This window comes from Pseudonocardia hydrocarbonoxydans (assembly GCF_006539565.1).
In the GTDB taxonomy this organism is placed as follows: domain Bacteria; phylum Actinomycetota; class Actinomycetes; order Mycobacteriales; family Pseudonocardiaceae; genus Pseudonocardia; species Pseudonocardia hydrocarbonoxydans.
Map to the genome: position 1 here is coordinate 1 of NZ_BJNG01000019.1, position 42,325 is coordinate 42,325.

At 76.4% G+C, this 42,325-nt stretch carries 45 protein-coding genes and 1 pseudogene; 23 read left to right on the top strand and 23 right to left on the bottom strand.

Features of this window, described 5'->3' with window-relative positions:
- Nucleotides 1-43: 43 nt before the first annotated feature.
- Nucleotides 44-280: a hypothetical protein gene (locus tag PHY01_RS13625; RefSeq protein WP_141279019.1), complete on the bottom strand. Its 237-nt coding sequence runs from the start codon at nucleotides 278-280 to the stop codon at nucleotides 44-46.
- Nucleotides 281-443: 163 nt separating this feature from the next.
- Here PHY01_RS13625 and PHY01_RS13630 point away from each other — a divergent pair, with 163 nt between their 5' ends.
- The gene (locus PHY01_RS13630; RefSeq protein WP_170183802.1) at nucleotides 444-1,382 is read left to right on the top strand and encodes a molybdopterin-dependent oxidoreductase; all 939 of its coding nucleotides are present in this window, start codon (nucleotides 444-446) and stop codon (nucleotides 1,380-1,382) included.
- On the opposite strand, the gene PHY01_RS13635 is transcribed toward PHY01_RS13630, so the two are convergent.
- Nucleotides 1,383-2,339 carry a fibronectin type III-like domain-contianing protein gene (locus PHY01_RS13635; protein ID WP_373865359.1) on the bottom strand — a complete coding sequence of 319 codons (957 nt, stop codon included), beginning with the start codon at nucleotides 2,337-2,339 and terminating at the stop codon, nucleotides 1,383-1,385.
- Nucleotides 2,319-2,675 (bottom strand): annotated as a pseudogene (locus PHY01_RS28215) (glycoside hydrolase family 3 N-terminal domain-containing protein); the annotation flags it as partial. The pseudogene PHY01_RS28215 and the gene PHY01_RS13635, both read right to left, overlap by 21 nt.
- A gap of 818 nt (nucleotides 2,676-3,493) precedes the next feature.
- On the opposite strand from PHY01_RS28215, the gene PHY01_RS13645 reads away from it, so the two are divergent.
- Entirely contained in the window at nucleotides 3,494-4,111 is a 618-nt protein-coding gene (locus tag PHY01_RS13645) for a helix-turn-helix transcriptional regulator (RefSeq protein ID WP_170183803.1), read from the top strand.
- Between the two features lie 13 nt (nucleotides 4,112-4,124).
- Here PHY01_RS13645 and PHY01_RS13650 read toward each other — a convergent pair whose 3' ends face one another.
- Nucleotides 4,125-4,838 carry a PAS domain S-box protein gene (locus tag PHY01_RS13650; protein WP_307723971.1) on the bottom strand — a complete coding sequence of 238 codons (714 nt, stop codon included), beginning with the start codon at nucleotides 4,836-4,838 and terminating at the stop codon, nucleotides 4,125-4,127.
- A 280-nt stretch (nucleotides 4,839-5,118) separates the two neighbouring features.
- Here PHY01_RS13650 and PHY01_RS13655 point away from each other — a divergent pair, with 280 nt between their 5' ends.
- The 10 genes from PHY01_RS13655 (at nucleotide 5,119) to PHY01_RS13700 (ending at nucleotide 14,226) form a co-directional block, all read left to right on the top strand.
- Nucleotides 5,119-5,331: a hypothetical protein gene (locus PHY01_RS13655; RefSeq protein WP_141279025.1), complete on the top strand. Its 213-nt coding sequence runs from the start codon at nucleotides 5,119-5,121 to the stop codon at nucleotides 5,329-5,331.
- Nucleotides 5,332-5,358: 27 nt separating this feature from the next.
- On the top strand, nucleotides 5,359-6,201 hold the full coding sequence (locus tag PHY01_RS13660) for a DUF4397 domain-containing protein (protein ID WP_141279026.1): 843 nt from the start codon (nucleotides 5,359-5,361) through the stop codon (nucleotides 6,199-6,201).
- Nucleotides 6,195-7,445: a class F sortase gene (locus PHY01_RS26895; protein ID WP_246085884.1), complete on the top strand. Its 1,251-nt coding sequence runs from the start codon at nucleotides 6,195-6,197 to the stop codon at nucleotides 7,443-7,445. The genes PHY01_RS13660 and PHY01_RS26895 overlap by 7 nt, the downstream gene beginning before the upstream one ends.
- A 215-nt stretch (nucleotides 7,446-7,660) precedes the next feature.
- A complete protein-coding gene (locus PHY01_RS13670) occupies nucleotides 7,661-8,812 on the top strand; it encodes a coiled-coil domain-containing protein (RefSeq protein ID WP_141279027.1) in 1,152 nt (383 codons plus the stop codon).
- Between the two features lie 53 nt (nucleotides 8,813-8,865).
- Nucleotides 8,866-9,714 (top strand): coiled-coil domain-containing protein, encoded by an 849-nt coding sequence (locus tag PHY01_RS13675; RefSeq protein ID WP_141279028.1) that lies wholly within the window; start codon nucleotides 8,866-8,868, stop codon nucleotides 9,712-9,714.
- Between the two features lie 38 nt (nucleotides 9,715-9,752).
- Nucleotides 9,753-9,968: a hypothetical protein gene (locus PHY01_RS13680; protein ID WP_141279029.1), complete on the top strand. Its 216-nt coding sequence runs from the start codon at nucleotides 9,753-9,755 to the stop codon at nucleotides 9,966-9,968.
- A gap of 119 nt (nucleotides 9,969-10,087) precedes the next feature.
- Nucleotides 10,088-10,984 carry a hypothetical protein gene (locus PHY01_RS13685; protein WP_141279030.1) on the top strand — a complete coding sequence of 299 codons (897 nt, stop codon included), beginning with the start codon at nucleotides 10,088-10,090 and terminating at the stop codon, nucleotides 10,982-10,984.
- A gap of 62 nt (nucleotides 10,985-11,046) precedes the next feature.
- Nucleotides 11,047-12,744, top strand: coding sequence for a hypothetical protein (locus PHY01_RS13690; protein ID WP_141279031.1), 1,698 nt, complete (start codon nucleotides 11,047-11,049; stop codon nucleotides 12,742-12,744).
- Nucleotides 12,741-13,574, top strand: a complete 834-nt coding sequence (locus PHY01_RS13695) for a DUF4397 domain-containing protein (RefSeq protein WP_141279032.1) — start codon at nucleotides 12,741-12,743, stop codon at nucleotides 13,572-13,574. Before PHY01_RS13690 ends, PHY01_RS13695 begins: the two co-directional genes overlap by 4 nt.
- Nucleotides 13,549-14,226, top strand: a complete 678-nt coding sequence (locus tag PHY01_RS13700) for a sortase domain-containing protein (protein ID WP_246085885.1) — start codon at nucleotides 13,549-13,551, stop codon at nucleotides 14,224-14,226. The genes PHY01_RS13695 and PHY01_RS13700 overlap by 26 nt, the downstream gene beginning before the upstream one ends.
- On the opposite strand, the gene PHY01_RS13705 is transcribed toward PHY01_RS13700, so the two are convergent.
- Nucleotides 14,216-14,701 carry a GNAT family N-acetyltransferase gene (locus PHY01_RS13705; RefSeq protein WP_141279033.1) on the bottom strand — a complete coding sequence of 162 codons (486 nt, stop codon included), beginning with the start codon at nucleotides 14,699-14,701 and terminating at the stop codon, nucleotides 14,216-14,218. The two genes, PHY01_RS13700 and PHY01_RS13705, sit on opposite strands and share 11 nt — an antisense overlap.
- An 18-nt stretch (nucleotides 14,702-14,719) precedes the next feature.
- On the opposite strand from PHY01_RS13705, the gene PHY01_RS13710 reads away from it, so the two are divergent.
- Entirely contained in the window at nucleotides 14,720-15,625 is a 906-nt protein-coding gene (locus PHY01_RS13710) for a haloalkane dehalogenase (RefSeq protein ID WP_141279034.1), read from the top strand.
- 10 nt (nucleotides 15,626-15,635) lie between these two features.
- Nucleotides 15,636-16,262, top strand: coding sequence for a uracil phosphoribosyltransferase (upp, locus tag PHY01_RS13715; RefSeq protein WP_141279035.1), 627 nt, complete (start codon nucleotides 15,636-15,638; stop codon nucleotides 16,260-16,262).
- 155 nt (nucleotides 16,263-16,417) lie between these two features.
- Here upp and PHY01_RS13720 read toward each other — a convergent pair whose 3' ends face one another.
- The 5 genes from PHY01_RS13720 to PHY01_RS13740 are packed head-to-tail and all read right to left on the bottom strand — an operon-like array spanning nucleotide 16,418 to nucleotide 21,456.
- Nucleotides 16,418-16,951, bottom strand: a complete 534-nt coding sequence (locus PHY01_RS13720; RefSeq protein ID WP_141279036.1) for a TetR/AcrR family transcriptional regulator — start codon at nucleotides 16,949-16,951, stop codon at nucleotides 16,418-16,420.
- A gap of 25 nt (nucleotides 16,952-16,976) precedes the next feature.
- Entirely contained in the window at nucleotides 16,977-17,435 is a 459-nt protein-coding gene (locus PHY01_RS13725; protein WP_141279037.1) for a flavodoxin family protein, read from the bottom strand.
- Nucleotides 17,432-18,994 (bottom strand): phospho-sugar mutase, encoded by a 1,563-nt coding sequence (locus tag PHY01_RS13730; RefSeq protein WP_141279038.1) that lies wholly within the window; start codon nucleotides 18,992-18,994, stop codon nucleotides 17,432-17,434. Before PHY01_RS13730 ends, PHY01_RS13725 begins: the two co-directional genes overlap by 4 nt.
- Nucleotides 18,991-19,773: a purine-nucleoside phosphorylase gene (locus tag PHY01_RS13735; RefSeq protein ID WP_141279039.1), complete on the bottom strand. Its 783-nt coding sequence runs from the start codon at nucleotides 19,771-19,773 to the stop codon at nucleotides 18,991-18,993. The genes PHY01_RS13730 and PHY01_RS13735 overlap by 4 nt, the downstream gene beginning before the upstream one ends.
- 24 nt (nucleotides 19,774-19,797) lie before the next feature.
- Complete coding sequence (locus tag PHY01_RS13740) at nucleotides 19,798-21,456, bottom strand: serine/threonine-protein kinase (protein ID WP_170183804.1); 1,659 nt, start codon at nucleotides 21,454-21,456, stop codon at nucleotides 19,798-19,800.
- Nucleotides 21,457-21,768: 312 nt separating this feature from the next.
- Here PHY01_RS13740 and PHY01_RS13745 point away from each other — a divergent pair, with 312 nt between their 5' ends.
- Both PHY01_RS13745 and PHY01_RS13750 read left to right on the top strand, forming a co-directional pair.
- Entirely contained in the window at nucleotides 21,769-22,968 is a 1,200-nt protein-coding gene (locus tag PHY01_RS13745; protein WP_141279041.1) for an amidohydrolase, read from the top strand.
- A gap of 130 nt (nucleotides 22,969-23,098) precedes the next feature.
- A complete protein-coding gene (locus PHY01_RS13750; RefSeq protein WP_174824119.1) occupies nucleotides 23,099-24,049 on the top strand; it encodes a hypothetical protein in 951 nt (316 codons plus the stop codon).
- Between the two features lie 47 nt (nucleotides 24,050-24,096).
- On the opposite strand, the gene PHY01_RS13755 is transcribed toward PHY01_RS13750, so the two are convergent.
- Complete coding sequence (locus tag PHY01_RS13755; protein ID WP_141279060.1) at nucleotides 24,097-24,546, bottom strand: gamma-glutamylcyclotransferase family protein; 450 nt, start codon at nucleotides 24,544-24,546, stop codon at nucleotides 24,097-24,099.
- 71 nt (nucleotides 24,547-24,617) lie between these two features.
- On the opposite strand from PHY01_RS13755, the gene PHY01_RS13760 reads away from it, so the two are divergent.
- Together PHY01_RS13760 and PHY01_RS13765 are read left to right on the top strand one after the other, a co-directional pair.
- A complete protein-coding gene (locus tag PHY01_RS13760) occupies nucleotides 24,618-26,027 on the top strand; it encodes an NAD(P)H-quinone dehydrogenase (RefSeq protein ID WP_141279042.1) in 1,410 nt (469 codons plus the stop codon).
- A gap of 59 nt (nucleotides 26,028-26,086) precedes the next feature.
- Complete coding sequence (locus tag PHY01_RS13765) at nucleotides 26,087-26,449, top strand: hypothetical protein (RefSeq protein ID WP_141279043.1); 363 nt, start codon at nucleotides 26,087-26,089, stop codon at nucleotides 26,447-26,449.
- 77 nt (nucleotides 26,450-26,526) lie between these two features.
- Here the strand turns inward: PHY01_RS13765 and PHY01_RS13770 are convergent, their stop codons facing one another.
- The 12 genes from PHY01_RS13770 to PHY01_RS13825 all read right to left on the bottom strand — a co-directional run bounded on the left by PHY01_RS13770 (nucleotide 26,527) and on the right by PHY01_RS13825 (nucleotide 37,462).
- A complete protein-coding gene (locus tag PHY01_RS13770; protein ID WP_141279044.1) occupies nucleotides 26,527-27,807 on the bottom strand; it encodes a VWA domain-containing protein in 1,281 nt (426 codons plus the stop codon).
- Between the two features lie 82 nt (nucleotides 27,808-27,889).
- Nucleotides 27,890-28,369 (bottom strand): hypothetical protein, encoded by a 480-nt coding sequence (locus PHY01_RS13775; protein WP_141279045.1) that lies wholly within the window; start codon nucleotides 28,367-28,369, stop codon nucleotides 27,890-27,892.
- Nucleotides 28,370-28,628: 259 nt separating this feature from the next.
- Nucleotides 28,629-29,174, bottom strand: coding sequence for a GNAT family N-acetyltransferase (locus tag PHY01_RS13780; protein WP_141279046.1), 546 nt, complete (start codon nucleotides 29,172-29,174; stop codon nucleotides 28,629-28,631).
- Between the two features lie 54 nt (nucleotides 29,175-29,228).
- Nucleotides 29,229-31,001, bottom strand: a complete 1,773-nt coding sequence (locus PHY01_RS13785; protein WP_141279047.1) for an acetyl/propionyl/methylcrotonyl-CoA carboxylase subunit alpha — start codon at nucleotides 30,999-31,001, stop codon at nucleotides 29,229-29,231.
- A 120-nt stretch (nucleotides 31,002-31,121) separates the two neighbouring features.
- Nucleotides 31,122-31,538 (bottom strand): SCO6045 C-terminal-like domain-containing protein, encoded by a 417-nt coding sequence (locus PHY01_RS13790; protein ID WP_141279048.1) that lies wholly within the window; start codon nucleotides 31,536-31,538, stop codon nucleotides 31,122-31,124.
- The gene (locus PHY01_RS13795; protein WP_141279049.1) at nucleotides 31,535-32,353 is read right to left on the bottom strand and encodes an MbnB/TglH/ChrH family RiPP precursor modification enzyme; all 819 of its coding nucleotides are present in this window, start codon (nucleotides 32,351-32,353) and stop codon (nucleotides 31,535-31,537) included. Before PHY01_RS13795 ends, PHY01_RS13790 begins: the two co-directional genes overlap by 4 nt.
- Entirely contained in the window at nucleotides 32,346-33,224 is an 879-nt protein-coding gene (locus tag PHY01_RS27600) for a TIGR04222 domain-containing membrane protein (RefSeq protein ID WP_170183805.1), read from the bottom strand. Before PHY01_RS27600 ends, PHY01_RS13795 begins: the two co-directional genes overlap by 8 nt.
- A 95-nt stretch (nucleotides 33,225-33,319) precedes the next feature.
- Complete coding sequence (locus PHY01_RS13805) at nucleotides 33,320-33,745, bottom strand: SufE family protein (protein ID WP_141279050.1); 426 nt, start codon at nucleotides 33,743-33,745, stop codon at nucleotides 33,320-33,322.
- Complete coding sequence (locus tag PHY01_RS13810; protein ID WP_141279051.1) at nucleotides 33,742-34,626, bottom strand: sulfurtransferase; 885 nt, start codon at nucleotides 34,624-34,626, stop codon at nucleotides 33,742-33,744. Before PHY01_RS13810 ends, PHY01_RS13805 begins: the two co-directional genes overlap by 4 nt.
- A 123-nt stretch (nucleotides 34,627-34,749) precedes the next feature.
- Nucleotides 34,750-35,364: a Maf family protein gene (locus PHY01_RS13815; RefSeq protein WP_141279052.1), complete on the bottom strand. Its 615-nt coding sequence runs from the start codon at nucleotides 35,362-35,364 to the stop codon at nucleotides 34,750-34,752.
- A 209-nt stretch (nucleotides 35,365-35,573) separates the two neighbouring features.
- Nucleotides 35,574-35,828, bottom strand: a complete 255-nt coding sequence (locus PHY01_RS13820) for an acyl-CoA carboxylase epsilon subunit (RefSeq protein WP_141279053.1) — start codon at nucleotides 35,826-35,828, stop codon at nucleotides 35,574-35,576.
- Nucleotides 35,825-37,462 (bottom strand): acyl-CoA carboxylase subunit beta, encoded by a 1,638-nt coding sequence (locus PHY01_RS13825; protein ID WP_141279054.1) that lies wholly within the window; start codon nucleotides 37,460-37,462, stop codon nucleotides 35,825-35,827. The genes PHY01_RS13820 and PHY01_RS13825 overlap by 4 nt, the downstream gene beginning before the upstream one ends.
- A 524-nt stretch (nucleotides 37,463-37,986) precedes the next feature.
- On the opposite strand from PHY01_RS13825, the gene PHY01_RS26485 reads away from it, so the two are divergent.
- The 5 genes from PHY01_RS26485 (at nucleotide 37,987) to PHY01_RS13850 (ending at nucleotide 42,289) form a co-directional block, all read left to right on the top strand.
- Nucleotides 37,987-38,421 (top strand): hypothetical protein, encoded by a 435-nt coding sequence (locus PHY01_RS26485; RefSeq protein ID WP_170183806.1) that lies wholly within the window; start codon nucleotides 37,987-37,989, stop codon nucleotides 38,419-38,421.
- 46 nt (nucleotides 38,422-38,467) lie between these two features.
- Nucleotides 38,468-39,691 carry an FAD-dependent monooxygenase gene (locus PHY01_RS13835; RefSeq protein ID WP_141279055.1) on the top strand — a complete coding sequence of 408 codons (1,224 nt, stop codon included), beginning with the start codon at nucleotides 38,468-38,470 and terminating at the stop codon, nucleotides 39,689-39,691.
- A 130-nt stretch (nucleotides 39,692-39,821) separates the two neighbouring features.
- The gene (locus PHY01_RS13840; protein ID WP_141279056.1) at nucleotides 39,822-40,691 is read left to right on the top strand and encodes a biotin--[acetyl-CoA-carboxylase] ligase; all 870 of its coding nucleotides are present in this window, start codon (nucleotides 39,822-39,824) and stop codon (nucleotides 40,689-40,691) included.
- A 190-nt stretch (nucleotides 40,692-40,881) separates the two neighbouring features.
- Nucleotides 40,882-41,367, top strand: a complete 486-nt coding sequence (locus tag PHY01_RS13845; protein WP_174824120.1) for a PH domain-containing protein — start codon at nucleotides 40,882-40,884, stop codon at nucleotides 41,365-41,367.
- The gene (locus PHY01_RS13850) at nucleotides 41,357-42,289 is read left to right on the top strand and encodes a hydroxymethylglutaryl-CoA lyase (protein ID WP_141279057.1); all 933 of its coding nucleotides are present in this window, start codon (nucleotides 41,357-41,359) and stop codon (nucleotides 42,287-42,289) included. Before PHY01_RS13845 ends, PHY01_RS13850 begins: the two co-directional genes overlap by 11 nt.
- The last annotated feature ends 36 nt before the right edge of the window (nucleotides 42,290-42,325 follow it).

The following is a 42,325-nucleotide window of genomic DNA, read 5'->3' on the forward strand; positions in this document are numbered from 1 at the left end:
CCCGCCGCACCGGAGCGGGCGCGGCGGGTGTCGCGGAGGTGGATCAGGTGGAGCTGTGCAGACGGACGACGCCGACCGTGACGTCCTCCAGGCCGCCGCGGTCGAAGTCGCGGCGGAGCTGGTCGGCCTTGATCGTGGCCGTCAACCCGTCGAACGGCCCGTGGGCGTCGACCTCCCCGGTCTGGGGGTCGACGGCGAGCACCACGTATCCGTCGCACTGTGTGAGCTTCTCGGCCGCTGCGACCAGCGTCGCCTCGTCGGAAGTCGTGTTCTCCGGCACCGGATCACCTCCTAGTCATCTAGTACAGCGTCGGAGGTGCCTCCGGCGTGACAGTCTTGGCGTCCTACCACCCGTTCGGGTCAGGGTGAATGTCGAAGTCGATCACTGATCGTGCGTGATTCACGACGGGGGGCCGATGAACCGGGCGACTCGTACCGTCAACGTGACCATCCTGATACTCCTGGTGACGACGACGGTCAGCGGCGTCCTCGCCTTCGCGGTGGGGTCCCCGGGGCCCGCGCGGTGGACCACCGGTGTCCACGGGGTGTCCGGGCTGGCCCTGCTGCTCCTCCTCCCGGCCAAGGCGCGCATCGCCCGGCGGGGTCTGCGGCGGCCCGGGCGGTCGCGGAAGGTGATCGGGTGGGTGTTCGCCGCGCTCGTCGCGGCGGCGGTGGGCAGCGGGGTGCTGCACGCCGTGTGGGGCTGGGGCCCGGTCGTCGCCGGGGTGCTGCCGATGCAGATCCACGTGGGAGCGGCGGTGGGGGTGCTGCTGCTGCTGGTCGCGCACCTGGTGGTGCATCGCCGCCGGCGGCTGCTGCGCCGCACCGACGTCGACCGCCGCCGCGCCCTGCTGGGCAGCGGCCTCGTCGCCGGGTCGGTGCTGCTGGGGACGGTGACACCCGGGCGCGAGCGCCGCGCCACGGGCTCGCACGAGATCGTCGACGTCGCCGCGATGCCCGTCACGCAGTGGCTGTTCGACCCGGTGCCGCGGCTGCCGCAGGCCGGTGTGCGGACACCGGCCGGGGACGTCGACCTCGCCGGGTTGCCGCAGCGCACCGTGCGCGCCGTGCTCGACTGCACCGGGGGCTGGTACTCCGAGCAGGAGTGGCGCGGGGTGGCGGTCGCCGACCTGGGCCTGCCGCGCGGCGCGTCGGTCGAGGTGGTGTCGGCCACCGGCTACCGGCGCCGGTTCCCCGCCGCGGAGGCGGGGTCGCTGCTGCTGGCCACCCACCTGGCCGGCCGACGCCTGTCGGCCGGGCACGGCGCGCCGGTGCGGCTGGTCGCGCCCGGGCGGCGCGGCTTCTGGTGGGTGAAGTGGGTGGTGTCCGTCGAGGTCGTCGACGAGCCGTGGTGGTGGCAGCCGCCGTTCCCCCTGCAGTAGTCACCGCCGCCAGTACGCGGGGTGCGCGGCGACGGTGACGGTGCCGCGCAGCCGGATGTCGGCGGCCGAGCGCCCCACCAGGACGTCGACGGTGCCGGGCTCGACGATGTGGCGCATCGTGCGGTTCCACACCGCGAGCCGGGCGGGTGGCAGCCGGACCGTCACCGGCAGGGTCTGCCCGGGCTCCAGGTCGACCGCGGCGAACGCCGCCAGCGTCGTGCCGTCGGCGACGACGGTGCGGCCGGTCGGGTTGGCGAGGTAGACCTGCACGACCTCACGGCCGGGCCGCGACCCGGTGTTGGTGACCGAGCACCGCACGCGCAGGACGTCGCCGCCGTCGAGGACGGGCGGGCTGATGACCAGCCGCGAGTAGTCGAAGGTCGTGTACCCGCCGCCGTGGCCGAGCGGGAACGCCGACGCGACGGCGACCGGGAGCCGCCCGCCCGGCTCGGCGTGCCCGGCCAGGACGTCGGCCAGCACGCCGGCGTGGTCACCGAGCGGGCGCCAGCACAGCAGGACCGTGGCCGTCGTGGCGGCCAGGGCGGCCAGGCCGCCGATCTCGTCGCCGGTGACGACCGCGGTCTCGGCGGTGCGGACCGCGTCCTCGGGGCGGGCGGTGACGACGACGGCATCGGCCGGGGACCCGGGCGCCACGGTCGTCACGGCCGGACCGGGCCACACGGCGACGCCGGGCAGGACCGCGGCCAGCGCCCGGGCCAGCGCGTCCACGTCCGCGGAGTCGACGGCGCCGGGCAGCACCTCGACGGCGCGGGCGCGATCCAGGGGCAGGACCCCGCCCGGGTCGGTGAGCAGGACCGTCGAGCGGGTGAGCGCCGCCCGCTCCACGTGGGCGGGTGATGTGCGCGCGGCCGGGGCGCCGTGGTGGGCCGGTGGATGGGCGTCGAGCAGCCCGGGGCGGAACTTCAGCGACAGCACGGCGGCGACGGCGTCGTCCACCAGCCAGGGCGCGACGGCGCCGCTCTGCACGAGGGCGACGAGGTGGTCGACACGGCTGCCGGCGCCGACCACGTCGACGCCCGCCTCGAGGGCGAGCGCGACGGCCTGGTCGGGCCCGGACGCGATGCGGTAGGTGGTGTCGAGCGCGTCGACCGCGCCCGGGTGGGCGAGGACCGCGCCGCCGAAGCGCCACTCGCGTCGCAGGACCTGGCGCAGCAGCCAGACGTCGGTGTGGGTCGGGACCCCGGCGTTGCCCGCCGGGCTCGGCACGATCGCGGCCGCGCCGGCGTGCACGGCCGCCTCCGCGGGCGCCAGCAGCCGCCCGCGCAGCACCCGCTCGTGCCACTGGCCGTCGGGCCAGACCCCCCAGCGGGGCGAGGACGGCGACGTGGTCGGGCCCGATCGGGCCGGCCCAGCCCGCCGCGCGGCCCTGGGCGCCCAGGACGCGGGCCTCGGCGAACGCGCCGGTCAGGACGGGGTCCAGTGCGGTCGGGGAGTCGGCGCCGGGGGCGGTGGAGCCCGCGGGCACGAGCTGGCCGTAGACGCCGACGGCGCGCTGCGCCCGCGCGGTGGCGGCGGCCATCTGCTCGGCGAGCCGGAGGTCCCAGGTGGCGATGCGGCCCAGCGGGGGCAGGAACGGCCGGTCGAGGTCGGGCCCGAGCGCCAGCGGGAGCACCGGGATGCGGGCGTCGGTGGCGGCCCGGAACGCGGCGAGCCGGGCGGGGCCGTCGGGCAGGGCGGTGGGCAGGTAGACGATCCCGATCCCCGGCACGGGCGGGGCGCCGTCGACGGCCGTGAGCACCGTGGAGCTCACCTGGGCGGCCTTCTCCTGCAGTGTCATGCCGCCGACGAGCTCGCGGACCGGACGGGGCCAGGGGGAGCGACCGCTCTCAGTGGGTGCCGGCTCGCTCACGGCCCGCTCCCTCCGCGCCATCGGTTGCACCTTCAACCGGTGACGGTACGTGGCGAGACAGTGAGACGCCCGTCTCATTCTCGACGGGGCGTGATCCGGCTGTCGTTCCGTGGCCTGCGGCGTCCCGCACCGCGCGGCCCGGTCGATCACCGCGTGATCACACACCGTCACGGTGCGTCGTCCGTGCACCTGCACCGCCGCTCGTCCCGGCAACCGCCCGCGCTGATGCGATTCTGCTGCCGTGACGATCGTGTCGCCGCCGTGGACGCCCCGGCGGGTGCTCGTGGTGCACACCGACACCGCGCTGCGGCGCTCGGTCGTGCACGGGTTGCGGGGTCTGGGCGTGGGGCTGGTCCTGGAGGCGGCGTCGGCGCGGGAGGCGGGCACGGTCGCCCGCAGCCCCGGGGCCCGTGACCTCGCGATGGTGGAGGTCGTCGACGGCGAGGGGTGGGCGCTGGTCGCCGACCTGCGCCGCGTCGGCTGGGCGCCGGTGGTGGCGCTGCCGGCCGCGGTCGACGTGACCCTCGTCAGCGGGGCGTTGAGCCGCGGCGCCAGCGCCGCGCTGTTCCCCCCGGGCGAGCGGGCGGCGCCGGTCCCGCCGGGGGACGGGACCCCGGCCGTCACGGACGACCCGCGCCCGGTCCCCGACGTGCACGGCGAGCCGCAGCTGCTGAGCCGGCGGGAGCTGCAGATCCTGCAGTTCGCCGCCGACGGACTGGCCAACACCGACATCGCGCGGAAGCTGGGGATATCCCCGTTGACGGTCAAGAGTCACCTCGGTCGGATCGCGCGGCGGCTGGGGAGCGGGGAGCGCGCGCAGATGGTGTTGCTCGCCCTGCGTGCGGGCGTGATCGGCTGACGGGCCGGGCCGGTCAGCGCCCGCGTACCCGGCCGAGCTCCAGGCGTGGCGGCCAGACCGTCGAGGTCAGGATGCCGAGGGTGTAGGCGCGGGCGACGAGTGCGGCGCTGGTCGCCGGTGCGCCGTCCGGGCCCTCGGCCCGCAGCTTGCGGCGCAGCTGGGCGATCCGGTAGTCGACGCCGCGGCGGGTGAGCCGCAGGTCGTCGGCGATCTGCTGGATGCTGCGGCCCGCGGCGAGCCGGGCGAGGACGGCCGCCTCGGCGTCGGACGGGCGCCGTGCCGGAGGCATGCCGGGCCGGGTGTCGAGCGGGTGCACGACGGCCACCCCGCCCGCGGGACGGCCCGTGCCGTCGCGGATCAGCGAGACCGTGAGCCGGACCGGCAGCGGCGTCCCGTCGGCGTGCAGCAGCGTGCCGGGCAGGTCGTAGCGTTCGCGGCGGCCCGCGACGAGCTCCCGCCAGTGCGGGCGGTGGCGCTCCGCGGCGTGCGGGGTGGTGACGGCGCCGACCGGCCGGCCCACCAGCACGGTGCGCGGGTAGCCGGTGGCCCGCTCGGCGGCCGGGTTCGCGTCGACGATGCGGGCGTCGAGGTCCAGGACGACGACGGCGGAGGGCACCTCGGCGAAGACCGCCCGGAAGCGTTGCTCGACGGCGGTCGTGTCGGTGACGACGGGGGGCTCGCTGGTGATGGTGGGTGCCTCCTCGCCGTCGACCGGTGCGGTGATCAGGCTGCGCCGATCACCCGCAAGCTAGCGGGTGGGACCGGCGCGGACGCCCGTGCGAGAGGGCGACACCACCCGCTCGTCGCAGCTGCGCGGCGGCCCTGGTCCGAACAGGGACCCCGCACGCGGGGCGGACCGGAGCAACCGGTCGGGCGGTTCGGCGCAACCCGCGTGCGGTGTGTGCACCTGCACCGTCGCCGGTCCTTGCGCGGCCCGACGTCGAGCCCCACTGTCCCGGGGGTGCGGCACCGCTCCCCCCCCGGCCGCGGAGACCCCGGAGACGTCGATGACTCTCGCGCACCCGGCGCCACCCGTCCACCGCTACCTCGACGTGCTGGCGCGCGACGACGGTCGCACCCACCGCGTCGACGAACGCGTCCTCGCCGCGACGCGCTCCACCGGCGGGCGCCCGGTCGCCCGCTGCGGCCGGCTGCTCGTGGTGGCCTCGCTGGCCGAGCCGCCCGGGCCGCCGTGCCCGCTCTGCGCCGCGATCCCCTGATCCCCTCCCGTCCCGAAGGAGCCCCGCGTGGGTGTTCACCGTGCGGCCCGCCCGGGCCGGACGCGCTGGTCGGCAGCGACCGCCCTGGTCCTGCTCGCTCTGTTCGCCGGGGCGGTCGGGGCCGCCCCCGCCCTCGCCGCGACCGGCACCTACGTGCGGCTGGGGCAGTTCACGCCGGGCATGCCCGGCAACGAGCTGGTGGTCTTCCCGGTCGGTGAGGCCGGCGACGAGGTGCGCATCCCGGCCGTCGACTACGGGGGGCTCTCGGAGTACCGGCGGATCGAGCCCGGCGACTACGTCGTCGGCATCCGGCCGGCGGGGACCGACGGCCCGCCGGTCGTCACCTCGACGCTCGACGCGATGCCCGGGTCGGCGTACACGCTGGCGGCGGTCGGCCCGGCCGACGCGCCGGTCCTGACGGTCGTGCCCGACGACCTCACCCCGCCGCCGGCGGGCGAGGCCAGGCTGCGGGTGTTCCAGGCGTTCTCGCCCGACCCGGTCGACGTCGCGGGCCCCGGCGGGCTCGACCTCGGCCGGGCGGTCCCGGTCGGGGCGGCGGGTGAGTACCGGTCGGTGCCCGCGGGGCAGGTGGACCTCACGGTGCGCGGCGCCGTGCTCCCGGTGACGGTCGGGGCGGGCCAGGTCGTGTCGGTCGTGCTCGTCGATCGCGACGGCGCACCGGCCGCGCAGGTGCACGTCGACGCCGCGGGCCCGGTGGTCGTGCCGCCCGGGCCGGTCGACGCGGGCTTCGGCCCGGGTGACGGCGACCGGGTGACCGGCGTGGCCGTGCTCGGCGGGTTCGCCGCGGTGGCGGCCGCGACCGCGGCGTGGCTGGGCCGGCCTCCGCGCGCCGCCCGGCGGACGTGCTGATCGGTCCTCCGCCGTGGCCGTCGGGCCTGGCCGCCGCGGTGGCGGCGGGGCTCGCGCTGTGGGTGGTGGGGGCGCGGCTGCGGCTGCGGCCCGCGTCGCGCGCGGCGGCGATCGCGCTGTACGCGACCGCCGTGCTGCTCGTCGAGTGGTACTCGCCCGACGGCGTCGACGGCCGGGCCGCGCTGCTGCTCGCGCTGGCCGGGTGCGCGGCGGTCGGCGGGCGGGCGCGCAGCGCATTGGCCGGGCTGGCCTGCGCCGCGGCGGTGCTCGTCGCGCCGGTGGCCGCCGTCGGGTTCCTCGCGCTGCTCGGGGCGATGGCCTCGGCCGGGGCGATGGCCTCGGCCGGGGCGTTCGCCGGCCGCTGGGGCCCGGCCGCGCGCCGGGCGCTGGCGGCGGTCGCGTTCGTCGCGGCGGGGGCCGTGGCGGTCGCGGAGCTGCGGCCGGGACTGCCGCTCGCCCTGCCGGTGCCGGTGCTGGCCGGACTGACGCTGTGGGGGCTGCTGCTGTGCGGGCTGCTGTGGCGGCGCCTCGCCTGGCTGCGCCCGGTCGCGGTGGCCGTGCTCGCCCTGCTGGGCTGCGCCTGGACACCGGGGCCGGGGGCCGACGCCGTGGTGCTGGCGGCGGGCGCGGTCGCGCTGCTGTCCGCGGTGCTCGCCGAGGAGGTGCGGGTGCTGCTGGCGCGGCGCGTGCTGGCCGCGGGCGTCAGTGTCGCGGCGGCGGTCACCGGCCTGCTGGCGCCGGGGGCGTCGCCGCCCGAGCCCGTCCCGACGCCGCCGGTCCCGGTCGCCGAGACCCGGCCGGCGGTGCGGCCGGTGGCGATCCGCGTGCCCGCACTCGGCGTGGACGGGCCGCTCGGCGAGCTCACGGCCGACCCGGCCACCGGCGAGCTGGCCGCGCCCGACGACCCGGGCCGGGCCGGGTGGTTCGCCGGGGGTGTCGTGCCGGGGGAGCGGGGGCCCGCGGTCGTCGGCGGGCACGTCGACTCCCGCGCGGGGCCGGGTGTGTTCGCCGGGTTGCGCACGCTGCGTCCCGGTGATCTGGTGGAGGTCACCCGGTCCGACGGGTCGGTCGCCCGGTTCACCGTGACGGCGGTACGGCTGTTCCCGAAGGACCGCTTCCCGACCGAGGCGGTCTACGGCCCCGCACCGGGCCCCGAGCTGCGGTTGGTCACCTGTGGGGGCCGGTTCGACCGGGCCGTCCGCAGCTACGAGGACAACGTCGTCGTCGACGCCGTACTGGTCTGATCGGGTAGTCCCATGCCGTCGCGCGTGGACGGATGCCGGTGCACCCACTACGCCGCGTCACATTCGGCCGGTCAGCGGCTAGCCCGTTCGTGGTGCCGCTGGGAGTCTCGGGGTCTCCACGCCAACCCCGAGGGTGCGGTTCCGGTCGTCCTGTCCGTCGAGGACGCCCCACCCGTCCGGCGTGCTTACCCGCTGTTCGAGGAGCGCTCCCCCGCATGACTGCCCAACTCGATGCCGTCCCGTTCACCGTCGCCCGCCGGGGGTACGACCGCGGGGAGGTCGACGACCGGCTCGCCGCCCTCACCACGGAACTGACGGCGCTGGCGGCCGCCCGCGACGCCGCCGTCGCCGAGTCCCGCACCCTGACCCGCCATCTCGAGGCCAGCCGGTCGGAGACCCGCACCCTGCGCGAGGCCGCCGCCGAGGCCCGGGCCGACATCGACGCCCTGCGCGCCCAGGTCGCCGAGCTCTCCACCATCCCCAGCACCGTCGACGGGATGAGCGCGCGCCTGCAGCAGATGGTGCGCATCGCCCAGGACGAGGTCAACGACATGCGGGCCCGCGCGACGACCAGCTCCGCGCAGGTGCTGACGCTCGCCCAGGCCGAAGCCGACGAGCTGCGCGAGCAGTCCGAGGCCGAGCGCACCGCGTTCGAGGAGCAGCGCCGGGTCGCCGAGGAGTCGCTGCGCGCGCAGCTGGAGGAGAGCCGGGCCCGGCTCGACCAGCTCCGCAACGACTCCGAGGGCCAGAAGGCCCGCCTCGACGCCGAGCTCGCCGAGCACCGGCTGCGCGTCGAGGCGGAGTTCCGCACCGAGATGGACGGCCGGCGCGCGGCCGTGCTGGAGGAGCTGGCCGCACTGGAGGTCCGCCAGCGGGCGGAGGTCGACCGGATCGCCGACGCGGCGGCCCGCGACGCCCGCCAGCGCATCGGCGACGCCACCTCCGACGCCCAGCGGATCCGCGCGGAGGCCCGCCAGGACGTCGACGCCGCGCACCGCGAGCTGGAGAGCCTGCGCAGCCTGCAGCACCAGGTGGCCGAGCAGCTCACCTCGGTGCGCGCGCTGCTGGACTGGACGCTGCCCCAGATGCCCGGCGTCCAGGGGGTGTCGCAGGCACCCGGCGGCCCATCGCTGCCGGCGCCCCGCGCGGAGCAGCAGGCCGACGACGACCCGCAGCCGGCGCCGCGCCCGAGCCCCGAGGCCCGGCCCACCCCGGAGGCCCGGCCCACCCCGGACACCCGGCCCGCCGCCGCCGAGGACGCCGACGACCCGGCGGGCACCGCCGCCGAGGACGCCGGCCGCCCCGTGACGGCCTCCCCGCAGCCCCGCCCGTCGACGCCGAACGGACGGGCCGGCGGCCGCCGCTGACCCGTCCGCGTTCCCCCGATCACCCATCGAACGAACCCCAGAGGATGTGACCAGTGGCCGCTCCCGCCACCACCACCCCCACCCCGCCGACGCCCGGCCCCGGCGCCGACGGCCAGACGTTCGACACCGCGCTGCGCGGTTACGAGCGCCGCCAGGTCGACGAGTACGTGGTCGACCGCCAGAAGGAGATCGCCCGGCTGCGGATGGAGCTGGCCGACGCCCAGCGCCAGCAGCGGCTGGCGACCGAGCACGCCGAGGCCACCGAGACCGAGCTGCGCGAGCTGCGGGCCAAGTCGGCGCACGTGGAGCCCAAGTCGGTGGAGGACAGCTTCGGCTACCGCGCCGAGAAGCTGCTGCGGATGGCCGAGCACGAGGCGGCCGAGGCGCGGTCACACGCCTCGCGCGAGTCGGCGTCGATCATCGAGCAGGCCCGCACCGACGCCGAGAAGCACCGCCACGAGGTGGAGCAGACGCTGATCTCGCGGGCCTCGCTGCTGGAGCAGCAGGCGGCCCAGCGCACCGCGGAGCTGCAGGAGCGCGAGCAGCAGATCGCCGACCAGCTCACCGCGGCCCGTGAGCAGGCCGACCAGCTGCACGCGGCCGCGACCCGCGCCGCCGACCGGCTGCGTCAGGAGTCCGAGGCCGCCGCGGCGGAGACCCGGCTGCGGGCCGAGACCGCGGCCCAGCGGCAGCAGGACCAGGCGGCGCAGGAGATCGCGCGCCTGACCGCGCTGCAGTCCGACGTGCGGGCCGAGCTGGCGCGCCTGGCCGAGGTGCTCTCGGCGGAGCTGTCCGGCGGCTCGCCGCGCCGGGGCGGCGACGGCGCCAACGCCGGCGAGCAGCCCGCGGCGGACGGGGGCGAGCAGCGGGCCGGGGCCGGTGGCCGCCGGTCCGGGAGGTGACCGCGCAGCACCATCGGGGGGCGGCCGTGGTGATCCGGATGACCGGTGAGTGGGGGGCCGCGTCGACCTCGGGGCCGGTCACCGGGTCCGGCGCGCAGACCGTCGACCACGATCCGGCGATGACGTCGCTGGAGGGCTGGGCACCGGGCCCCGGGGCCCGGGGGGTCGGACGGACGGCGGCCGCGCCGGTCCGCCCGCGGCCCCGCTTCGTGCTGGTGAACGGCGGCCGGGAGCGGACGGACCCGCCGGGATGAACAGGTCGTGGTCCGGAAGCGAGCCCGCCGGGTCACCCGCAGGGACGAACGGGCCGACCGTGGAGGGTCAAGACGTGACGGATTCCTTTGGCAACTATTCCCCCGTGGTGGGAACCCCGATGGCCCGAAAGGGAGCACACGCCGCCGTCCCCCAGCCGCGCGCGGTTCCGCCGCCGCCCCGGCCGCCGGACCGCCCGCAGTTCGAGGTCGCGCTGCGCGGGTACGACCGTACGGCCGTCGACGCCTTCCTCGACGCGCACGTCGCCGAGCGCCAGGCCCTGCGCCACGAGCTGGAGGCCAGCGAGCGCCGCCGTCAGCAGGCCGAGCAGCGCGCGGCGTCCACCGAGCGGGAGAACCGCACGCTGCGGGAGGGCCGCGCCGCGGCGCCCGGCGCCCCCCCGCGCCCGACCGGCGACGGTTTCGGCCTCCGCGTCGAGAAGCTGCTGCGGCTGGCCGAGCAGGAGGCGGGCGAGGTGCGCGACGCGGCGGCCCGGGAGGCCACGGCGCTGCTGGAGCAGGCGCGGGCCCGCGCCGAGCAGCACCGGCACGAGGTGGAGCAGGAGCTGATCACCCGCTCGACCGCGCTCGACCAGCAGGCGGCGCAGCGGGCCGCCGAGCAGCAGGAGCGTGAGCAGCAGATCGCCGACCAGCTGGAGGCGGCGCGGTCCGAGGCCCAGTCCCTGCGCGACGCGGCCGAGCGCGCCGCCCGTCAGCGGCGCGCCGAGGCCGAGGCCGAGGCCGACGCCGTGCGGGCCCGCGCCGAGGCCGAGGCCCGGCGGGTGCTGGAGCAGTCGCGCCTGGAGGCCGACCGGCTGGCCGCCGTCCAGGGCGGGGCCCGCGCCGACATCGCCCGGCTGGTCGACCTGCTCGCGGTCGAGCTCGGCGACGCCGCACCGGCCGGCGCCCGGCGCGGCGCGGCGACGGCCGGGGCGCCCCGGGCCGCGGAGCCCATGACGACCGACGGGCCCGAGGTGGCCGGGGAGCGGGCGCCCGCGACCGCGTCCGCGGGCCGCTGACCACCCGGCACGCGGACGGCCCGGTGGCGTCCGCCGTCGCCGCGTCCGGGCCGGATCCGGCCGTGTCCGCCGCCGGAGGGGTGCGGCGGCCACGGTTCTCCGGTCTGCCGTGGTGGCTGCCGGCCGCCACGCTCGTCATCGGAGGGCACCTGGTGACGGCGTGGCGGCTCGGCGGCGTCGTGGCCACCGACGCGGAGGCGCGCATCGCCGCCGCGGCGGCCGCGATGCGGCTGTCCGGCTTCGCGGCCGACCCGCTGCCGTTCGCCGACGCCCTCGGCGCCCGGCAGCTGGCGGTGCTCGCCACCGTGCTGCCCCTGGACGCCCTGTCCACGATCGACGCGGCCCGGCTCGCCTGCCTGCTCGCCGGTGCGGTCGCCGCCCTGCTGACCTGGCCGGTGCTGCGGGCGCTGGGCGCGCCCGCCCCGGCGGCGGCGGTGGGGGTCGTGCTGGCCGGCGCGTCGGCCCCGGCGCTCACCCTGCACGCGGGGGTCGCGTCCGCCGCCCCCGCGGCGGCGTGGCTGACGCTGGCCGCCGTGCTCGCGACCCGCCTGCGCCGCCCGGGCCCCGCGCTGCCGGTGGCCGCGCTCGCGGTGCTGACCGCGCCGCTCGCCGTCGTCGCGCTGCTGGCGCTGCTCGCCCACCTGCTGCTCGACGGGACCGTCCGCGTCCCCCGACGCGCGCGGCGGCCGCTCGGGATCGCCGTCGCGGCCGCCGCCGTCGGCCTGGTGGTGCCGGTGGCCTCGCCGTCGGTCGCGATCGGCGGCCCGGTCGTGGACACCCCGGCCGCGCTCGCGGGCGCCGCGGCGGGCACTGCGCTGGTCCTGGTCGCCCACCGGCTCCTGCCGTGGCTGCGGGCCGTGCTCACCCCGGTGCTGGTGCTGCTCGTGCTGGTGGCGGTGCCCGGCCCGGCCCGGGTCACGGCCGCGCTGCTCGTCCTGCCCGGGCTCGCGGTCGTCGCCGGGATGGTGGCCGGGGCGCTCGCCGAGCGGCTCGCCCGTCCGGCGCCCGCCGCGGCCGTCGCGATCGTGCTGGTGGTGGGCCTGGCGGCGACCGCGGCCGGGGACGGACCGCCCCGCGGACCCGCCGCGGCGGCCGCCGGCGGGATGGCCGGGTGGGCGGTGGCGCAGCTGCCGCCCGGCACGCCCGTGCGCGCCGACGCGCTCGACCGCGCCGAGCTCGCGGCCGCCGGTCTCCCCGTCGACGCCCTGCGCGGCCCGGCCGACCCGCCCGCGCCCGGCGAGGTACTGCTGCTGACCCCCCGCCCGCCCGCCGCGGCCCCCGCCGCGGACGGCTGCCCGCCCGCCGCGACGCTGGCGGGCACCGACGAGGGCACCGGCGGGTCGGCCTCGGTGCTGTGCCGCACCGACGGCTCCGGATCCGCCGACGGCGCCCCGGTGCGGACGCGCCTGGGCGGTGCGCTCGCCGGCAACCCGGCGCTGAGCCTGGACCCGGCCGCGGCCGACCTGCTGCGCGCGGGCGCCGTGGACACGCGGGTGATCGCGGTGCTGGCGGCGATGTCGTCGGCACGGCGGCTCGTCGTCGCCGGGTTCCCGGCGGTCGACCTCGACGTCCCGGGCGCCCCGCGCCGGCAGGTCCTGATCACCGCCGTCGACGGCGCACCCGCCGCGGGCAGCCCGCTGCTGCCCACCTGGCTCGACGGCCAGCAGCCCCCCTTCGTGCCCGCGCGCGTCACCCCGGCGGGCGACGCGCTGCTCGTCACCTGGTTCGCGCTCCCCGACCGATCCGGAGGAACCCCATGACCGGTGCCCGGCGTGTATACGCCGTACTGCTGACCCTGGCGGCGCTGGTCCTGTCCGCGCCGCCGGCCGGGGCGGCGCCGGGCGGGGCGGCCTACCTGCGGCTGGCCCACCTCTCCCCGGACACCCCGGCCGCCGACGTGTACGTGGCCTCGGTGGGCGATCCGGCGCAGTCGTTCGTGCTCCCCGGGGTCGGCTACGGCGCGGTGTCGCCCTACCGGCCGGTGCCCCCGGGGGCGTACGTGGTCAGCATGCGCGCGGCGGGGGCCGCGGAGTCGTCGCCGCCGGTCGTCTCCACCACCGTCGACGCCGCCGCGGGCAACGCCTACACCGTGGCGGGCACCGGGCTCTCGGCCGAGCTGGGGCTCTCGGTCCTCGACGACCGGCTCGACATGCCGGCCGCCGGCCGCGCGAGCGTCCGCGTGATCAACGCCGCGGTGAGCGCGCCCGTCGTCGACTGCGGGCGGGCCGGGCAGGAGCCGTGGGCGCGCGACGTCGCGTTCGGCACCTCCACCGGCTACGCCGACGTGCCGCTGGGCACCTGGGACCTGGAGGTCACCGCGGCCGGCCGGACGGTGGCGACACTGCCGGTCACCCTGGACACCAACTCGGTCTACTCGGTGCTGCTCGTCGACCGCGGCGGGGCGGTGGCCGCGGAGCTGCACCGCGACAGCTCCGGCACCGCCGAGGTGCCGCGCGGCGGCGTCGAGACGGGACTGGGCGGCACCGCGGGCGTCGGGCCGCCGCACCTGGCCGGGTTCGTGGCCGCCCTGTCCGTCCTCGGCGTGCTGGTGGCCGTCGCTGTGCGTGCCGACTCCCGTGCGCGCCGGTGAGCCGCGCCACCGCGGTCCCGGCCAGGTGCTGTGGTGGCCGGGCCCGCCCCGGCGCAGGCGGGCCGGGGCGACCGTCGGGCTCGCGGTGGCGGCGGTCGTCGGGCTCGCCGGCCTGACGCTGCTGCTCCTGTCCACCGTCCGGCCGCCCGCGGCCGGGGTGGCGGCCCTCGGCACGGTGTCGGTGGCGGAGGTCCCGGAACCCGCGCCCGTCGCCGCGACCGCGCTGCGCATCCCCGACCTGGGGGTCGACGTGCAGCTCGGGGAGATCGACGTCGACGCCGCCGGGGTGCTGGTGCCCCCGGCCGACCCCGCGGTGGCGGGCTGGTTCGCCGGGTCCCCGGCCCCCGGCGACCCCGGACCGTCGGTGATCGTCGGGCACGTCGACTCCCGCGCCGGCCCGGGGGTCTTCTTCGGCCTCGCCGACATCGACCTCGGCGCGCCGGTGGAGGTCCGGCGCTCCGACGGCCGCGTCGCGACCTTCCGGGTCGTCGACGTCTACGACGTGCCCAAGGACGAGTTCCCCACCGGGCGCGTCTACGGCCCGGTGCCCGGGCCCGAGCTGAGGCTGATCACCTGCGGCGGGGAGTTCGACGCCGACGCCCGCCGCTACCTGCGCAACGTCGTGGTGACGGCGGTGCCGGTCAGCCCGTGAGCGGCCGGTGCATCACCGTCAGCCCGACGTAGCCGTGCTCGGGGTGGTGGAACGCCCCGGGCACCACGCCGACGGTCGCGAACCCCAGCGCGTGCCACAGCGCCAGCGCCCGGGTGTTGGTCTCGACGACGGCGTTGAACTGCATCGACCGGAAGCCCTGCTCCGTCGCCCACGCGACGACGTGCTCGCCCAGCGCACGGCCCACCCCACGGCGGCCGCGGGCCGGGTCGACCATGAAGCTCGCGGTGGCGACGTGCGCGCCGGGCCCGAGCTGGTTGGGCCCCGCCTTGGCGGTGCCGAGCACCGTGCCGTCGTCGTCGACGGCCACGAACCACGCGCCCGCCGTCCAGATCGCCCTGGCCGCGTCCTCGCTGAGGTCGCGGGGCAGCGTGTAGGTCTCGCCCGCGGCCACGATCGCCCGCAGGAACGGCCAGACCGCGGGCCAGTCGTCGGGGGTCGCGTCACGGATCAGCACGGTGTGATGATCGCGGGCATGCGCTCCCTCCGCACACCCAACCCGCGCTTCGCCGACCTCCCCGACTTCCCCCACGAACCCCGTTACGCCGACCTGCCCGACGGCGACGGCGGCACCCTCCGGATGGCCTGGGTCGAGGACGGCCCCGCCGACGGCCCGGTGGTGCTGCTCCTGCACGGCGAGCCGAGCTGGTCGTTCCTGTACCGCACCACGATCCCGCCGCTGGCCGCCGCCGGACTGCGGGTCCTCGCGCCCGACCTGGTCGGCTTCGGCCGCTCCGACAAGCCCGCCGAGATCGCCGACCACACCTACGCCCGGCACGTCGAGTGGGTCCGGTCGCTGCTGTTCGACGCGCTGGACCTGCGCGGGGTCACCCTCGTCGGTCAGGACTGGGGCGGGCTGATCGGGCTGCGGCTGGTGGCCGAGCACCCCGGGCGCTTCGCCGGGGTCGTCGCGGCCAACACCGGGCTGCCCACCGGCGACCACGACATGCCGCCCGTGTGGTGGGCGTTCCGGCGGGCGGTGGAACGGGCGCCCGAGCTCGACGTCGCGCGGCTGGTGCAGTCGGGCTGCCGGACGCCGTTCACCGACGCCGTCCGCGCCGCCTACGACGCCCCGTTCCCCGACGAGTCGTACAAGGCGGGGCCGCGGGCGATGCCGCTGCTCGTGCCGACCCGGCCCGACGACCCCGCCGCCACCGCCAACCGCGCCGCGTGGGCGACGCTGCGCACCCTGGACCTGCCGTTCCTGTGCGCGTTCAGCGACGGCGACCCGATCACCGCGGCGATGGAGCCCGTGCTGCGCGCGGCGATGCCCGGCGCCGCGGGCCGCGCGCACCCGACCGTCAACGGGGCCGGGCACTTCCTGCAGGAGGACGCCGGTCCGGAGCTGGCCGCGGCGGTGCTGGGCCTGGTGCGGGGATAGCCTTCGGCCCATGGATGTCCGCGTCGTCGACCACCCGCTGGCCCGCGCCCGCCTGTCCACCATGCGGGACGCCCGCACCGACAACGCGACGTTCCGGGCGGCCCTGCGCGACCTCACCCTCATGCTCATCTACGAGGCCACCCGCGACGCCCCGGTCGCCACCGCGCCGCTGCACACCCCGGTCGCCCGCACCACCGGCTACCGGCTCGCCACCCCGCCGCTGCTGGTGCCGGTGCTGCGCGCCGGGCTCGGGATGGTCGACGCCGCGCAGGCGCTGATGCCCGAGGCGCAGATGGGCTTCGTCGGCCTGGCCCGCGACGAGGCGACCCACCAGCCGGTGCCCTACATGGAGTCGCTGCCCGAGTCCCTCGACGGCCGCCCCGTCTTCGTGCTCGACCCGATGCTCGCCACCGGCGGCTCGATGGAGCACACCATCCGCATGCTCACCGAGCGCGGCGCGTCCGACGTCACCGCGATCTGCGTGCTCGCCGCCCCGGAGGGCATCGCCCACCTCGAGGGCAGCGGCCTGCCCGTCCGGGTCGTCACCGCCAGCGTCGACGAGCGGCTCAACGACTCCGCGTTCATCGTGCCCGGGCTGGGTGACGCGGGGGACCGCCAGTTCGGCGCGGTGCCCTGACCCGACCCGACCCGCCCCCCGCCCCGCGCTCCCCGGCCCTCCCCACCCCCAGGTGGCAGCAAAGCCACTGTGCTGCCACGTCCTGGCGGCATAGTGGCTTTACTGCCATTTCTGGCGGGGCGGGGCGGGGCGGGGCGGGGCGGGGCGGGCGCGGGTCAGGGGGTGGGGCGGAGCCAGCCGTCCAGGGCCGCGTGCAGGGCGGCGGGGAAGCCGCCGTCGGCCGCCAGGCCGTGCCGTTCCAGGTCGACCAGCCCGTGCACCAGCGCCTGCACCGCGAGCGCCACGGTCGACGGGTCGGCGTCGCTGCGTGCGTCGGCCAGCGCGCGCCGCACGGCGTGGGCGAAGGGCGGCAGGACCGCGGTGGTCAGGGCCGTGCCGTGCAGGTACGGGTCGCCGAGCGCGGCCTCGCGGTAGGCCGTCGCCAGGCGGGCCAGGTGCTCGACCGGGTCGTCCGCGGGCTCGACGGCGGCGAGCCGCAGCGCGAGGTCGCGCGCGGCGCGGGCGGCCACGACGTCGAGCAGGGCGGGCTTGCCGCCGAACAGCGCGTACACCGCGGTGGTCGAGGTGCCGCACTCCTGCGCCAGCACCCGCAGGCTCAGCGCGTCGGGTCCGCCGCCGGCGAGCAGCGCACCCGCACGGTCGAGCAGGCGCTCGCGCAGCGCCTCGTCGTGGACCTTCGGCCGGGGCATCGCGGCACAGTAGCGCCGTCGGCCCTCAGCCGCCCGGCATGATCGTGGCGGCCAGGGTGCCGCCGAGCTCGGCGCACGCGTCCAGGTCGGCCCGCGACGGCGCCCCGGTGACGAGCACGTGCGCGGCCGCCCGCGTCCAGCCCAGCCCGGCGGTGACCGTCTCCACCGACCGCACCGCCCCCTCGACGCCCAGGTTCCCGTGCACGTAGAGCCCGAACGGGAGGCCGCGGGTGTCGTCGGCGCAGGGGTAGTAGACGGTGTCGAAGAAGTGCTTGAGCGCCCCGGACATGTACCCGATGTTGGCCGGGGTGCCGAGCACGACGGCGTCCGCGGCGAGCAGGTCGGACGCGGTGGCGCCCAGCGCCGCGCGGCGGACGACGTCCACGCCGGTGATCTCCGGGTCGGCCGCCCCGCGCAGGACGGCGTCGAGCAGCTCGGCCGTGGCGGGCGAGGGCGTGTGGTGCACGACCAGCAGCCGGGTCACAGCAGCTCCGCCACGAGCGCGGCCAGCGCGTCGAGCCGCTCCTGCGCACGGGCCCGGTCGCCGTGCTCGACGACCTCCAGGTACGCCTTGAGCTTGGGCTCCGTTCCCGACGGCCGGATCACCAGCCGCTCGCCCTCGCGGCGCAGCACCAGCACGTCCGGCGCGGGGAAGGTGACGGCCCAGCCGGGCGGCGGGGAGTCCCGCAGCCGGGCCACGGCGGCGTCGCGGGGGCCGGGCTCCATCCGCACCGAGATGCCGCGGGTGAGGTGCACGCCGTGGGCGGCGGCCAGCTCGTCGAGCCGGTCCTGCACGCCCTGCCCGGACGCGCGCAGCGTGGCGGCGAGGTCGCAGGCCACCGTCGCCGCGGCGATCCCGTCCTTGTCGTTGACGGTGGCCGGGTCGACGCAGTAGCCCAGCGCCTCCTCGTAGCCGTACACCAGGCCGGGGCCGCCGCGCACGATCCACTTGAAGCCGGTGAGCGTCTCGGCGAAGCGCGCGCCGTGGGCCGCGGCGATCGACCCGAGCATCGACGAGGAGACGACCGTGGTGGCCACCAGCGGGTCGTCGTAGGAGCCGGTGCGCAGCAGGTGGTCACCGAGCAGCACGCCGGTCTCGTCGCCGGTGAGCATCCGCCAGCCCTGCGGCCCCGGGATCCCCAGCGCGCAGCGGTCGGCGTCCGGGTCGAGCGCGACGGCGAGGTCGGCGCCCACCTCCGCGGCCAGCGCGAGCAGCGCGTCGGTGGCGCCGGGCTCCTCCGGGTTCGGGAAGGCTACGGTCGGGAAGTCGGGGTCGGGCGCCGCCTGGGAGGCGACGACGTGCACGTCGGTGAACCCGGCGCGGGCCAGCGCGTGCACCGCGGTGGCCCCGCCGACGCCGTGCATCGGGGTCAGCGCGATCCGCAGCGTGCGCGCGGAGCCCCGGGGCAGCCGGGCCACCCGGTCCAGGTAGGGCCCGGTGACGTCCACCTCGGACACGTCGCCGCCGGTGGGCACCGACACCGCGGCGGGGGCGGCCGCGATCGCCGCCTCGATCTCGGTGTCCGACGGGGGTGCGAGCTGCGCGCCGTCGGCGAGGTAGACCTTGTAGCCGTTGTCGGCGGGCGGGTTGTGCGACGCCGTGATCTGCACCCCGGCCACCGCGCCCAGCTCGCGGACGGCGAACGCGAGCACCGGCGTCGGCAGTGGGCCCGGCAGCGTGCGCACGGCGAACCCGGCGCCGGCGAGCACGTCGGCGGCCGCCACGGCGAACGCGGCCGAGCCGTGCCGGGCGTCGCGCCCGACGACGACGGTGCCGCGGGCGCCGTCGCGGGCCAGCCACGCCGCGAGCCCGGCGGTGGCCCGGCGGACCACGGCGACGTTCATGCCCGCGGGCCCCGCGCGCACCGGGCCGCGCAGCCCGGCCGTGCCGAAGCGCAGCATCCCCGCCATCCGCGCGGCCAGCTCGTCGTCCGGCCCGCCCGCCATCGCGTCGGCGAGCACCCGCTGCAGCTCGGCCCGGGTGTCCGGGTCGGGGTCGTCGGCGATCCAGCGCAGCGCGGCGTCCCTCAGCCGAGGGTTCACGACCTCGTGACCAGCTCGCGCAGCAGCCCGCCCATCCGCCCCGCCGCGGCGGCACCCGCCGCCAGCACCTCGTGGTGGTCGAGCGGCTCGCCGCTCAGGCCCGCGGCGAGGTTGGTCACCAGCGACAGCCCGAACACCTCGACGCCCAGCGCGCGCGCCGTGATCGCCTCCAGCACCGTCGACATCCCGACGAGGTCGGCACCCAGCCCGCGGTACATCCGGATCTCGGCGGGGGTCTCGAAGTGCGGGCCGGTCAGCCCGGCGTAGACGCCCTCGGCCAGCGTCGGGTCGATCTCGCGGGCCAGCGCGCGCAGCCGGGGGGAGTAGAGGTCGGTGAGGTCGACGAACTGCGCGCCGCGCAGCGGGGAGACCGCCGTCATGTTGAGGTGGTCGGAGATCAGCACCGGGTCGCCGACGGCCATGCCCTCGCGGATGCCGCCCGCGGCGTTGGTCAGGACGACGGTGGTGCAGCCCGCGGCGACCGCGGTGCGCACGCCGTGCACCACCGGGTCGACGCCGTGGCCCTCGTAGAGGTGGGTGCGCCCGAGCAGCACCAGCGCCCGCCGCTCGCCGACCGGCACCGAGCGCGCCGTGCCGCCGTGCCCCGCGACCGTGGGCGCGAGGAAGCCGGGCAGCTCGGCCATCGGGACCTCGTGGGTCGCCTCGCCGATCAGGTCGGCGGCCGGGCGCCAGCCCGACCCCAGCACCACGGCCACGTCGTGCCGGGGCACGCCGGTGGCCTCGGCCAGCGCGGCGGCCGCGTTCTCGTGCTCGCTCATGCCCGCAGCCTACGGGCCGCGTGATCAGCTCCCGGCGGTGGAGAAACCGGCCATGAGGACGTCGAACAGGGCCTCGGTGGTGCCCTCGCCGCGGTCGCCGGGGACGGTGAGCCGGGCCACCCAGACCGCGCTGCCCTCGGCGGGCACCAGCGCCAGCCAGGTGGCGCGTTCCTGGCCGCCGCGGGCGGTGCGGTAGGTCAGCCGGTCGTCGAGCAGCGGGGTCTGGTCGAGCGTGTCGACGCCGAGCGCGTCGGTGGTGAGCCCGGCCAGCGCCGCGTCGCGCGACTCCGCCCGCTCGACGCTGAACTCCTCGGTGCCGTCGGGGCTGACGAACGACGCCGTGCGCGCGCCCCCGAGCGGCTCGTGGGCGAACGGGGTCCAGCCCACCGGCACGTCGGCGTCGAAGCCGAGCGGGTCGAGGTGCGGGATCAGCGCGGTGTCCGCCGAGGTGACCGTGACCGTCCCGAGGGGCGACTGCCCGCCCGCGATCCGGGTGACCGCCCACCCGGCGGCCGTGCCGAGCAGCACCGCCAGCGCCCCGGCGACGACGAGCGCGGCGGCCTGCACGAGGGTGGCCGGGGCGGGCTCGGGCGCGCGCGGCCGGGCGCGGGCGGGCTCGGGCCGCGGCGCCGGCGGCGGGGAGGTGCCGGGCCGGGGGGCGAGCGGGCGCGGCGACGGCGGGCCGGGCAGCGGGCCCGGGTCGGCGGCCAGCGCGGCCGCCGCCGGGGGCCGGGCCTCCAGCACCGCGGAGCTGCGCTCGGGCGGGGAGTACGGGGCGGGCGGCTCGGGTGTCGGGGTGACGAACGAGGCGAGCGTCGGGGCGTCCGGCGAGCCAGGGTAGAGCGGGTCGTCGGGGTCGGAGATCAGCGGGCGCAGCCGGATGCGCACCTCGTCGAGGGGCATCCGGGAGTCGGGGTCCTTGACCATCAGCGCCGCGATGACCTCGGCCACCGGCCCGCCGGTGCGGGTGCGGGGCACCTCGCCGTCGACGACCTCGGTGATGGTCTGCACCGGGTCGCCGCCCACGTCGTAGGGCGGGCGGCCCTCCACGGCGGCGAACAGCGTGGCGCCCAGGCCCCACAGGTCGGCGGCGGGGGTGACCGGCTGCCCGGCCGCCACCTCGGGCGCGATGTAGGCGGGGGAGCCGAGCACCAGGCCCGCGCTCGTCATCGGGGCGTCGGCGATGTTGCGGGCGATGCCGAAGTCGGTGAGCTTGACGCGCCCGTCGTCGGCGACCAGCACGTTGCCCGGCTTGACGTCACGGTGGGTGATGCCGGCGCGGTGCGCGGCCCGCAGACCCCCCGCGGTGGCGTAACCGACGACGGCCGCCTGTCCGTCCGAGAGCGCGCCGTGGTCGGAGATCATCTCCGCCAGGTTGCGCGAGGGCACCAGCTCCAGCACCACGACCGGCTCGCCGTCGGCCTCCACCACGTCGAACACGGTGATGACGTTGGGGTGCGACAGCCCGCCGACCGCCCGGGCCTCGCGCAGGATCCGCTCCCGCATGTCGAGCGCCTCACGGTCGCCGACGCCGTGCGGGACCCGCAGCTCCTTCACCGCGACCCGCCGCCGCAGCACCTCGTCGTACCCGGCCCAGACGGTGCCCATGGCCCCGCTGCCGATCTTGCCCGACAGCAGGTAGCGGCCGCCGATGCGGCGCTGCCCGTCGTCCGGCGTGGTCACGTCACCCATTCTGACGGCCGCGTATCGCCAGTTCGCACGGGGTACTCCTGCCCGTATGACCTCCGAGGAGCGCGACCCCGTGAGACGAACGGCGAAACGTGCCGCTCGTCGCCGATGTGGATCACCGCTCGTCGCGCGCAGTGCCTCCGTCCGCAGCAGATCGGCGACCCCTCGGCGAGCGTTTCCCTACGTGACCGATTTGCGCTTGGTACACCGCCGTCCGGGTGAGCACCATGTGCCGATGCAGGACAGAGCAGAGATGCACGTCCGGAGCGGGGGTGTGCAGTGACCTTGCTGGAATCCTCCCCGGTCATGCCCCCCGCAGTGGCCGACCTCGGCGTGGGCACCGGCCCCGCCTGGCTCGACGCCTGGCTGGCGGCCCACGCCGACGACGTCGTCGGCTGGCGGCGCTCCCTGCACGCGGTACCCGAGCTCGGCCGCGCCGAGCACCGCACCACCGCGCTCGTCGCCCAGCAGCTCCTGGCCGCCGGCCTGGAGCCCCGCACGCTCCCCGGGGGCACCGGCCTGGTCTGCGACATCGGCTACGGCGACCGCTGCGTCGCGCTGCGCGCCGACCTCGACGCCCTGCCGCTGCAGGAGGACACCGGCCTGCCGTTCGCGTCCACCGTCGACGGCGTGATGCACGCCTGCGGCCACGACGCGCACACCGCCGTCGTGCTCGGGGCGGGTCTCGCACTGGCCTCGGCCCCGAGCCTGCCCGGCCGCGTCCGGCTGATCTTCCAGCCGGCCGAGGAGGTGCAGCCCGGCGGCGCGCTCGACATGGTCGCCGACGGCGCCATGGAGGGCGTGCAGCGGATCTTCGCGCTGCACTGCGACCCGCGCCTGGAGGTCGGCAAGCTGGGCACCCGCGTCGGCCCGATCACCTCGGCGTGCGACCTGCTGGAGATCCGGCTCACCTCGCCCGGCGGGCACACCGCGCGCCCGCACCTGACCGCCGACCTCGTCGAGGCGCTCGGCCTGCTGATCACCCAGCTGCCGCTGCTGCTCGGCCGCCAGGTCGACCCCCGCTCGGGCACCGTCCTGGTCTGGGGCGCGGTGCAGGCGGGCGAGGCGGCCAACGCCATCCCGCAGCACGGCCTGCTGCGCGGCACGCTGCGCACCGCCGACCACGCCACCTGGAACGAGCTGGAGGACAAGGTCCGCGCGCTCGTCGCCGCGGTGCTCGCGCCCACCGGCGTCGGGTACGTCCTGGAGCACGTCCGCGGCGTCCCCCCGGTGGTCAACGAGGCGGCCAGCAGCGGCATGCTCGCCGGCGCGGCGTCGGCGATCCTGGGTCCCGAGGCCTCGGTCGGCACCGAGCAGTCCAGCGGCGGCGAGGACTTCGCCTGGTACCTCGAGCACGTCCCCGGCGCGATGGCCCGGCTCGGCGTCTGGCCCGGCCACGGCCCGATGCGCGACATCCACCAGCCCACCTTCGACCTCGACGAGCGCGCCCTGCCCTTCGGCGTCCGCGTCCTGGCCCAGGCGGCCCTCGCCTCCCTCACCACCTGACCCGCGAGTCGGGACATCCGTGCGACCGAGTCGCGCGGCGCGCGTGACCGGTTGTCCACATCGGCCCTGAGCTGTCCACAGGAGGACGGCTCGGGGTCCGTGACGGCCCGGTGGCGTCCAACCTGGACGTATGACCGAGATCGCCCTGGACGCCTTCGGTGTCGTCACGCGTGCCGAGGCGATCGCCGCCGCCGGGTCCTACCGGGTCCGGGTGGCCCAGGAGACCGGCGTGCTGCTCTCCCCGTGGACGGGGGTGCTGGTCGACGGCACCCGCTGCACGCAGACCGGCACGCTGGCGGCCGCGGCGCTGCGGGCCGTCGGTCCGGGGGCCGTACTGGCCGGGCCGACCGCGGCCCGGTTGCACGGCTGCACCGCCGCGCCGGCCACCCCGGTCCACGTCGTGGTGCCCTACGAGCACCCGCGGCGGTCCCGGCCCGGGCTGGTGGTGCACAACGGGCCGCTGCCCACCGTCGACCGGGTCGACCTGGACGGTCTGCCGGTGCTCACCCTCGACCGGGTGGTGGCCGACCTGCTCTGCCGCGGGCGGCCGCAGGACGCGCTCGCCGTCGCCGACCAGGCGCTGGCCCGGCTGGACCCGATCACCCGGGAGGGGTTCCGCGCCGCCGTGGCCGCCAGGCTGGCGACGCGTCCCGATCCGCGCGGCACGCTGCGCGCCACCCGGCTGCTGGGGCTCGCCACCGGCCGCGCGGAGTCACCCGCCGAGAGCCGGCTGCTGTTCCGGGTGGTCGACGCGGGCTTCCCGGTGCCCGAGGTCAACGCCTCGGTGTGCGGGATCGACGGCCGCGAGATCTACCGGCTCGACCTGGCGTGGACCGAGCTGCGCATCGCGATCGAGTACCACGGGTACGCCGCGCACGTCGGGCGCACCGCGCAGGACGAGGCCCGGGCCGAGGACCTGCGCCGGCGCGGGTGGATCCTCGTCGAGGTGTGGTCCGACGACGCGGACGACCCGCGCGTGGAGACGGAGCTGGCGGCGGCGTTCCGGCGTCGGGGGGTGTCGACGGAGGGTCGCCGGCCCGGGGTGCTGCAGGCGCGGCGGCACCGCGAACCGCGCCGGTGACCGCACGACGGCGACCTCTCGGTCGCACGGATCTCCCGACTCGCGGGTCAGAAGGACTTGCTGCTGGGACGGCTGCGCAGCGCGGCGACGTAGTCGTCGGGGGCGCCCGCCTGCTCGGCGGCGTCGGCCAGCACACCCAGGTAGCGGGCGCTGGGCTCGCCGCCCTCGTAGTCGTTGAGCACGTAGATCCACGCGAGGACGTCGCCCTCCAGGGTGTGCACGCGCAGCCGCAGCTTCTTGTGCATCCCCAGCTCGCCGCCCTCCCAGCGGTCGAGCTGCGAGGCGTCGGGCTCGGGCACGTCGTAGAGCACCACGAACACCTGCTCGCCCGGTGCCTCGACGACCGTGGAGAGCGCGCCCTCCCAGGCGTAGTCGCTGCCCCCGAAGGTCAGCCGCCACCCCTGCAGCCACCCCGTGCCCGCCATCGGCGAGTGGGGCGCGCGCTGCTTCATCTGGGCGGGATCCATGTTCGACCCGTAGGCGGCGTAGAGCGGCACCGCCACAGAGTAGTGCGGAGCCACCCGCGTACCGTGATCGGGCAACCCGGACGATCTCCCGAGAGGCCCCGATGACCCGCATCGTGATCATGGGCGGCGGCCCGGCAGGCTACGAGGCGGCCCTGGTGGCGGCCCAGCACGGCAGCGACGTCACCGTGATCGAGCAGGAGGGCATGGGCGGCGCCTGCGTCCTGCACGACTGCGTGCCGTCGAAGACCTTCATCTCCTCCGCCGGCATCCGCGTCGACCTGCACCGCGCCCCGGAGCTGGGCCTCACCGCCGGTCCCGACTCCGTCGGCGTCGACCTGCCGCGGGTGAACAGCCGCGTCAAGGGCCTGGCACTGGCCCAGTCCGCCGACGTCCGGGCGCGCGTCGAGCGGGAGGGCGTGCGGATCGTCCGCGGCTCCGCGTGCTTCACCGACGAGCCCGCGGCCCGCGCGCCGCACGTCGTCGAGTCCCGCACCTCCGACGGCACCCGCGAGATCCATCCCGCCGACGTCGTGCTGGTCGCCACCGGCGCCACCCCCCGCGTCCTGGACGACGCACGCCCCGACGGCGAGCGCATCCTCACCTGGCGCGACCTCTACGACCTCCCCGAGCTGCCCGAGCACCTGGTCGTCGTCGGTTCGGGCGTCACGGGGGCGGAGTTCGTGTCGGCCTACGTCGAGATCGGGGTGCGGGTCACGCTGGTGTCCAGCCGCGACCGCGTGCTCCCCGGCGAGGACGCCGACGCCTCCGCGGTGCTGCAGGACGTGTTCGCCGACCGCGGCGTGGAGATCCTCGCGCAGGCCCGGGCCGACTCGGTGCGCCGCTCCCCGGACGGCGACGGGGTCGTGGTCACGCTGGCCGACGGGCGCACCGTCACCGGGTCGCACGCGCTGATGACGGTCGGCTCGGTGCCCAACACCGCAGACCTGGGCCTGGAGAAGATCGGCCTGGAGACCGGCCGGGGCGGGTTCATCCCCGTCGACCGGGTGTCGCGCACGAGCGTGCCCGGCGTCTACGCCGCGGGCGACTGCACGGGCCTGCTCATGCTCGCCTCGGTCGCCGCGATGCAGGGCCGGATCGCGATGTGGCACGCGCTGGGCGAGGGCGTCGCGCCGATCAAGCTCAAGACGGTGGCCTCGGCGGTCTTCACCCGCCCGGAGATCGCGACCGTCGGCATCAGCCAGCGCGCGATCGACGCGGGCGAGGTCCCGGCGCGGACGATCATGCTCCCGCTCTCGACGAACCCCCGCGCGAAGATGCAGGGACTGCGCCGGGGGTTCGTCAAGCTGTTCTGCCGGCCGGCCACCGGCGTGGTCGTCGGGGGTGTGGTCGTGGCGCCGGTGGCCAGCGAGCTGATCCTGCCGATCGCGCTCGCCGTGCAGAACGGCCTCACCGTCGACGACCTGGCCTACACCTTCTCGGTCTACCCGTCGCTGTCCGGCTCGATCACCGAGGCCGGGCGGCAGCTGATGCGCCACGGCGACCTCGACTGACGGTCGTCTCGGGGATCTCCCCGATCCCGCAGGGCCCCGGCCGCCCGACGATGGACCGCATGAGCATCCAGCCCGTCACCTCGAAGATCCCCGCCGGACCGGTCGCCGTGGCCGCGGTGGGGGCCCAGCTCGTCGACGACGTCGTGTTCTTCCTGGTCCCGCCGGCGGCGCTGGTCCTCGGCCCGCTCGCCGGGCTGCTGGCGATCGCGCTGACGGCCGCGGGCGCCCGTGCGGTCACCCGCGGCCGCACCGGTCCGGTGGTGGCCCGCACCGGGCTGGCGCTGGGTCTGGCGTCGGCCGGGATCGGGCTGCTGATCGGCGGGCTGGGCCTGGTGACCCTGCTGCTGGCCGGGATCACGGTGCTGGCCGGGGTCGCCGGGGCGGTCGCCGGCCGTGGTCTCACCGCCACGCGGCTGCCCTGACCCGCGGCTGCCCTGACCCGCGCTGCCTGGTTCGCACCGTGGCGACGACTCGGTCGCACGGATGTCCCGACTCGCAGTCAGGGCAGGACGCCGGCCGCCCGTGCGGCGGTGATCCAGGACGGGAACTCGGCGAGCAGGCGGTCGTAGAGCTCGGCGTCGGGGACCGCGTCGATGTCGTCGACGGCGAAGAACCCCACGTTGTCCACGCGCCGCCCGGTCATGGTGTCCAGCTTCTCCAGCACGCCGAACCGGTTGTGCCGCCCGAGCCCGACGAACTGCCAGAACACCGGCTCGTCGACGGCCGCGCGCAGCTCGCGTTCGATCTCCCGGTTGCGGGTCACGCCGCCGTCGGAGAAGAACAGCACCAGCGTCGGGACGCCGGCGGGCTCCGCGCGGACGAAGGACCGGATCTGGGCGATCACCTTCGGCTCGTCGTTGGACCCGCCGACCGCCGCCATGTCGACCTGGCCCGGCTCCAGGCGCCGCGCCGGCCGCTTCCGGATCCGGAACTCGCCGACCCGCACGTGCAGCCGCGTCCACTCGGGCAGGTCGTCGACGGCGAGGTCGGGCAGCCGCGCCGGGTTCGTGGCGAAGGTCCAGGCCTGCATCGTGCCGTCGTCGTCCAGGGCCGCGGCCACGGCCGCCATCCGCTCGACCACCCGCCCGACGACGCCCTCGCGGTAGAGCCGGCTCATCGAGCCCGACGCGTCCAGCGCCAGCACCACCCGCGCCGCGACGCCGCGTGCCCCGCGCTTCTCCAGCGACACCGTCACCTGGCGCTTGCGCAGGTCCAGCCGTGTGCGCAGGTCGACCGGCAACCGGTCCTCGACGACCGGGGCGGCGGGCTCGTCGTCGACGGAGATGCCGTGGTCGGTGGCCAGGCCGGCCAGCCCGGAGGCGTAGCCCTGGCCGACCGCCCGGAACTTCCACGCCCCGCCGCGGCGGTACAGCTCGCCCCCGACGAACGCGGTCTCCGTGGAGGCCGTCATGGCGAACTCGGCGACGACGGCACCCCGGTCGTCGGTGAGCCGCAGCGTCAGGCCGGGGACGTCGCCGAAGGTGCCGCCGTCGGCGGAGGCGGCCAGCAGGACGCGGTCGACGGCGTCCTCCACCCGGTCCAGGTCGACGCGCAGCCGGTCGGCCCCCGCCGCCTTGCCCGCGTGCCGCACCGCGCCGGAGGCGTGCTCGGGCTGGTTGTAGAACACCATGTCGGCGTCGGACCGGACGCGGCCGTCGACGTCGAGCAGCAGGGCGGAGGCGTCGATGTCGGGCACACCGGGCCGCGGTGACCAGGTGAGGGCGACGTCGAGGCGCCGGGCGTCGACGCCGGTGTTGGCGCCCTTGGTCAGTGCCGTCATGGCCGCGATCCTGCCCCACGCGGACCCCGCCCCCCACACGACGAACGGCCGGCGCGCTGCAGACGCGCCGGCCGTGTCGCCGTCAGCTGGTCCGGGCCAGTGGAGCCGCGTGCGGCTCCCGGCACGAGGCCAGCGAACAGAAGGCGGAGCACTCGAGGCGGTCGTGCAGACCCGGCTCGAGGAGGGTCCCTGCGAACGGCCACCGGCCGGTGAAGCGCTGCAGGTACCAGTACACGAACAGGTAGTCCGGTCGTGTGGGGTCGGCGACGAACGTCGGGCTCCCCGGGAGCTGTGCGATCCAGCGGGAGTAGTCGGTCATCGCGGGGGCGGGTGGACGGGAGGCCCGGCGGGTGTGCAGCCAGTCGTCGGCCCTGGCCCGCCAGTGGGACAGGGCGATCGGGTGGAGCGTGGCGCCGGGCAGTTCGCGCACGTTCGTGGTGAACGTACTGATCAGGACCCCGTCGCCGGTGAAGGCCGCCGAGGTCAGGGTGAGCAGGGAGTGCGGGCCCGGGATGGGCCCGTCGGTGTGGACGTGGGTCGTGACGAACGGGTCGGGGGGCATGACGGATCCTGGTCGCCTGGTGGGCCGGAGCCCTGCTGATCGGGGGCGTCCGCACGGCGCGGCCTGAGCCTGCGTGGTACGGGGGATCCGCGGCGCGGTCCTGTCTGTGACATGTCACAGCCGCGTGGCGGAGGAACCGGGCCCCGTGGATGGACACACGGGTACTTCACTGCTGTCCGCTATGCACTTGTCCAGCACGGTGCGGGGTCGCTGTGGATTGACCTGGCCGGACGAACGTAGGCAGGTCCGGCCGGGGGAGTCAACGATCGGTCGCCAGGCGGCCGGTGACGATCACGTCGTGGTAGGCGCCGTCGGCCAGCCAGGCGTCGCGCATGCGGCCCTCGGTGCGGAAGCCGCACTTCTGCGCGACGCGGCCCGACGCGGTGTTGCCCGCCGCCCACAGGTAGCCCACCCGGTGCAGCCCCAAGCCGCCGAAGGCGAAGCGCAGCACGGCGGACAGCGCGGTGGTGGTCATGCCCGCCCGGCGCGCGGCGGGCAGGGCCCAGCAGGCGGCCTCGGCGTGGGCCATGTGCCGGTCGACGTGGTCGAGCGAGACCTCGCCGAGCATCTCCCCGGTCGTCGGCTCGCAGACGGCCCAGGTGTAGCGCTCGTCGCGGACCCAGTCCAGGGTGCGGCGCCGGATGTAGGCGTCGGCCTCGGCCGGGTCGGCGGGCGGGCGGTTCCGCCAGCGCCGGATCTCCGGGTCGGCGCAGGAGGCGAGGACGGCCGGACGGTCGTCGATGCGACCGTCGGCGCGTGGCACCCGCAGGTACCACGCGCCGGCGTTGATCTCGACGGCGTCCATGGCCTTAGCAGGGGGATGGAAGGGCCGACGGAGGAGGCCCGGGGCGGGTCACGATCAGTCCTTGATCTCGCAGAGCACGGTGCCCTGGGTGACCGAGGCGCCCTGGTCGGCGGACAGCCCGGTGATCGTGCCGTCCTTGTGGGCGGTGACCGGGTTCTCCATCTTCATCGCCTCCAGCACGACGACCAGGTCGCCCGCGGAGACGGTGTCGCCGTCGGAGACGGCCACCTTGATGATCGTGCCCTGCATCGGCGCGGTCACCGAGTCGCCCGACGCCGCGCTGCCGCCCTTGCCGCCGCCGCGCTTGCGCGGGGCCGCCTTCGCGGCGCCGCCCCCGTTGCCGCCGCCGAAGGTCATGTCCCCGGGCAGCGAGACCTCCAGGCGCCGCCCGCCGACCTCGACGACGACCGACTGCCGCGGAGCGGTCTCCTCGTCGGCGTCGGTGCCGCCGTCGAACGGGGGCACCGTGTTGTCCCACTCCGTCTCGATCCACCGGGTGTGCACGGTGAAGTCCTCCTCGGAGGAGGCGGCGAACGCCGGGTCGTCGACCACCGCGCGGTGGAAGGGCAGCACGGTGGCCATGCCCTCGACCTGGAACTCGCGCAGCGCCCGGCGCGAACGCTCCAGCGCCTGCGGACGGTCGGAGCCGGTGACGATGAGCTTGGCCAGCAGCGAGTCGAACTGCCCGCCGACGACGGAGCCGGCCTCGACGCCCGCGTCGACGCGCACGCCCGGCCCGGCCGGGAACGAGATCGCGGTGACGGTGCCGGGCGCGGGCAGGAAGTTGCGCCCGGCGTCCTCGCCGTTGATCCGGAACTCGATCGAGTGTCCGCGCGGCTCCGGGTCCTCCAGCAGGTTCAGCTCCAGCCCCTCGGCGATGCGGAACTGCTCCCGGACCAGGTCGAGCCCGCTGGTCTCCTCCGAGACCGGGTGCTCCACCTGCAGCCGCGTGTTGACCTCCAGGAACGAGATGAGCCCGTCCTGCCCGACGAGGAACTCGACGGTGCCCGCGCCGTGGTACTCGGCCTCCTTGCAGATGGCCTTGGACGCCTCGTGGATCGTGGTGCGCTGCTCGTCGGACAGGAACGGCGCGGGCGCCTCCTCGACGAGCTTCTGGAAGCGGCGCTGCAGCGAGCAGTCGCGGGTGCCCACGACGATGACGTTGCCGTGGGTGTCGGCCAGCACCTGCGCCTCGACGTGGCGGGGCTTGTCCAGGTAGCGCTCGACGAAGCACTCCCCACGGCCGAACGCCGCAGTGGCCTCGCGGACCGCCGAGTCGTAGAGCTCGGCGATCTCCTTCTCCTCGCGCGCGACCTTCATGCCGCGCCCGCCGCCGCCGAACGCGGCCTTGATCGCGACCGGGAGCCCGTGCTCCTTCGCGAACGCGATGACCTCGTCGGCGCCGGAGACCGGGTCGTTGGTGCCGGGGACGAGCGGGGCGCCCGCGCGGGTGGCGATGTGCCGGGCGGTGACCTTGTCGCCCAGGTCGCGGATGGCCTGCGGCGTCGGGCCGATCCAGGTGATCCCCGCGTCCATGACGGCCTGCGCGAACTCGGCGTTCTCCGAGAGGAAGCCGTAGCCGGGGTGGATGCCGTCGGCACCGGCCTGCTTCGCCGCGTCGACCACCTTGCCGATGTCCAGGTAGGACTCCGCGGCCGTCGACCCGCCGAGCGCGAAGGCCTCGTCGGCCAGGCGGACGAACGGGGCGTCCCGGTCGGGGTCGGCGTAGACCGCGACGCTGCCGATGCCGGCGTCGGCGCAGGCCCGGATGACGCGGACGGCGATCTCCCCGCGGTTCGCGACGAGAACCTTGGTCAAGCGCGGCACGTTGCGGCCTCCCTGTCGATGCCCGGGAACCCGTGCCCCGGCGCGTGGTTACCGGGGAGTTTAGGCATGCGGGGGCCGATCGCCGGAGGTGGCCGGGTGTGGCGAAGGCGACGCCCGCGATCAGCGGCCCCGGCGCACCCGGCCGAGTAGGCGGCGCCACCGGCGGGGGCGGGGGCTGCGGCGGCCGTCGTAGCGCCACGCGGCCTCCCGGCCCGCGAGCTCGGCCGCGGCGCCCGGGGGGAGCCCGGTGACGGCGCGGGCGACGTCCCAGCCGTCGCGCAGGGCGCCGACCGGGCCGTGCCCGGCCCGGTGCTCGGCGAACACCGACGGCCACCGGTCGCCGTAGCTCGCGGCGAGCAGCGGCCACTGCGCCGCGGCCTCCCTGGCGCGCTTGCGCAGCAGCGCGCGGCGGGTGGCGTCGAGGTCGGCCGCGTCGAAGCCGGGCGGGGCCGGGCCGCCCGCCACCAGCGCGTCGACGAGCGCGGCCTGCCGCTGCGCCAGCGGCCCGGCGGCGTCGGGACCCCAGTGGACGCTCACGGGACCCGCGCCCCGGCCACCACACCGCGGAGCGTGGCCAGCTCCGCGTGCAGCCGCGCGGCGGGCGGGAAGCCGCCGTCGCGTTCGAGCAGGACGGCGGGGGCCGCGGGGAGGCGGTCGACGAGCGCGCCGAGCAGCCCGAGCACGGCGTCGGGAACGGCCTCGGTGTGGGTGTCGTGGTAGCGGCCGTCGTGCTCGACCCCGCCCGCGACGTGCACGTAGGCGATGCGGTCGAGCGGGAGGGTGTCGAGGACCGCCTCCGGGTCCCGCCCCCGGTTGACGGCGTTGGCGTGCACGTTCGCGACGTCGAGCAGCAGCCGCGCACCGGTGCGGTCGAGCAGCGCGGTGACGAACTCGCCCTCGGTGTACTCGTCGTCGGGCCAGTCGAACAGCGCCGCGATCGGCTCCAGCGCGAGCGGGACGTCCAGCTCGGCCTGCGTGCGGGCCACGTTGGCGGCGAGCACGTCGAGCGCCTCCCGGGACCGGGGCAGCGGCAGCAGGTGCCCGGCGTCGCGGCCCCCGGCCCGGACGAACGCGATGTGCTCGCTCACCAGCGGGGCGCCCAGCGCCGCGGCGCAGGCCGCGAGGTGGGTGACCCGGGCGGGGTCGAGCGGGTCGGTGCCGCCGAGGGAGAGCCGCACCCCGTGCGGCACCACGGTGACACCTCGCTCCCGCAGGTCCGCCACCCCTCGAGGCGGGCCGGCGGGAGCGAAGGACTCGGCGACGACCTCGGCGAACCCGAGGCCCTCGACATCGGACACCACACCGGCGATCTCCGGCCGCCAGCCGACGCCCACCCCGGCGGGGTCAGCCACCGCAGCCCCCTCCGCAGCCGCCGCCACCCCCGCCGCCGTCGCTGCTGCCGCCGCCGTCACCGGAGTAGCCGCCGCCCCCGTCACCCGATCCGGTGGTGGCGCGCTGCATCGCGAGCTCCTCGGCGAACGCCGGGTCCGACGCCCACAGCGCGCCCGCCCCGAAGATCCCCACGCCGAGCGCGGCGGTGGCGGGCCCATAGGCGACCCAGTCGGGCCGCTGCGCGGGGTCGAGCTCGTGGTGCTCACGGGCCAGGCGGGCCAGCAGGCGGTCGCCCGCCCGGGTGCGCCGCGGCGCCCGGACCAGCAGGACGACCGTGACCAGCGAGACGCCCAGCAGCGCGACGACCAGGAACCCGACGGGCCGGCTGTCGGCCACCCCGGCCAGCAGCCGCAGCAGCCCGATCCCGGCGACGGCGCCCATCCACCAGCCCGTCGCCCGGATCCGGCGGCGCTGCGGCTCGGAGAGCAGCAGGCCCGCCCCCACCAGGTGCTTGTGCACGGCGTCGAGCGCGGAGCGGACGGGCCGGTGCAGCGGCAGCCGCGACCGCTGGACCGGGCTGCCGGTGGTGAAGTGCACGGCCCGCTCCAGCGCGTCGGCACCGGGATCGAGCCGGCCCACCGCGCGGACCGTCCCCTTGACCGGCGCGACGGTGCCGCTCAGGTGCATCGCCGTCAGCGCCGAGGTGACGGCGAGGTCGGGGCCGCCGTTGAGGTAGGCCACCTCGTGCCCGCCCAGGTCGTGGACGGGCCGGTCGGGCCCGTCGGCCAGCGCGCGTCGCCGCTGTGCGGCGGCGACCCACACCACCGCGGCCAGGAGCAGGTAGCCGACCAGGAACACCGGTCCGCTGATCCCCCAGGTGCCCTCGTCCATCGCACACCTCCCGAGCAACGTCCTCATGAGACGTCTCACAGTGTTGCGATGCGTCACCCGTCAGGGAACGTTCTTCACCAGAACTTGAGGTGTCGCTACGGTGCCGCGCGCACCTGCTTCTTGATGCGGGCGAGCATCGCCGCCATGCCGCGCAGCCGCAGCGGGCTGACGGCCGCGGCGAGGCCGAGCGCGGTGTAGAAGTCGTCGGGCACGGCGAGAACGTCCTCGGCGCTCTCCCCGTCGAGGCCGGTGTGCATGATCGAGGCGAACCCGCGGGTGGTCGGCGACTCCGGCGGGGCGGAGAAGAACAGGTGCACGTGCGCGGAGTCGTCGACCTCCACCGCCAGGAACAGCGGCGACTGGCACTCGTGCACCTGCTCCATCGAGTCGGCCGCGTCGGCGTAGCGCTCCGGGAGCTCGGGCAGCTCGCGGGAGAGCTCCAGGAGCAGCTCGAGCCGCTGTTTCGGGGTGACGGCGGCGAAGTCGTCGACGAGCTCCTGGAGCTGGGCCGGGAGGGTCATCCCCGCTCCGTGCCCTGCACGATCGGCACCCGCACGGCGTTGCCCCACTCCGTCCAGCTGCCGTCGTAGTTGCGGACCTTGTCGAAGCCCAGCAGGTGGGTGAGCACGAACCAGGTGTGGCTGGAGCGCTCGCCGATGCGGCAGTAGGCCACGACGTCGTCGGTCGGGCGCAGGCCCTGCTCCTCCAGGTAGATGGCCTCCAGCTCGGCGCGGGTGCGGAAGGTGCCGTCCTCGGCGGCCGCGCGGGCCCACGGCACGCTCGCCGCGCCCGGGATGTGGCCGCCGCGGACGGCGCCCTCCTGCGGATAGTCGGGCATGTGCAGCAGCTCGCCGGAGTACTCGCCGGGGGACCGGACGTCGACCATGGGCCTGCCCAGGTGTGCGAGCACGTCCTCCTTGAAGGCCCGGATCGTGGCGTCGTCGCGCTCGGTCACCGGGTACTCGACGGGCTCGGGCTTCGGCGCCTCGGTGGTCATCTCGCGGCCCTCGGCGACCCACTTGGCGCGGCCGCCGTCGAGCATGCGGACGTCGGCGTGGCCGAACAGGCTGAACACCCACAGCGCGTAGGTGGCCCACCAGTTGTTGCGGTCGCCGTAGAACACGACGGTGGTGTCGGGGCCGATGCCGCGCTCGCCGCAGATCTGCGCGAACCGGGCGCCGTCGACGTAGTCCCGGGTGGTCGGGTCGTTCAGCTCGGTGTGCCAGTCGACCTTGACCGAGCCCGGGATGTGGCCGGTGTCGTAGAGCAGGACGTCCTCGTCGGACTCGACGACCACGAGCCCGGGGGTGCCCAGGTGCTCCGCGAGCCAGGAGGTGGTGACCAGGCGCTCGGGGTGGGCGTACTCGGCCAGCTTCGGATCGGTGTCGTTCGGGAGTGCCATGACGGCCAGGCTAGTCCGTCCCCCCTTCCCCGCGAGTCGGGCGATTCGTGTGCCCGAGTCCTGCGCGGCGTGTGATCGCACGATCCGGTGGACTCGGTCGCAGGAAAGTCCCGACTCGCGGGGTCAGGGGGACCACAGGTCGGTGACCGTCACCCCCACGCCGGCCAGCAGGCGGCGCAGCAGCGGCAGGCTGATGCCGATGACATTGGACGGGTCGCCGTCGACGCCCTCCACGAACCAGCCGCCCAGCCCGTCGAGGGTGAACGCGCCGGCGACGAGCATCGGCTCGCCGGTGCCGAGGTAGGCGTCGAGCTCGGCGTCGGTCGGCTCGCCGAACCGCACCACGGTGACGGCGTGCCCCTCGGCGACGCGCTCGATCTCGCCGTCGACGACGCGCAGCACCGCGTGCCCGGTGACCAGCTCGCCGCTGCCCCCCGCCATCTCCCGCCAGCGGGCCCGGGCCTCGTCGGCGTCAGCCGGCTTGCCGACCAGCTCGCCGCGGTGGTGCAGCATCGAGTCGCAGCCGATGACGACCGCGTCAGCCTCGGTGGTCCGGCGCGCCACGGTCGTGGCCTTCGCACCCGCGAGCGTCGTCACCTTCTCGGCGGGCGTGGCGTCGGGGACGGCGGCGAGCAGCGCGTCCTCGTCGACGTCGGACACCTCGACGAGGGGATCGAGCCCGGCCGCGCGCAGGACCGAGAGGCGGGCGGGGGAGGCCGAGGCCAGAACGACGCGCACGACGCACGACCCTACGGCCGCGCGCCGCGGCGTCGATCATCGCCTGGTGCGGTCGGCAGCTCCCGCCACCGCCACCGCTCCAGGCGACGGAACTTCGTCACCGCGGTGGCTCTTTCTGATCGGGTCTCGAGCAGCGGGCACGGGTGAGGTCGACACCATCGGGGTCCGGTGCGCTCAGAACCCCGATGACGTCGATCTCACCTGCGTGATCAGCGGGGCCAGTGAGAAGTGCGCCAGGCGCCGGGGCCCACCGTCAGCGGGACGCGCATCGCGGCCGCCGGGTCCGACCAGCGGTCGCGGGGCCTCGCCGGTGCGTCGCCACCGCCGGACGCGGCGGCGGCGAGCACCACGGTGAGCGCGGCGAGCTCGGCGTCCGACGGCTCGCCGCGCACCACGCGGAACAGCGCGCGCCGCTCCTCGGGGGTGGGCTCCCCCCCGTCCGGCGCGGCGTCGGACCCGCTCACAGGGGGATGTTCCCGTGCTTGCGCGCCGGGACGGCCTCGCGCTTGGTCTCCAGCGCCCGCAGCGCCCGGCCGACGTAGCCGCGGGTGTGCGAGGGCGGGATGACGGCGTCGATGTAGCCGCGGTCGGCCGCGATGTAGGGGTTGGCGAGGGTGTCCTCGTACTCCTGCTGCAGCTCCGCGCGGCGGTTCGCCAGCTCGTCGCCCTCCAGGCCGTTCAGCTCCTTGCGGTACAGGATGCTGACCGCGCCCGCGGCGCCCGTCACCGCGATCTGGGCGGTCGGCCAGGCCACGTTGATGTCGGCACCCAGGTGCTTGGAGCCCATCACGTCGTAGGCGCCGCCGTAGGCCTTGCGGGTGATCACCGTGACCTTCGGGACGGTGGCCTCGGCGTAGGCGTAGATCAGCTTCGCGCCGCGGCGGATGATCCCGTTCCACTCCTGCTCGGTGCCGGGCAGGAAGCCGGGGACGTCGACGAAGGTGACGACCGGGATGTTGAACGCGTCGCAGGTGCGCACGAAGCGCGACGCCTTCTCCGAGGCGTCGATGTCGAGGCAGCCGGCGAACTGGGTCGGCTGGTTGGCCACGACGCCGACCGACCGGCCCTCGATGCGCCCGTAGCCGCACACGATGTTCGGCGCGAACAGCTCGTGCACCTCGAGGAACTCGCCCTCGTCGACGACGCGGGTGATGACCTCGCGGATGTCGTAGGGCGTGTTCGCCGAGTCCGGGATCAGGGTGTCGAGCTCGAGGTCGTCGTCGGTGAGGCCGTCGGCGATGGAGCCCGCCGTGGGCTCGGGCGCGGGGTAGACCGGCGGCTCGGAGAGGTTGTTGCTCGGCAGGTAGCCCAGCAGCTCCTTGACGTAGTCGATCGCGTCGGCCTCGTCGCTGCCCAGGTAGTGGGCCACGCCGGACTTGGTGTTGTGGGCCCGGCCGCCGCCGAGGTCCTCCATCTCGACGTCCTCGCCGGTGACCGTCTTGATGACGTCCGGGCCGGTGATGAACATGTTCGACGTGCCGTCGACCATCACGATGAAGTCGGTGAGCGCGGGGGAGTACACCGCGCCGCCCGCCGACGGGCCCATGACCAGCGAGATCTGCGGGATCACACCGGAGCTGCGGACGTTGCGGACGAAGATCTCGCCGTAGAGCCCGAGCGCGACGACACCCTCCTGGATGCGCGCGCCGCCGCCGTCGTTGATGCCGATCATCGGGCACCCGATCTTGAGCGCCAGGTCCATCACCTTGACGATCTTCTCGCCGTACACCTCGCCGAGCGCCCCACCGAACACGGTGGCGTCCTGGCTGAAGACGGCGACCTGGCGGCCGTCGACGGTGCCGGTGCCGGTGACGACGCCGTCGCCGAAGGGGCGCTTGGCGTCCATCCCGAAGTTGGTGGACCGGTGGCGGGTCAGCGCGTCGAGCTCGACGAACGAGCCCGGGTCGAGCAGCTGGTCGATGCGCTCCCTGGCGGTCTGGCGGCCCTTGGCGTGCTGGCGCTCGATCCCCGTGCCCGGGTCGACCGCCTCGGCGGCGCGCCGGTAGAGGTCGGCGAGCTTGCCGGCGGTGGTGTGGACGTCCGGTTCGTCGGCGGCGGCGCCGGATGCGTCCCCGAGCGGCTCCGTTGCGGCGGTCATGGCCCGGGAGCCTAACCGGCCGGTAACCCGGCGTCCCTGCGTGCCCGGTCACGTCGGCCGTCCCGGGCGGTCCCCCCATGCCGTGGGCGGCCGCTCCCGCTTGGATCGCGGCCGTCACCTCATGTGGCGTCGATCACAGGGGGGCGTCGCGCAGGGACGGAGGGTCACATGTCGCAGCCACCACCCGGGCCGTACCCGGACCGCCCGGACCCGGTCCGGGGCCATACCCCGGCCGGCCGCCCGGGCCGGGCCACCCGGGTCAGGGCCATCCCGGCCAGGGCCGGCCGGGCCAGGGCTATCCCGGCCAGGGCCGGCCGGGACAGGGCTATCCGCCGCCCGGGCCGCCTCCGCCGGGTCACGGCCCGCCGGGCTACCAGCAGGGTCACGGGCAGCCGGACCGACGGGAACGGCCGGGCCAGGACCCGCGGACGTCCTACGGTCCACCCGGCGGCCCACCCGCCGCGGGCCGGACGCCACCTCCCGCGGTCCGCACCGCCTTCCTGCTCTGGATCGTCTACCTCGCGGTGAGCGTCGTCGGGTCGCTCGTCTCCTTCCTCGGCCGCGACGCCTTCGTCGAGGCCGGGATCCAGGAGGGGCTGCGGCTGGCCGGGGCCACCGAGGCCGACCTGCCGCCCGGCGCGCTCGACCAGGCCAGGGAGCAGGCGGCGGGCTCCGCGCTCGGGTCGCTGATCGTCTCGCTGGTCATCGTGGCGGCCGTCGCGGCGGTGATCGTCCAGATGCGCAACGGACGCAACTGGGCCCGGATCGTGCTGACGGTCCTCGGGGTGCTCGGGGTCCTCGCCGGTGCCGTGGCGCTGATCGGGCTGTCGCTGCTGCTCGGGGCGGGGGTGCTCGGTCTCGTCGTGGTGCTGGCGTCGGCGGTGCAGATCATCCTGGCGGTCGCGGCGATCGTGATGATGTACCGACCGGCGGCGAAGGCGTACTTCGCGCGGACCTGAGTCCTGACGTACTCTCTCGACTATCGAGATAGTCGAGAGGTGAGAGATGGACGAGACGGACTGCGTGGTCGTCGGCGGCGGGCCCGGCGGGGCGGTGCTGGCCTACCTGCTCGCCCGGGCGGGACGGCGGGTGACGCTGCTGGAGGCCCGGTCCGACTTCGCCCGGCGGTTCCGGGGTGACTCGCTCGCCCCGGCCGTCATGGACTGGCTCGACACGCTGGGCCTGGCCGACGACGTCCTCGCCCGCCCGCACGCCACCGCCGACGCGTTCACCTGGCACACCCCCACGGCGTCCTACCGGGTCGCCGACTACGGCCGGGCCAGCGCCCGGTTCCCGCACTACGTGCTGCTGCCGCAGCCGGAGTTCCTGGGCCTGCTCACCGGGCGGGCACAGGACCACCCCGGGTTCCGGCTGGAGATGTCGGCCCGGGTGAACGAGCTCGTCGAGGAGGGCGGGCGGGTCGTCGGCGTGCGGTACCGGGCCGCCGACGGGGAGGTGCGGGAGGTCCGCGCGCCGCTCGTCGTCGGGGCGGACGGGCGGTTCTCCCAGGTCCGGCGCCTGGGCGGTTTCGACACCGAGGAGCTCGGGGCCGGGCTCGACATCCTGTGGTTCGAGGTCCCGCGCCGCGACACCGACCCGCCGCTGTCGGGCCTGGACTACTTCGCCGTGCCGGGAGCGGCGATCGTCGCGCTCGGGCAGGGCGCCACCTGGCAGCTCGGCTACGTCATCCCGACGGGGACGGTCGCGCGGGCGCGCGAGGCCGGCGTCGGACCGGTGGTGGAGCTGGCGCGCGACCGCATGCCGTGGCTGGGCGACCGCCTCGACGCCCTCACCGCGTTCACCGACCTCACCCTGCTCAACGTGCGGATCACCCGCCTGCCCCACTGGTACCGCCCGGGCCTGCTGCTGCTCGGCGACGCCGCGCACGTCATCTCGCCGGTCGGCGGCAACGGGATCAACATCGCGATCGCCGACGCCGCCGACGCGGGTAACGCACTGGTACCGGCCCTGCGCGCCGCCGACGCCGAGCTGGACGCGGCGTGCCGGGCGTTCGAGGTGCGCCGGCGCGCGGTGTCCGACGCCGAGCAGCGCTCGCAGGTGCGGGCCGAGCGCGGCAGCCTGGAACGGATGGAGCGCGGCGACCCGCGACCGGCGTGGATCCTGCGCCTCGCCGCCGCGGTCCCCCCGATCGCCCGCGCCTTCGGCACGCGGTCGGCGTCGGCCATCGCGATCCCGGACCCGAGCCCGGCGGTCCTCGGGGCCCGGTGACCCGTCCGGCGCGCCGCCCGCCCCGTCCCGGGACGGGTGGTGGTGCGTCCGGCGACCCCGGGCGTCCGCCGGACGCGGGCGCCCTCGCCGCCCCCGCGGCGCGCCGGGCGCGGCGGTAGCCTCCCGGGGCATGAACCGCACCGCGCAGCCACTCGACGTCGGGGCGCTGCGCGCCGCTCTGGTCGGCCCGTGGGCGCAGCTCGACGTGGTCGAGCGCACGGGTTCCACCAATGCCGACCTGATGGCCGCGGCCCTCGCCGGGGCCCCCGACCGCACCGTGCTCGTCGCCGAGCACCAGGAGTCCGGACGGGGTCGGCTCGCCCGCAGCTGGGTGTCGCCGCCCGGGTCCGGGCTGACGGTGAGCGTGCTGCTCCGCCCGTCCGGGGTGTCGCCGTCGCGGTTCGGCTGGCTGCCGCTGCTCGCCGGTCTGGCCGTGCTCGACGCGGTCCGTGCGGTCACCGACGTCCCCGCCGGGCTCAAGTGGCCCAACGACCTGCTGGTCGGTCGCGAGCCGCGCAAGGTCGCGGGGATCCTCGCCGAGGTGGCCGACCCGTCGCGGCCCGCCGTCGTCGTCGGGATCGGGATCAACGTCGACTCCGCGCCGCCCGACCAGCCCACCGCCACGTCGCTGACGGCCGAGAGCGGCCGGCCCGTCGACCGCACCGCGGTGCTGGTGGAGCTGCTCACCCGGCTGCACGAGCGCGAGGCCGCGTGGCGCGCCGGGCGCGGCGACCCCGAGACCACCCGGATCCGGGCCGACTACCGCGCCGGGTGCCTGAGCCTGGGGTCACCCGTGCGGGTGGAGCTGCCCGGCGGGGCGTCGGTCAGCGGGATCGCCGAGGACGTCGACGGCGACGGCCGGCTGCTGCTCCTCGACGCCACGGGGCACCGGCGTGCGGTCGCCGCGGGCGACGTCGTCCACCTGCGGCCCGCGGACCGGGCCCACGGGGACGGGTCGACCGGCCCCGCAGGCGCCGACCCCCGGTCGCCCCTGCGGTGACCTCCGGCCCCTCACCGGGTCCGCTCCACCGCCCGATCCTGGTCGCGGGGGCGACGGGACGGGAGGTGCGTCGTGACGGCGTCGACGGTGCTGCGCAGGTGGGCGGGCCACGCCGGCGAGCGTCCTGTTGCGGCGCCCGGACGCCCTCCGGCTGCGAGGACCCGCCGCGCCGGCGCACTACGGTGGGGGCGTGCCCTACCCCGATGATCTTCTCGTCGAGGGCGAACGGGTCGTGCTGCACACGCACCCCCACGGGAAGATGCTGGCCGGCCCCGTGCTCGTCCTGCTGCTCGTCGTCGCGGTGTGCGGGTTCCTCGCGGCGGTCGTGCGCGAGCAGACCTGGGCGCCGGTCGCCTGGATCGCGCTCGCCGCGGTCGGCACCGCGCTGGTGGTCCGGCTGACGCTGCTCCCGGTGATCCGCTGGCGGACCACCCACTTCGTCGTCACGACGCGCCGCGTGCTCGTCCGCGAGGGCGTGCTCTCGCGCACCGGCATCGACATCCCGATGAGCCGGATCAACAGCGTCCAGTTCCGGCACACGGTGCTGGAGCGGGTACTGGGCTGCGGCACGCTGGTGATCGAGTCGGCCTCCGACGAGCCACTGGAGTTCACCGACGTGCCGCGGGTGGAGAAGGTCCACGCGCTGCTCTACCAGGAGGTCGCCGATGACACGTGAGCTGCCGCAGACCGTCGCCGGGACGGGGTTGCCCGAGGCCGTCACGATCTACGAGGTCGGGGCCCGCGACGGCCTGCAGAACGAGCAGGTGGTGGTGCCGGTCGAGGTGAAGGCGGAGTTCCTCGACCGCCTCGCCGGCACCGGGCTGCGCACGCTGGAGGCCACCAGCTTCGTGCACCCGAAGTGGGTGCCCCAGCTCGCCGACGCCGCCGACCTGCTCGCCCGCCTCACGCGCGTGCCCGGCGTCGACTACCCGGTGCTGGTGCCCAACGAGCGCGGCCTGGACCGCGCGCTGGAGGCGGGCGTCGGGCACGTCGCGGTGTTCGCCAGCGCCACGGAGACCTTCGCGCAGCGCAACCTCAACCGCTCCCTCGACGAGCAGTTCGCGATGTTCGACCCCGTCGTCGCCCGCGCCGTCGCCGCGGGCCTGCGGGTGCGCGGCTACGTGTCGATGTGCTTCGGCGACCCGTGGGAGGGCGCCGTCGACCCGGCGCAGGTGGCCGCGGTCGGGCGCCGGCTCGTCGACATGGGCTGCGACCAGCTCTCTCTCGGCGACACGATCGGCACCGGCACCCCCGGCCACGTCGACGCCGTGCTCGACGCCTGCGTCGCGGGCGGCGTGCCCGTCGACCGGATCGCGGTGCACTTCCACGACACCTACGGCCAGGCGCTGTCCAACACCCTGGCCGCGCTGCGCCGCGGCGTGACGACGGTCGACGCGAGCGCGGGCGGCCTCGGGGGCTGTCCCTACGCGGAGTCGGCGACGGGCAACCTCGCCACCGAGGACCTGGTCTGGATGCTGGACGGCCTGGGGATCTCTCACGGCGTCGACCTGGACGCGCTGGTGGCGACCAGCGCGTGGATGGCGCAGCAGCTGGGGCGGCCGTCGCCGTCGCGGGTGGTGCGGGCGCTCGGCGGGTAGCCGGGCGGGGCCCGCCCCGCCCCGCGACGCACGGCC

Coding starts and splice junctions, on each gene's coding strand:
- PHY01_RS13655 (WP_141279025.1), top strand. CDS start 5,119: ATGACTCTCGCGCACCCGGCGCCACCCGTCCACCGCTACCTCGACGTG.
- PHY01_RS13670 (WP_141279027.1), top strand. CDS start 7,661: ATGACTGCCCAACTCGATGCCGTCCCGTTCACCGTCGCCCGCCGGGGG.
- PHY01_RS13680 (WP_141279029.1), top strand. CDS start 9,753: ATGACCGGTGAGTGGGGGGCCGCGTCGACCTCGGGGCCGGTCACCGGG.
- PHY01_RS13685 (WP_141279030.1), top strand. CDS start 10,088: ATGGCCCGAAAGGGAGCACACGCCGCCGTCCCCCAGCCGCGCGCGGTT.
- PHY01_RS13695 (WP_141279032.1), top strand. CDS start 12,741: ATGACCGGTGCCCGGCGTGTATACGCCGTACTGCTGACCCTGGCGGCG.
- PHY01_RS13710 (WP_141279034.1), top strand. CDS start 14,720: ATGCGCTCCCTCCGCACACCCAACCCGCGCTTCGCCGACCTCCCCGAC.
- upp (WP_141279035.1), top strand. CDS start 15,636: ATGGATGTCCGCGTCGTCGACCACCCGCTGGCCCGCGCCCGCCTGTCC.
- PHY01_RS13720 (WP_141279036.1), bottom strand. CDS start 16,951: ATGCCCCGGCCGAAGGTCCACGACGAGGCGCTGCGCGAGCGCCTGCTC.
- PHY01_RS13735 (WP_141279039.1), bottom strand. CDS start 19,773: ATGAGCGAGCACGAGAACGCGGCCGCCGCGCTGGCCGAGGCCACCGGC.
- PHY01_RS13745 (WP_141279041.1), top strand. CDS start 21,769: ATGCCCCCCGCAGTGGCCGACCTCGGCGTGGGCACCGGCCCCGCCTGG.
- PHY01_RS13750 (WP_174824119.1), top strand. CDS start 23,099: ATGACCGAGATCGCCCTGGACGCCTTCGGTGTCGTCACGCGTGCCGAG.
- PHY01_RS13760 (WP_141279042.1), top strand. CDS start 24,618: ATGACCCGCATCGTGATCATGGGCGGCGGCCCGGCAGGCTACGAGGCG.
- PHY01_RS13765 (WP_141279043.1), top strand. CDS start 26,087: ATGAGCATCCAGCCCGTCACCTCGAAGATCCCCGCCGGACCGGTCGCC.
- PHY01_RS13770 (WP_141279044.1), bottom strand. CDS start 27,807: ATGACGGCACTGACCAAGGGCGCCAACACCGGCGTCGACGCCCGGCGC.
- PHY01_RS13775 (WP_141279045.1), bottom strand. CDS start 28,369: ATGCCCCCCGACCCGTTCGTCACGACCCACGTCCACACCGACGGGCCC.
- PHY01_RS13780 (WP_141279046.1), bottom strand. CDS start 29,174: ATGGACGCCGTCGAGATCAACGCCGGCGCGTGGTACCTGCGGGTGCCA.
- PHY01_RS27600 (WP_170183805.1), bottom strand. CDS start 33,224: ATGGACGAGGGCACCTGGGGGATCAGCGGACCGGTGTTCCTGGTCGGC.
- PHY01_RS13805 (WP_141279050.1), bottom strand. CDS start 33,745: ATGACCCTCCCGGCCCAGCTCCAGGAGCTCGTCGACGACTTCGCCGCC.
- PHY01_RS13810 (WP_141279051.1), bottom strand. CDS start 34,626: ATGGCACTCCCGAACGACACCGATCCGAAGCTGGCCGAGTACGCCCAC.
- PHY01_RS13825 (WP_141279054.1), bottom strand. CDS start 37,462: ATGACCGCCGCAACGGAGCCGCTCGGGGACGCATCCGGCGCCGCCGCC.
- PHY01_RS13835 (WP_141279055.1), top strand. CDS start 38,468: ATGGACGAGACGGACTGCGTGGTCGTCGGCGGCGGGCCCGGCGGGGCG.
- PHY01_RS13840 (WP_141279056.1), top strand. CDS start 39,822: ATGAACCGCACCGCGCAGCCACTCGACGTCGGGGCGCTGCGCGCCGCT.
- PHY01_RS13850 (WP_141279057.1), top strand. CDS start 41,357: ATGACACGTGAGCTGCCGCAGACCGTCGCCGGGACGGGGTTGCCCGAG.